The organism is Chloroflexus sp. (assembly GCF_049970315.1).
Lineage (GTDB): Bacteria > Chloroflexota > Chloroflexia > Chloroflexales > Chloroflexaceae > Chloroflexus.
Genome location: NZ_JBMFNE010000003.1, coordinates 57672 through 114779, shown reverse-complemented (window position 1 = coordinate 114779; position 57108 = coordinate 57672). Strand labels below are relative to the sequence as shown.

The 57108-nt window shown below is 56.4% G+C and carries 53 protein-coding genes and 2 tRNA genes (2 of these 55 running past the window's edge); 30 read left to right on the top strand and 25 right to left on the bottom strand.

The features are described from left to right. From ACP5OT_RS03045 to ACP5OT_RS03035, 3 genes are all read right to left on the bottom strand, one after another. Positions 1–343: the 5' end (the start) of a thiolase C-terminal domain-containing protein gene (locus ACP5OT_RS03045; RefSeq protein ID WP_424675065.1), read on the bottom strand. The gene continues 824 nt to the left of window position 1, outside the view; the window shows 343 of its 1167 coding nt (coding positions 1–343); it begins with the start codon at positions 341–343; the stop codon falls past the left edge of the window. 112 nt (positions 344–455) lie between these two features. Continuing rightward, positions 456–1505: a hydroxymethylglutaryl-CoA synthase gene (locus ACP5OT_RS03040; RefSeq protein WP_424675064.1), complete on the bottom strand. Its 1050-nt coding sequence runs from the start codon at positions 1503–1505 to the stop codon at positions 456–458. A gap of 228 nt (positions 1506–1733) precedes the next feature. Further along, entirely contained in the window at positions 1734–3092 is a 1359-nt protein-coding gene (locus tag ACP5OT_RS03035) for a hydroxymethylglutaryl-CoA reductase, degradative (protein ID WP_424675063.1), read from the bottom strand. Positions 3093–3287: 195 nt separating this feature from the next. Between ACP5OT_RS03035 and ACP5OT_RS03030 the strand changes: the two genes are divergently transcribed. Continuing rightward, on the top strand, positions 3288–3980 hold the full coding sequence (locus tag ACP5OT_RS03030) for a hypothetical protein (protein WP_424675062.1): 693 nt from the start codon (positions 3288–3290) through the stop codon (positions 3978–3980). Here the strand turns inward: ACP5OT_RS03030 and ACP5OT_RS03025 are convergent. Continuing rightward, the gene (locus ACP5OT_RS03025; protein WP_428111176.1) at positions 3964–5895 is read right to left on the bottom strand and encodes an ATP-binding protein; all 1932 of its coding nucleotides are present in this window, start codon (positions 5893–5895) and stop codon (positions 3964–3966) included. The genes ACP5OT_RS03030 and ACP5OT_RS03025 overlap by 17 nt on opposite strands. 34 nt (positions 5896–5929) lie before the next feature. Beyond that, the gene (locus ACP5OT_RS03020; protein ID WP_428131287.1) at positions 5930–7378 is read right to left on the bottom strand and encodes an ATPase domain-containing protein; all 1449 of its coding nucleotides are present in this window, start codon (positions 7376–7378) and stop codon (positions 5930–5932) included. Between the two features lie 190 nt (positions 7379–7568). On the opposite strand from ACP5OT_RS03020, the gene ACP5OT_RS03015 reads away from it, so the two are divergent. Then, positions 7569–8648, top strand: a complete 1080-nt coding sequence (locus tag ACP5OT_RS03015) for a M24 family metallopeptidase (RefSeq protein ID WP_424675059.1) — start codon at positions 7569–7571, stop codon at positions 8646–8648. Between the two features lie 136 nt (positions 8649–8784). Here ACP5OT_RS03015 and ACP5OT_RS03010 read toward each other — a convergent pair whose 3' ends face one another. The 6 genes from ACP5OT_RS03010 to ACP5OT_RS02985 all read right to left on the bottom strand — a co-directional run bounded on the left by ACP5OT_RS03010 (position 8785) and on the right by ACP5OT_RS02985 (position 14804). Next, positions 8785–9270 carry a peptidylprolyl isomerase gene (locus ACP5OT_RS03010; RefSeq protein ID WP_428131285.1) on the bottom strand — a complete coding sequence of 162 codons (486 nt, stop codon included), beginning with the start codon at positions 9268–9270 and terminating at the stop codon, positions 8785–8787. Positions 9271–9322: 52 nt separating this feature from the next. After that, positions 9323–10663, bottom strand: a complete 1341-nt coding sequence (locus ACP5OT_RS03005) for a vWA domain-containing protein (RefSeq protein WP_424675057.1) — start codon at positions 10661–10663, stop codon at positions 9323–9325. Between the two features lie 12 nt (positions 10664–10675). After that, a complete protein-coding gene (locus tag ACP5OT_RS03000; protein ID WP_424675056.1) occupies positions 10676–11035 on the bottom strand; it encodes a hypothetical protein in 360 nt (119 codons plus the stop codon). Between the two features lie 19 nt (positions 11036–11054). Next, the gene (locus ACP5OT_RS02995; RefSeq protein WP_424675055.1) at positions 11055–13031 is read right to left on the bottom strand and encodes an acetyl/propionyl/methylcrotonyl-CoA carboxylase subunit alpha; all 1977 of its coding nucleotides are present in this window, start codon (positions 13029–13031) and stop codon (positions 11055–11057) included. Continuing rightward, a complete protein-coding gene (locus ACP5OT_RS02990; RefSeq protein WP_287909145.1) occupies positions 13013–14011 on the bottom strand; it encodes a TIGR03557 family F420-dependent LLM class oxidoreductase in 999 nt (332 codons plus the stop codon). Before ACP5OT_RS02990 ends, ACP5OT_RS02995 begins: the two co-directional genes overlap by 19 nt. Before the next feature lie 76 nt (positions 14012–14087). Continuing rightward, the gene (locus ACP5OT_RS02985) at positions 14088–14804 is read right to left on the bottom strand and encodes a sortase (protein ID WP_424675054.1); all 717 of its coding nucleotides are present in this window, start codon (positions 14802–14804) and stop codon (positions 14088–14090) included. Between the two features lie 176 nt (positions 14805–14980). On the opposite strand from ACP5OT_RS02985, the gene lipB reads away from it, so the two are divergent. The 4 genes from lipB to ACP5OT_RS02965 all read left to right on the top strand — a co-directional run bounded on the left by lipB (position 14981) and on the right by ACP5OT_RS02965 (position 19281). Then, a complete protein-coding gene (lipB, locus tag ACP5OT_RS02980; RefSeq protein WP_424675081.1) occupies positions 14981–15646 on the top strand; it encodes a lipoyl(octanoyl) transferase LipB in 666 nt (221 codons plus the stop codon). A gap of 87 nt (positions 15647–15733) precedes the next feature. Then, positions 15734–16654, top strand: coding sequence for a lipoyl synthase (gene lipA / locus ACP5OT_RS02975; protein WP_424675053.1), 921 nt, complete (start codon positions 15734–15736; stop codon positions 16652–16654). A gap of 257 nt (positions 16655–16911) precedes the next feature. Next, positions 16912–18324, top strand: a complete 1413-nt coding sequence (lpdA, locus tag ACP5OT_RS02970) for a dihydrolipoyl dehydrogenase (RefSeq protein ID WP_424675052.1) — start codon at positions 16912–16914, stop codon at positions 18322–18324. Positions 18325–18789: 465 nt separating this feature from the next. Further along, positions 18790–19281: a hypothetical protein gene (locus tag ACP5OT_RS02965; RefSeq protein ID WP_424675051.1), complete on the top strand. Its 492-nt coding sequence runs from the start codon at positions 18790–18792 to the stop codon at positions 19279–19281. A 30-nt stretch (positions 19282–19311) separates the two neighbouring features. Here ACP5OT_RS02965 and ACP5OT_RS02960 read toward each other — a convergent pair whose 3' ends face one another. The 6 genes from ACP5OT_RS02960 to ACP5OT_RS02935 all read right to left on the bottom strand — a co-directional run bounded on the left by ACP5OT_RS02960 (position 19312) and on the right by ACP5OT_RS02935 (position 23367). After that, positions 19312–20727 (bottom strand): pyridoxal phosphate-dependent decarboxylase family protein, encoded by a 1416-nt coding sequence (locus ACP5OT_RS02960; protein WP_424675050.1) that lies wholly within the window; start codon positions 20725–20727, stop codon positions 19312–19314. 95 nt (positions 20728–20822) lie between these two features. Next, positions 20823–21218, bottom strand: coding sequence for a transposase (locus ACP5OT_RS02955; protein WP_424675049.1), 396 nt, complete (start codon positions 21216–21218; stop codon positions 20823–20825). Between the two features lie 61 nt (positions 21219–21279). Continuing rightward, positions 21280–21591 carry a transposase gene (locus ACP5OT_RS02950; RefSeq protein ID WP_428131283.1) on the bottom strand — a complete coding sequence of 104 codons (312 nt, stop codon included), beginning with the start codon at positions 21589–21591 and terminating at the stop codon, positions 21280–21282. A 140-nt stretch (positions 21592–21731) separates the two neighbouring features. Further along, on the bottom strand, positions 21732–22535 hold the full coding sequence (locus ACP5OT_RS02945) for a hypothetical protein (RefSeq protein WP_428131371.1): 804 nt from the start codon (positions 22533–22535) through the stop codon (positions 21732–21734). Positions 22536–22784: 249 nt separating this feature from the next. After that, positions 22785–22859: transfer RNA gene (locus ACP5OT_RS02940), tRNA-Asn, on the bottom strand. 262 nt (positions 22860–23121) lie between these two features. Then, positions 23122–23367 carry a type II toxin-antitoxin system Phd/YefM family antitoxin gene (locus ACP5OT_RS02935; protein WP_424675047.1) on the bottom strand — a complete coding sequence of 82 codons (246 nt, stop codon included), beginning with the start codon at positions 23365–23367 and terminating at the stop codon, positions 23122–23124. Positions 23368–23590: 223 nt separating this feature from the next. On the opposite strand from ACP5OT_RS02935, the gene ACP5OT_RS02930 reads away from it, so the two are divergent. Both ACP5OT_RS02930 and ACP5OT_RS02925 read left to right on the top strand, forming a co-directional pair. Continuing rightward, complete coding sequence (locus ACP5OT_RS02930; RefSeq protein WP_424675046.1) at positions 23591–24709, top strand: tRNA-ribosyltransferase family protein; 1119 nt, start codon at positions 23591–23593, stop codon at positions 24707–24709. After that, positions 24696–25520, top strand: a complete 825-nt coding sequence (locus tag ACP5OT_RS02925) for a 16S rRNA methyltransferase (protein ID WP_424675045.1) — start codon at positions 24696–24698, stop codon at positions 25518–25520. Before ACP5OT_RS02930 ends, ACP5OT_RS02925 begins: the two co-directional genes overlap by 14 nt. On the opposite strand, the gene ACP5OT_RS02920 is transcribed toward ACP5OT_RS02925, so the two are convergent. Together ACP5OT_RS02920 and ACP5OT_RS02915 are read right to left on the bottom strand one after the other, a co-directional pair. Beyond that, positions 25493–25969 (bottom strand): low molecular weight protein-tyrosine-phosphatase, encoded by a 477-nt coding sequence (locus tag ACP5OT_RS02920; RefSeq protein WP_424675044.1) that lies wholly within the window; start codon positions 25967–25969, stop codon positions 25493–25495. The genes ACP5OT_RS02925 and ACP5OT_RS02920 overlap by 28 nt on opposite strands. A 77-nt stretch (positions 25970–26046) precedes the next feature. Next, positions 26047–26979, bottom strand: a complete 933-nt coding sequence (locus ACP5OT_RS02915) for a metalloenzyme (protein WP_424675043.1) — start codon at positions 26977–26979, stop codon at positions 26047–26049. Between the two features lie 398 nt (positions 26980–27377). Here ACP5OT_RS02915 and ACP5OT_RS02910 point away from each other — a divergent pair, with 398 nt between their 5' ends. The 4 genes from ACP5OT_RS02910 to ilvD all read left to right on the top strand — a co-directional run bounded on the left by ACP5OT_RS02910 (position 27378) and on the right by ilvD (position 33205). Further along, positions 27378–28571, top strand: a complete 1194-nt coding sequence (locus ACP5OT_RS02910) for a 30S ribosomal protein S1 (protein WP_424675042.1) — start codon at positions 27378–27380, stop codon at positions 28569–28571. A 110-nt stretch (positions 28572–28681) separates the two neighbouring features. Beyond that, positions 28682–29668, top strand: a complete 987-nt coding sequence (locus ACP5OT_RS02905) for an ornithine cyclodeaminase family protein (protein WP_424675041.1) — start codon at positions 28682–28684, stop codon at positions 29666–29668. A 117-nt stretch (positions 29669–29785) separates the two neighbouring features. Continuing rightward, positions 29786–31126: a UDP-glucose dehydrogenase family protein gene (locus tag ACP5OT_RS02900; RefSeq protein WP_428131281.1), complete on the top strand. Its 1341-nt coding sequence runs from the start codon at positions 29786–29788 to the stop codon at positions 31124–31126. Positions 31127–31510: 384 nt separating this feature from the next. Then, positions 31511–33205, top strand: coding sequence for a dihydroxy-acid dehydratase (gene ilvD / locus ACP5OT_RS02895; protein ID WP_428111162.1), 1695 nt, complete (start codon positions 31511–31513; stop codon positions 33203–33205). Positions 33206–33257: 52 nt separating this feature from the next. On the opposite strand, the gene ACP5OT_RS02890 is transcribed toward ilvD, so the two are convergent. Continuing rightward, entirely contained in the window at positions 33258–34199 is a 942-nt protein-coding gene (locus ACP5OT_RS02890) for a DUF4938 domain-containing protein (RefSeq protein WP_424675038.1), read from the bottom strand. Positions 34200–34318: 119 nt separating this feature from the next. Between ACP5OT_RS02890 and ACP5OT_RS02885 the strand changes: the two genes are divergently transcribed. From ACP5OT_RS02885 to ACP5OT_RS02875, 3 genes are all read left to right on the top strand, one after another. Continuing rightward, positions 34319–34975, top strand: a complete 657-nt coding sequence (locus ACP5OT_RS02885; RefSeq protein WP_424675037.1) for a class I SAM-dependent methyltransferase — start codon at positions 34319–34321, stop codon at positions 34973–34975. A gap of 165 nt (positions 34976–35140) precedes the next feature. Then, positions 35141–35989, top strand: a complete 849-nt coding sequence (locus ACP5OT_RS02880; RefSeq protein ID WP_424675036.1) for a metallophosphoesterase family protein — start codon at positions 35141–35143, stop codon at positions 35987–35989. A gap of 11 nt (positions 35990–36000) precedes the next feature. Beyond that, entirely contained in the window at positions 36001–36327 is a 327-nt protein-coding gene (locus tag ACP5OT_RS02875; protein WP_428111157.1) for a hypothetical protein, read from the top strand. Between the two features lie 3 nt (positions 36328–36330). On the opposite strand, the gene ACP5OT_RS02870 is transcribed toward ACP5OT_RS02875, so the two are convergent. Continuing rightward, a complete protein-coding gene (locus tag ACP5OT_RS02870; protein ID WP_424675034.1) occupies positions 36331–37254 on the bottom strand; it encodes a ketopantoate reductase family protein in 924 nt (307 codons plus the stop codon). 63 nt (positions 37255–37317) lie between these two features. Here ACP5OT_RS02870 and ACP5OT_RS02865 point away from each other — a divergent pair, with 63 nt between their 5' ends. From ACP5OT_RS02865 to ACP5OT_RS02840, 6 genes are all read left to right on the top strand, one after another. Then, entirely contained in the window at positions 37318–38040 is a 723-nt protein-coding gene (locus ACP5OT_RS02865) for an LppX_LprAFG lipoprotein (protein WP_424675033.1), read from the top strand. Next, positions 38037–39575: an MFS transporter gene (locus ACP5OT_RS02860; protein WP_428111152.1), complete on the top strand. Its 1539-nt coding sequence runs from the start codon at positions 38037–38039 to the stop codon at positions 39573–39575. The genes ACP5OT_RS02865 and ACP5OT_RS02860 overlap by 4 nt, the downstream gene beginning before the upstream one ends. Before the next feature lie 25 nt (positions 39576–39600). Further along, a complete protein-coding gene (locus tag ACP5OT_RS02855; protein ID WP_424675031.1) occupies positions 39601–40113 on the top strand; it encodes a hypothetical protein in 513 nt (170 codons plus the stop codon). A 35-nt stretch (positions 40114–40148) separates the two neighbouring features. Further along, positions 40149–40225, top strand: a tRNA-Pro gene (locus ACP5OT_RS02850). 61 nt (positions 40226–40286) lie between these two features. Then, positions 40287–40997: a response regulator transcription factor gene (locus ACP5OT_RS02845; protein WP_424675030.1), complete on the top strand. Its 711-nt coding sequence runs from the start codon at positions 40287–40289 to the stop codon at positions 40995–40997. Next, positions 40994–42286 carry a sensor histidine kinase gene (locus ACP5OT_RS02840; protein WP_424675029.1) on the top strand — a complete coding sequence of 431 codons (1293 nt, stop codon included), beginning with the start codon at positions 40994–40996 and terminating at the stop codon, positions 42284–42286. Before ACP5OT_RS02845 ends, ACP5OT_RS02840 begins: the two co-directional genes overlap by 4 nt. 104 nt (positions 42287–42390) lie before the next feature. Here ACP5OT_RS02840 and ACP5OT_RS02835 read toward each other — a convergent pair whose 3' ends face one another. Then, positions 42391–43149 (bottom strand): sulfite exporter TauE/SafE family protein, encoded by a 759-nt coding sequence (locus tag ACP5OT_RS02835; protein ID WP_424675028.1) that lies wholly within the window; start codon positions 43147–43149, stop codon positions 42391–42393. Between the two features lie 85 nt (positions 43150–43234). Further along, on the bottom strand, positions 43235–43915 hold the full coding sequence (locus tag ACP5OT_RS02830; protein WP_424675027.1) for a FadR/GntR family transcriptional regulator: 681 nt from the start codon (positions 43913–43915) through the stop codon (positions 43235–43237). Positions 43916–44072: 157 nt separating this feature from the next. On the opposite strand from ACP5OT_RS02830, the gene galT reads away from it, so the two are divergent. The 7 genes from galT (at position 44073) to ACP5OT_RS02795 (ending at position 53161) form a co-directional block, all read left to right on the top strand. After that, positions 44073–45062 (top strand): galactose-1-phosphate uridylyltransferase, encoded by a 990-nt coding sequence (galT, locus tag ACP5OT_RS02825; protein ID WP_428131276.1) that lies wholly within the window; start codon positions 44073–44075, stop codon positions 45060–45062. Between the two features lie 180 nt (positions 45063–45242). Continuing rightward, positions 45243–46256, top strand: coding sequence for an ATP-binding protein (locus tag ACP5OT_RS02820; RefSeq protein ID WP_428131274.1), 1014 nt, complete (start codon positions 45243–45245; stop codon positions 46254–46256). Between the two features lie 228 nt (positions 46257–46484). Further along, complete coding sequence (locus ACP5OT_RS02815) at positions 46485–46985, top strand: MarR family winged helix-turn-helix transcriptional regulator (RefSeq protein WP_424675024.1); 501 nt, start codon at positions 46485–46487, stop codon at positions 46983–46985. Between the two features lie 52 nt (positions 46986–47037). Continuing rightward, the gene (locus ACP5OT_RS02810) at positions 47038–48843 is read left to right on the top strand and encodes an ABC transporter ATP-binding protein (RefSeq protein WP_428131369.1); all 1806 of its coding nucleotides are present in this window, start codon (positions 47038–47040) and stop codon (positions 48841–48843) included. 45 nt (positions 48844–48888) lie between these two features. After that, positions 48889–51363, top strand: coding sequence for an endopeptidase La (lon, locus tag ACP5OT_RS02805; RefSeq protein WP_428131271.1), 2475 nt, complete (start codon positions 48889–48891; stop codon positions 51361–51363). 96 nt (positions 51364–51459) lie between these two features. Next, positions 51460–52299 (top strand): endo alpha-1,4 polygalactosaminidase, encoded by an 840-nt coding sequence (locus ACP5OT_RS02800; RefSeq protein ID WP_424675022.1) that lies wholly within the window; start codon positions 51460–51462, stop codon positions 52297–52299. A 22-nt stretch (positions 52300–52321) separates the two neighbouring features. Further along, positions 52322–53161 (top strand): carbohydrate kinase family protein, encoded by an 840-nt coding sequence (locus tag ACP5OT_RS02795; RefSeq protein WP_424675021.1) that lies wholly within the window; start codon positions 52322–52324, stop codon positions 53159–53161. On the opposite strand, the gene ACP5OT_RS02790 is transcribed toward ACP5OT_RS02795, so the two are convergent. Further along, the gene (locus tag ACP5OT_RS02790) at positions 53134–53916 is read right to left on the bottom strand and encodes an APH(3') family aminoglycoside O-phosphotransferase (RefSeq protein WP_424675020.1); all 783 of its coding nucleotides are present in this window, start codon (positions 53914–53916) and stop codon (positions 53134–53136) included. The genes ACP5OT_RS02795 and ACP5OT_RS02790 overlap by 28 nt on opposite strands. A gap of 165 nt (positions 53917–54081) precedes the next feature. Here ACP5OT_RS02790 and ACP5OT_RS02785 point away from each other — a divergent pair, with 165 nt between their 5' ends. Then, positions 54082–56139, top strand: coding sequence for an alpha-amylase family glycosyl hydrolase (locus tag ACP5OT_RS02785; RefSeq protein WP_428131268.1), 2058 nt, complete (start codon positions 54082–54084; stop codon positions 56137–56139). 153 nt (positions 56140–56292) lie between these two features. Continuing rightward, on the top strand, positions 56293–56523 hold the full coding sequence (locus tag ACP5OT_RS02780) for a hypothetical protein (protein WP_424675018.1): 231 nt from the start codon (positions 56293–56295) through the stop codon (positions 56521–56523). A gap of 443 nt (positions 56524–56966) precedes the next feature. Here the strand turns inward: ACP5OT_RS02780 and ACP5OT_RS02775 are convergent, their stop codons facing one another. Beyond that, positions 56967–57108, bottom strand: the end of a protein-coding gene (locus ACP5OT_RS02775) for a hypothetical protein (RefSeq protein WP_428131266.1). 191 nt of this gene lie beyond the right edge of the window; only the last 142 of its 333 coding nucleotides appear in the window; its start codon lies beyond the right edge, outside the window; its stop codon occupies positions 56967–56969.

Sequence of the window (57108 nt, the reverse complement as noted above, 5' to 3'; positions counted from 1 at the left end):
TTTCGACACCGATGACTAGTGCTAAGGGCACGCCGTGTTGTACTGCTTGGATTGCCTGGTAGAGGGCTAATCCGCCACTCGCGCCGGCAGCTTCGACGCGGAGTGCGGGGATGGAGGTGGAGAGGCCCAGTACACCGGCGAGATATGCGCCGAGTTGGCTCTGCCCATACAGCTCTTCACTGTAGGCACTGCCGACATAGAGGGCACCGATCTGATGGGGAGCGAATCCCGGTGCGCTGGATAGTGCGGCACGAGCTGCTTCACTGACGAGATCGGCGAGGCTGCGCCGGTAGTGCTCGCCAACCGCAGTCGCTCCCATACCTGCAATATAGACGTTCGTCATAACGACTCCTCGATGGATGGTTGTTTTCTCGCACCACAACGTTATCGGACGGATGGTATTGCCGGCGTAATACGCGATGTTGCATTTACGCATCAACCACCGCGAACGTTCCCTAGCCCATCACCAACTTACCGCGCCATTTCGCATACACTGCGTAATCGATCATCACCTTACGGGCGAGGTACGCTGCCGTCAATGGCGCTCGCTCGCGTCGCTCCACAATCGCTTCGGTAACGGTGAGCGCATAAGCGTCGGAACCGGCCCCACTACCGTAGCTCGTTACGAAAATGGTATCGCCCGGTTTGGCGACATCGAGAATGGCACACAGGCCGAGCAGTGCGGCGCCCGAATAGGTATTGCCGATCTGTGGGCTGAGCAATCCCGGCGCGATTTGGGCATCGGTGAAGCCAAGTCGTTTGGCAACCGTCTGTGGAAATTTCGCGTTCGGTTGATGGAAGACGGCATAGGTAAAGTCGGCAGCAGTGCGGTTGAGTTGACGTAATAATTCAGAGGCTGCCGATTGAATCTGGTGGAAGTACGCCGGCTCGCCGGTGAAGCGGTTGCCGTGTACCGGGTACGGTCGGTCGGCACGGCGGTAGAAGTCAGGGGTATCGGTGACATACGAAACGGTTGCATCGATGGTCGCCAACGCTTCGGTAGCAGGGCCAACGATCAACGCTGCTGCGCCGGCGGAAGCAGTGTATTCCAGCGCATCACCGGGACGACCCTGGGCAGTGTCGGCGCCGATCGCCAGGGCGTAGCGCTGCATCCCACTGCCGACCAATGCCATCGCCGCGGTCAGCGCTTCGGAGCCGGCCTTACATGCGAATTCCCAGTCGGCGGCGCTCACCCATGGCCCGGCGCCGAGTGCGTCGGCTACTACCGTCCCCGATGGTTTCACGCTGTAGGGATGGCTTTCGCTCCCGATCCAGACCGCACCGAGTGCGCTAGCCGGAATGTCGGCGCGCGCCAGCGCATTACGCGCCGCTTCAATTGCCATCGTAATCGTGTCTTCATCGGGGCCGGGAACGCTCTTTGCCTCCACGGGGACGCCATTCTGACCGTCTGTCCAGATCCGAGCAATTTCGCGCGCTGCGATCCGGTAACGTGGGATGTACACGCCATAGCCGATAATGCCGGTAGGTTGGTTGGGTTTCATCATGACCAATGCTCCTAAGGTTAGAATTGGGCGCTCCAGGAGTGCAAGAAAGCAGCATCTATCCTCGCCAACACGGTGGCGAGTGGATCATGAGCGATACCGCAGGGTTAGCTTGGTTGAGCAAATAAACACCACCCCCGTGCGGCAATCGACATTGCGCGCTAGTCTGTCAACAGTGACAGTGAACGGCGGCCTGCTTCAGCAGCAAACAGGCCGCCAGAGGCAGTAAGATCAGTTGTTGGCGGGATTGCCGGTGTGTTGCCGTCCTTCGAGTTCGGCAATAATCTCTTCGGCGCGTGCTGGCTTGATATTGCGCTCGGCAACCATCCGGCGCGCGACTTCATCGACCAACGTACCGGTGGCACCGGCAGCCAGTGCAATTTGACGGGCATGCAAGCTCATATGGCCCTGCTGAATACCCTCACACGCCAATGCTCGCATTGCTGCGAGGTTATTGGCCAAGCCGGCAGCGACACACACTTCAGCCAGCTCGTTGGCGCTACGTACTCCAAGCAACTTCAACGCCGCTTGGGCCGTGGGATGCACTTTAGTTGCACCGCCGACAATACCAACCGAGAGTGGCATTTCGAGGGTGCCGACCAGATTTCCCTTCTCATCACGCTCCCAGTGCGAGAGCGAGGTGTAACGACCGTTACGGCTGGCGTAGGCATGCGCACCGGCTTCCACTGCACGCCAGTCGTTACCGGTAGCAACCAGGATCGGATCGATACCGTTCATAATGCCTTTATTGTGGGTTGCAGCCCGGTATGGGTCAACTGCTGCAAAGGCGTAGGCCCAGAGAATGCCTTCCACCACCTCCTCGCCACTGAGACCATCGCGGGCCAAGGAGGCCGCCGGTACGACGCAGCGGGCACGGGCCAACCGCCGATCGGTCAAATTCGAGAGGATGCGTAGATAGACCTTACCGCCGGTCATGTCGGCTAATAGCGGTGCTACCGCTTCGGCCATCGTGTTCACTGCGTTGGCGCCCATTGCGTCGCGGCAATCAACGATAAGGTGGACGACCAACATCGGACCCATCGGGCTGGTGGGGAAGAAGCGTACTTCAACATCGCGCGCACCGCCACCAAGCGCAACCAGCGATCGGCTCTGCGCGTTGGCCAGCGCCAAAATCTCGTCCTTGCGGGCAAGGATGGTCGCACGAGCCTGTTCGGGGTCGGTGATATTGACCAACTGCACTTGCCCGATCATTAACGGTTCGGTGCTGCTGGTCTCGAACCCACCACCATCGCGCACCATACGGGCGGCGTAGCTCGCGCCGGCGACAATTGACGGCTCTTCTACCACCATCGGTATCAAATAGTCGCGTCCGTTGATGCGGAAGTTGGTCGCAATGCCGAGAGGCAGATTATACGTGCCAACGACATTTTCGATCATTTTGTCGGCGCGCTCGAGGGTCAGAGCGCCACCCTGACCACCGTGGAGTGCACGCAGGTCTTCGTCAACTAACCCATCAAATGATTTAACCATCTGTAGGCGCTCGAATGGATTCAGTTGGTAAAAACCTTGTAGACGAGAATTCTTGGTCCCCATACGAGGACTCCTCCCTTCATCTGAGACCGTATTCATTTTCGCTATCGTTCTCACTTGGTCGGGTACTATGAAAGTGGGCTAGCACGTGGTAGCCCATCGCTTTCTACCATACCACGGCTTGCCGTAAAGTAGACTTAAAACAACTGTCAAAACCTATCATTGGCCTGTCTGACGGCTGTCATGAGCGTATTTGAAGCCCGTAACACCTGCATGTGGTACAATAAAGAGCGTATGAGCAAACATTTGTTCGCTTTCTTTGTGATCGGTCTCATCTGGGTATGCAGCGGATGCACGGCGAGGCAACGGTTGCCATTGCCGGTTGACATCACCGAACCGGCGACGCATGGCGCGCAGCAGGTCATCGCCATCTTATACCGCGATGAGCAAGGATCCCGCTTAGTCAACAGCTTGACTGTGAGCGCGGATCGTCCGCTGCCACTCGATACGCCTCCTCAGCAGGTGTGGCTCGGCGCTATCGATCCATCAGACGAAGTAGTGCTACGTACCGTCGGTAGTGTTCAGTACGGCTTCGTAGTTGCGCAAGGCAGGTGGCTATCTGCCGGCCGGTACGGACCGGGCGGAGCGTGGTCGTATGCGTTGGAATCACCACGTTTGCAAGCCTTTGAACCGGAGACGGTCGATTTGGCAGCACTGTTACGTGATAACCGTTATGAGGGCATAATCGTGCGCGTACAGGCCACCCTAATTGTCGCGAGTGGCACCAGTTTGTTGGTAGATGCGATTGGTCCCGGTGGCGTACCGGTATCGACTGCGCGCCAAATTAAGGTGTTGTACGGCGAGCGCGATGAACCGCTGCTCGAACGTTTGGAGCAGAGTGGTTTAGTGCGCTATGGTTCGGTTGAGGTAATCGGGCGGTGGCAACAGGGCCGGCTCGAACCGTTACTGATTACACCGTTACCATGAGTGCGGCACGTACTTTCTGAAGTAATTGGTTCAGGGTAAAGGGTTTGATCAACAGCGGGGCATTGGGTGGCAGTGTCCATGAGTCATCCGTCTGGGCCGAGATGAACAGGACACGTAGGTTGGGTTGTTGGGCGGCCAGATGGCGGTATAGCTCGTCACCGGTCATTCTCGGTAACATTACGTCGGCAATTAAGAGGTCGATAGGCTGCTCACGATCTACGGCGAGACTGATCCCGTGCTGCGGATCAGTAGCTTCTAATACCCGATATCCATACAAACGTAATGCACTGGTGATGAGGTAGAGTACGGACGGTTCGTCATCAACGACGAGCACCGTTTCGTGCCCGGTCAAGGCTATATCTGAGGATGGCAATGGTGATTCACCAACCGGGGTTGAATCGGTGAGTATTGGTAGGTAGATAGTAAACGTTGTCCCTTGCTGAGGCACACTTTGTACATCGATATGACCACCATATTGCTTGACGATGGCAAAGACGGTAGCTAAACCGAGGCCGGTCCCTTTTCCCTGTGGTTTCGTTGTAAAGAATGGCTCGAAAATCCGAGGTAACATCTCCGGATCAATCCCACAGCCGGTATCGTGTACCTGGAGGACGATATACTCGCCAGGAAGGAGTCTGGCTATGTGCTCTGATTGGGAAGGCGGAATTGTAACCGATGTCGTTGAGATAGTGATCATACCGTAGCCCTCGATTGCATCACGAGCGTTAATAACCAGATTAAGTAATACCTGTTCGAGTTGGCCGGGATCGATCTGGGTCAACGGCAACGTGGGCGCGAGCTGTAAATGGATGGTAATACGTTCGCCGATCAAGCGGCGCAAAATACCGACGAACTCATCAATTACCTGGTTGAGATTGACCGGTTTTGGTTCGAGTCGTTGCCGGCGGCTAAAGGCTAAAATCTGCCGCGTCAGGGCAGTAGCCCGAATACCTGCCGCCCGGATCTGGTCGAAATCGGTGTATAGCTCACTCGTCGGAGGAACGGTTACCATGCCGAGTTCGGCAAAACCAATAATCGGCACCAACAAATTGTTGAGGTCGTGCGCAATGCCACCGGTCAGTGTCCCGATTGCCTCGAGCTTTTGCGACTGAATGAGTTGTTCGGTGAGATGTTGCCGTTCCTCTTCGAGCTGCTTACGTTCGGTCAGATCAAGGTGAGCACCGAGCATATGGGTTGAGCGACCGGATTCATCATAGATGAGGGAAGCTTGTGAGCGGATCCAACGGTAGCTCCCATCTTTATGGCGCAAGCGGAATTCGAGGGTAAAGTTCGGCCATGGCCGCTCGAGATATTGATGCAAGGTGCGGAGGCAGCGCTCACGATCATCGGGGTGGAGGCGCTCTTCCCAAACAGCGAAGGAATCGCTCAGCTCATCGGCGGCATAGCCAAGCTGTGCTTTCCATTCTGGTGAAAAGAAGACACGGTTTGTTTCCAGATCCCATTCCCACAAGCCAATTTGGGATGCCTTGACGGCCAACTGTAACCACGTTTGGGAACTCGATAGCATCGCCTGCTGAAGACGGTTCACTTCGAGCGCCAGCCGGCGTGCGCGCAAGAGGATCTCGATCCGTGCGTGCAATTCTGCTTTCTCGATTGGACTAATCACTAACTCGTCAACCGTCTGCCAGAGATGACGGGTATACAAGTGAACATCGCGCCGCGTGGTCACAAGTAAGAATGGTAGAAAGATGGGGTGGGCAGTTGCGCGACGTTCGTGGATATCGGCTTCGTACCGGTTGAGGGTGGGGCCATCGATAATACACAGTTGAAACGGTTGGTGCAAAGCTGTTTTGTCATTGCCGACGATAATCGAATAGTGGTGGCCCAACCATGTTTCTAGAAGTTGCCGGTTGGTGGAGTTGGTGAGTAACAGCAAGATCGTATCGCCGGCCATACGCACTCCTTTCAGGCGGTTTGTAGGATTACTGCTATTCTTCATCAACCCACACCGGTATCCCGCGCAAAATACCGCGTAGTTTGGTTAATGGTTTCCCGACTTTAATCCCGTAGCGCGAGATAGCAAATTCGCGGAGAGTCTTCTCAAAATCACCGAGGCGCTTTTTAAGTACGCCAATCGCTTTTCGTAGTTCACCGTCTATCTCCAAAAAGCGCAAGAAGATGATGTTGTCACCAAGATAACTGGCACCAATATCTGAAATTTCAAAATCACCGACAATACTGCTCGTCTCCATAATGAGCAATACCGTCACACCACGACTTTGTAAAAACTTACACAAAGCGTGTAAATGACTGAGCAGATCTTCCCCTTGCATGCAGAGGCGATAGCCGTTCATACTATCGATCATAATGACCGTAGCTCGGTCGTTTTCGACAACGCGGCGAACGTGTTGTGCGAACTCATCAGGGTTACATTGTAACGGCTCGATCTTTTCGATCCGCAGCATATTATTGGCCCGCATTGCCCGAACCGGGATATTGACCGACTCGCAACGCTGCATCATTATCTCGATTTCTTCCTCAAATGAGAACACAATTGATCGATCACCACGGCTAGCCGCCTCTTTCATAAACTGAAACCCGAGCGTCGTTTTGCCCACACCCGATGGACCGGAGAGAATCGTAATTGTGCCGCGTTCGATACCACCGTTGAGGAGTTCGTCAAGCTCGGGTACACCAGAGGCAAGCGGCGCAAAAGAATGCCCGGCGATCAGCGTCGTCGGGATGAGGCGGGGGAAGACTTGCAATCCGCGATTGGTAAGGCGCATCGTGTGACGACCGCTGATAAACGACGAGCCACGCATTTTAGTGACGTGAAGATAGCGACCGTATGGTGTCGTTTCGAGATTGATAATGCCATCGGCGATATATTGCAGATCATCGTCGGGAAACGCAGCACTATTTTCTGCTGAAAAGAGAACCGTTGTCTGTTGTTCGGCTAGAAAGCGTAAAAACGAGATAACCTGTTTGCGAAATTGAAAAATATCAGGGGTAAGATAGCGAAACTGGGTGATCGGATCGAAAAACACGCGAGCGGGATGCAGTTGGCGGATGGTATCAACAATTTGGCGGGTCAGTGGTTCGCGTTCAACTTCAGCCGGCGAGAAGATATCGTAAGTTTCCGTTTTGGCGAAGAAATCGGATGAAGGACTGAGGTCGAGAATGTGTACCTGTGAAAGATCAATCCCGATTTGTGCGGCGTTACGTCTAATTTTGGCAGCAGATTCTTCAAGACTAATGAAGAGAGAGGTATCACCGGTTGCAGTTCCGGCCGCTAAAAAGTGTAACCCGAGGGTCGTCTTTCCGGCGCCGGGACCACCACGCACGAGGTAGGCATAGTGAGGAACTAACCCGCCACCGGTAATTTCATCAAGGCCGGGAATACCGGTCGCGATTCGGTTTGCTGCTGCGTCACTCATGAAGTTCTCCCTGATCACCGGTGATGCGATGCTGATAGTATCCTAATTAGCTACAGCAGGTGCGTCAAGATATACAAACTAGGTTACTAAACACTGACTGCAGGCGAAGCAGCAGTTGAGTGTGGGATATGCGCCGATATGGTAGCATAGCTGGGCGACGATGCGTTTGCAAAGCGGAAAGGATATTCTTATGCACGAGCGGTTACAACGGTTACGAGCAGCTCTCGCCGAGCGTGATTTACCGGCTATTTTACTCACTGCGCCGACCAGTCGACGCTATCTCAGTGGGTTTACCGGCAGTGCCGGAGCTTTGCTGATTAGTGCCGAGGCTGCCTTTTTGTTGACCGATGGCCGGTACACGGTGCGCGCGGCTGCGGAAGCGCCGGCGTTTACGCTACGCGAAGTGCGTGCTGCACTTAAGCCGATGCCGAAGTTGGTGGCTGAATTGGCGGTGGAATTGAACCTTACCCGGCTAGGGTTTGAGGCGGCCGCAATGACGGTGGCCGAGTACCAGCAGTTTGTACAGGCGTTGGGCAAGACGGTTGAACTGGTTGCAACTGAGAATATAGTGGAAGCGTTGCGGATGGTGAAAGACGCCGGCGAGATCGAGCTTCTGCGACGTGCGGCGGCGATCACCGACGCAGCATTGGCCGCCGTGTTGCCGGTGTTGACGCCGGAGATGACCGAGCGCGAGGCAGTGTGGCGGATCGAGGTGGCATTGCACGATCTCGGCGCAGATGGGCCATCGTTCCCGATTATTGTGGCGGCCGGTCGTAACAGTGCTCGTCCGCATCATGAGCCGGGCCATGATCGGTTGGGTGAGGGGCAGCCGATCATTATTGATATGGGAGCGCGACTTAACGGTTATCACGCCGATCTGACGCGCACTATTGTACTTGGTCAGCCTGATGATACGTTCCGCGCCGTCTACGCAGCGACGTTGGAGGCGCAGCAGGCGGCGATCCGTTCGTTGCGGCCCGGCTTGCCGTGGTCTGAGGCCGATGCGATTGCGCGTCAGGTGATTGAGACGGCCGGTTATGGTCGTGGGATTGCCCATAGTCTTGGCCACGGTGTGGGTTTGGCGATCCACGAGGCACCGTGGCTGCGAATAACGGCACCTGATGCACCGCCTAGCCCGCCGTTGCAGGTGGGGATGGTCACGTCGGTTGAACCGGGGATCTATTTACCGGAGTGGGGCGGGGTGCGGATCGAGGATTTGGTGTTGATTACCGACGATGGATGCGAACTGTTGTCACACGCCGCGCGATGAGGAAAACGTCGGTTTCAGGTCTACACATTTGGGTGGTCGGTGCATTCACCGCGGGGGCACCTCGGCGGGGCGTTCCTGGCATCCTGAGTACGGCGGTGGGGTTATGGCAATGCCATGCCCCTCCGCGCGGTGTGGGTTACGATAATTCGCGCACCGTTACCTTGGTCATCTTGTCGCCTTGTTGAATGGCGTAGACCACCTCCATCCCGGACACGACTCGCCCAAACACGGTATGGCGACCGTTGAGGTGTGGCTGAGGGGTATGGGTGATAAAAAATTGGCTACCGTTGGTGTTGGGGCCGGCGTTTGCCATCGAGATGACACCGGCTTCGTGAGTGAGTGGGTTTCCTTTCACCTCATCGGGAAAACGATAGCCAGGACCGCCACTGCCACGACCGGTCGGGTCGCCGCCTTGGATGACGAAATCCTTGATCACGCGGTGAAAGGTGAGACCATCGTAAAAACCTTCGTGGGTGAGGAAGACGAAATTGTTGACGGTCATTGGTGCATGTTGTGGGTAGAGGTCGAGTTCAATCGTCCCGCGCGTTGTCTCCATCGTCACGCGATAGGTCTTGGTCGGGTCGATCCGCATTGAGGGCGGGCTATTCCACTGTTTAGCCACAGATGTACTCCTTGTATGCTACCAACAGCGAATGATTGAGGGTATTGTACCATCAATCAGCCGCTTCTCCGAGTCTGCGAGTAGCGTAGGTTAACATTTTAGTTGTCAAGTTGGGAAGTGGTGTTTGCACAGAAGTACTAGCTTCATTCAGAGCTAGCGTAGCTAGTTCAGTTTCTCCAAGGCGACGGAGATGGGCCGCAAGCCGGTGGAGCAGAACAGCAGCAGTTTCGTAGTCGCCTTGCTGGCGGGCGAGGGTGGCGCGCTGGTGGAGGTGGGCAATGGTAGCGTGGGTAATCAATGGTAATAGTGGCGGTGGCGGATTCGTGGCGCGTGGATCATAATGTGCGATGAGGTCATGGTGTTGTTCGTGTTGTCCACTCCTCAGTCGCAGGCGGGCTAGCCGGCGTTGGCTACCCCCAGTACCGGGTGCGACGAGAAATTCGCAGAGCAAGCGCACCGAGTCGCCACGGCGCAGATCGCCGAGGTGTAGGGTCAGGCGCCGTCCGTGTTCGGTGCTTACCGGCGTAAGCACACTTAAGGTTGGGGAGAGGCGGGTGATCCGGCGTAGTGTCACCGTCTGCGGTAACGTCATGTGCAGACTCAGCGCGTGGATAGTGGTCTGGCGCGCATGCTCCAACTCGGCGGAGATAATCGTCGGAATATGACCGGCCTCTTGGCCAAAGCTGGCACGACCACCACTAAGATCGGCAATCTGCGTGAGGAGCGTTTCTTCAAATGTACTGCCAAGCCCGATCGTGCTGATCGTAATACCGTGGGTTGCTGCTTCGCGGGCTAGTGTGGTACACATGGTGGTATCCGTCGTGAAGCCATCGGTAAGTAACACCACCCGTCGTACTGCCGGTTCATCGGTGACCACAAACTGGGCTAGTGCTAGTTGCAACCCTTGGGCCAGATTGGTGCTCTCGCCGAGCCGTAGCACGGGCAAGCGAGCAATCGCTCCGATCAAGTCGGTGCGTCGGTGGCCGGGTGTGCTTGGTGCGAGGACGAGCGCATCGCTAGCGCAGGCGATGAGTGCCATCCGGTCATCAGGAGCGAGTCGTTCAACAACACTGTGTAATGCACGCACGGTATAGTCAATCGGACTAGGAAATTGACTGCGTGCCTCACAGCTTAGGGGATTTGCCAATTGCCAAACCGGTACTCCATCGACCAAGACCTCGTGAGCGCCGCCGTTACGCACCAACTCGCGAAACTGGTGTTCGTTGACAATGGGGATGCGCATCGAGCGACTAGCATCGGCGACCAACACAAGGTGTAGCGGCAGTGTGTGGTCGCCTTCAGCGGTAATCACCAGGTGAACATACGTCACCTGGGGCTGGGTCAGAGGTGGTAATTGCAACGGTTGCGGATCACACTGCACACGCAACAGCATAAGGGGTCATCCTTAGTTACATTGTGCCGGCAGTGGTGGGTCGCTGAAGATTAATTCGAGCACTGAACCGTTGTTATACGTCGTTACACGGCGTGTCCGAGTAATAGAAAGCAATTCATTTGAACCGGCAACACGAATACACGAGTCGACACTCGTGGTTTCGACGGTTTCACGAATACCACCGCGTGGAATACCGATGATAAACTCTTGTACGATAGTCAATTTAGTCGGTTGGAGGAAGCTAAGACCAAGCAGGCTTACAGCGAGCATTGCCAATATGAAGAGCCAGAGATTACAACCGATCGATCGACGTTTGGCCGGTTTCGATGGCGTAGTTGATTGAGCTGGTGGTTTCTTCGGTTCGGCTGACATACGGCTTACCTATGATGGATCAATCCGGCTGCTCATTGGCCGGCAGCGGTTCGAGATCGACGAGGTGAGCACCGGCGGCAACACTTGCGCCAGTCTGATACGGCAAGCGGCGGACAATGCCGGCGTAGGGTGCGACAATGGTATGTTCCATTTTCATCGCTTCGAGAACGAGGATGGGTTGCCCCTCGCCCACCTGTTGGCCGACGGCAACGTATAGCCGCACGATGGTACCCGGCATCGGAGCATTAAAACTCGCGGCATGTTGGTCGGTGGTGCGAATAACCGTGTCGGCGGTAAGCGGGGCCGGTCGTTGCACATGATACGCTTCGCCACGCCAACCGATCAGCCAACCGTCGTTGGCTCGTGCAAAGAAGAATTGTCTCCGCTGACCATCAATATCAAGAGCCAATTCGTAATCGCCACGCCGCACCAACGTCACATGGAAATGCCAATGATCATCGCCTGCTACATGCCACCCAACGGTCTGCGGCGTCACTCGTAGCCGGTGTTCGCCGTGCGCAGTGAATGTCAGCGGAATGGTATCACCGCCGAGTCGCCAGACTGCGGCCAGCGGATCACGGGCCGGTGGCTCGGCAGTGACGGTGAGGATGGCCGTGGCGATCAAGACCTCACGCGGGGGCGGTCCGGATGGCGGCACGATCCCTTCGTGTTCGGACAGGAAGCCGGTATGAGTCGCGCCATCGGCGAACGCGGGATGCTCGGCAATTGCTTGCAAGAGTGGGAGATTGGTGGTCGGACCGAGTACAGCCATCTCGCGTAACGCACGGCGTAAGCGTGCTACGGCTTGGTGCCGGTCGGCGCCGGACACAATAATCTTAGCCAGCAACGGATCGTAATGCACCATCACCTCATCACCGCTGGTCAGACCGGCATCAACGCGCACGCCCGGCCCTTGAGGCGGGACAAACAGCGCCACTTTACCGACTGCCGGCAAAAAGGTGCGGGGGTCTTCGGCGTACAAGCGTACTTCGATGGCGTGGCCGCGCACACTAATATCTTCTTGGCGGAAGGGGAGGTGCTCGCCGGCGGCAATCGCAATCTGCAAGTGAACGAGATCGTAGCCGCAGACAAGCTCGGTTACGGGATGTTCCACTTGTAGCCGGGTATTCATTTCCAAAAAGTAGAACTCGCCGTTTGGCGCCAGAATAAACTCAACCGTACCGGCATTGATATAACCGGCAGCGCGAGCGATGGCAACGGCAGCATTGCCCATCGCAGCCCGGAGTGCTGGGGTCAGGGCAGGAGAGGGTGCCTCTTCAACGACCTTCTGATGACGGCGCTGAATTGAACAATCACGTTCACCGAGATGCACGACATTACCGTAGCGGTCGGCCAAGACTTGAATCTCGACGTGGCGTGGTCGCAGGACAAGCCGTTCAATGATCAGGCGGTCGTCGCCGAAAGCCGCCCGTGCCTCACGGCGGGCGCCTTCAATAGCCGCCGGCACATCGGCGAGATCGCCAACCGAGCGCATTCCTTTGCCACCACCACCGGCACTTGCTTTGATCAACAGCGGCGGTCCGATCCGTCGTGCCTCGGCAATCAGGCGTTCGTCACTCTGATCTTCACCGTCATATCCGGGCACAACCGGCACACCGGCAGCCTGGGCCAACGCGCGTGCTTCAGCTTTTCCCCCCATCGCGGCGATGGCGTGCGGGGGTGGCCCGATAAAGGTGATCCCTGCTGCGGCACACTGTTCGGCCAACTTCACACTTTCACTCAAAAAGCCATAGCCGGGGTGGATGGCCTCCGCCTTGAGTTTCACTGCGGCCTCAACGATCGCTTCGGCGCGGAGATAGCTTTGGGCGGCGGGTGGTGGTCCGATCAACACCGCAGCATCGGCCATGCGCACGTGGAGCGCCTGGGCATCGGCTTCGGAATACACCACAACCGGGCTAATCCCTAATTCGCGGCAAGCGCGAATGATCCGCACGGCAATCTCGCCGCGATTTGCGATCAAGATGCGGTTGAACATGGGCGTAGTTTAGGCAAGACAGCTTCGCCGAAAGCTTTAATCCATTCAACCTGATTACGTCCAACATTATGAATATAAATCTCGTCAAAACCGAGATCGATAAATTGCTGGATATGCGCGCGGTGCTGATCGAGATCGGACGAAATCAACACTCGTCCACGAAAATCTTCGGGCCGCACCAGTTTCGCCATCGCGGCGAAGTCTTCCGGTGAGCGAATGTCCTGCTTGGGGAAGTTCATCCCACCGTTTGGCCATTGGGTCAGTGCATTCTGCAACGCCTCTTCGTCAGTCGGTGCCCACGAGACGTGCAACTGTAACAATTTTGGCATGCTGTTGGGGTCTTTACCGGCTTCACGAGCGCCGGCGGCGAAATCGGCCAGAATGCGGCGCAACTTTTCAGGAGCAGCGCCCGGTGTGATCAACCCGTCGCACGTCTTACCGGCCCAGCGCAGGGTTTGTGGGCCGGTTGCGGCGATATAAATCGGTACCGGTTGTTCGGGGAGAGTCCACAACCGGACCTTATTCATCTGAAAATAGCGTCCGCGGTAGCGAGTTTCTTTACCGCTGAGCAACTTCTGAATAATCTCAGTCGCCTCTTGCAGCATTTCAAACCGGACCAGCGGTTCGGGCCACACACCGCCGACCACATTTTCATTCAATAATTCCCCACTCCCTAACCCTAGCCAAAACCGACCGGGGAACATTGCACCAAGGGTTGCGGCGGCTTGGGCAATGACGGCGGGGTGGGTACGGAATGACGGACAGGTAACACCCGGCCCAAAGCGGTGGTTGGTGACAACGCCCAATGCTCCCATCCAACTGTAGACAAAGGCATTGTGCCCCTGGGCCGGTACCCACGGTTGGAAATGGTCGGCAGCCATCACACCGCGGAAACCGTATTGTTCGGCGAGCCGGCAATGTTCGAGCAGTTCGTTTGGGTGAAACTGTTCTAAGGCTGCTGATATGCCAATTGTTGCCACGGGTTAAACCTTCTGCATTTCAAGTGAGGTCTATCGCATAGTATACCACGGTCGTGTTTGTCCTTCGGCAGTTGGTTTACGGAGCGGGCGTTGCGATGGTAATGAGACGGTGGGTCAGTTCGACATTACCATCAACGATGACGCGGTCGCCAATGCACGACACCAACGTCAGGCGTTCGTCGTTGGTGGGGAGAATGTAAGCGACTTGATCGGGGGTAACCCGCTCTTTGCGGGTGACCACATAGCGGAAGACGCTGCCGTCGGCGCTGTAGAGGAAGATTTCGCTGCCAATTGCCAACCGTTCGATCTCGGCGAAGGGAGCTGGAACGTGAGGCGCCTTGTGGAAGCGCAAGACATGTCCCCAGAGCACAATGTTCTCGCCTTGCCCCGGTTTGGCGCTGTAGATGTACCAACCGACTTCGTGATCGAGCACAACCGGTATATTGTTAGCATCAAGCCCGACAGGGAAGAGCTGGCGGTCGAGATTAATGGCCGGAATAACGAGCCGTACCGGCGTCCGATCGCCGGTAGGGCGTGGTGTTGGCGCCAGCGTTGCGGTTGGTAATAAGGTTGGTGTGGGGGTGGTGGTAGGGGTGGCAGTTGGTGTTGATGTTGGCGCAACGTTTGCGGTTGGCAACGCAGTTGGAGTTACGGTTGGTGTCGCGGTCGGTATGACAATAGCAGTGGCGCTTGTGGTAGACGACGGCACAGCTAACGCCGCGGCATCGGTAGCTGTGCTGCATGCGCTGAGCAGGTTGCCGGCCAGTAGGATCAGCAGAAATATTCGCGTCACAGATCACCTCAATTCAGTCAATCGTCTCTCTGGTAGCCTACCACACGTTCATCTGGCGTATGGCAGTTTGGTGTGCAGCAGTCCATCAGTTTGGTATTTACTGCCGCAGTTCAAATATAGATGGTGTACTATACTTCAAGCAGAGGTATCGCTATATCTTCGCGTTTACAACGATGATGCGCACGTTGACCGTCTACCATCTAGGCCACATAGATTACACCAGCGCGTGGGAGATGCAGCGCCGGTTGGCCCGCCAACGATCGAGCGGCCAGATCGGCGATACCATCCTGCTGCTCGAACATCCACCGACGATCACATTGGGTAACAAAGCCCGCCCCGAACACATTGTAGCGACGCCGGCTGAGCTAGCTGCGCGTGGGGTCGTTGTTGTCCAGAGCGATCGTGGTGGTGAAGTGACGTACCACGCGCCAGGCCAACTCGTTGCCTATCCGATCTTCAAACTCTCGCAGCACGGGAGCGATGTTGGGCGTTATGTGCGCGGGTTGGAAGAGAGTGTGATTCGCGTGTTAGCCGGTTATGGCCTCACCGGTGAGCGCGTCAATGGATTAACCGGTGTGTGGGTGCGGGGTGGCGCAGCCAAAATTTGTGCGATTGGTGTGAAGCTGAGCGCGAGTGGCGTCACAACCCACGGCTTAGCCTTGAATGTTGATCCTGACTTGAGTGGGTTTGAACTGATTGTGCCCTGTGGAATCAGTGATCGTGGTGTAACGTCGTTGGCGGTAGAACTCGGTAAAGCGCCGCCAATGGCCGAGGTAGCCGACCGATTAATCGCCTCCCTATGTGCGATTTTTGATCTGCGACCGGTGAACGCTTTGTCGTAGCGATCGATTATGCAGTACAATATAGCAGTTAACCTAGCGTGACATTGATTGCCTATTTATGGCGATCACTGGAAGGCGAGAGTGCCAATGTCAGAATTAATTCCGCTGAGTGAAGTAGGTGTGGTGAACCCCACCTCGGCCACGACCAACCGGCCCCGCCGACCCGAATGGCTGAAGGCGCGTGCGCCCGGTGGTGTGAACTATCACGATGTGCTGCGCCTTATGCGCGAGAAGAACCTGCATACGGTATGCGAAGAAGCGCGTTGTCCTAATATTGGTGAATGCTGGAACCATCGCACCGCTACCTTTTTGCTTCTTGGCGACATCTGTACGCGCGGTTGCCGCTACTGTGCGATTGGAAAAGGTAAACCCAAGCCGATTGATGAGGAAGAACCGGAGCGGGTCGCCGAGTCGGTGGCCCATCTGAAGCTGAAGTTTGCCGTGCTCACGTCGGTCAATCGCGATGATGTGCCCGATGGCGGCGCGCATATCTTCGCCCGCACGATTAAGCTGATCCGGCAAAAAGTGCCCGATTGCAAGGTTGAGGTGCTCATCCCTGATTTCGATGGCAATTGGGACGCGCTAGCGATGGTGTTAGACGCTGAGCCGGATGTGCTCAACCACAATATCGAGACGGTGCCGCGGCTGTTTCGCCGTTTCCGCCCGCGGGCCAAGTTTGAGCAGAGCATCGAACTCTTGGCGCGGGCGCGCGCTGCTCGTCCGCATTTGGTCACGAAGAGTGGGATGATGGTCGGCGCCGGTGAGACGAACGAAGAGGTGTACGAGGTGATCAACCGGCTGCGTGAAGCCGATGTCAATGTGTTGACGATTGGCCAGTATCTTGCGCCTGATGCGAGCTATTGGCCGGTGCATCGCTACGTCACTCCCGCCGAGTTTGCCGAGTTCCGTGCTTACGCGCTGGCGCGTGGCTTCCGTCACGTCGAGAGCGGCCCGCTAGTGCGCTCAAGCTACAATGCCCATTTGCATGTCGGTGCAGCCCAGCATTGAGGTAGAAAATGGCCGGTGGACGCCTGACTAGAGGTCTTGCATCTTACATCGTGATTGTAGGGATGTGACATCGTTGCATTTAGCTCGTAGTTATACGCCATGGTGTGCTGTAATCTATAATATACCGTCGGTATATATAGGTCATATCCCAAACTCATCATAACACTTTGCGCCTTTGCGTTAGCGCCTCTACGTTAAGATGTCAGCGGCGCGAGACGGATTCGCGCCGCCGTTGCCAGAAACGAAAGGATTTTTCCGTGAGTGAGCAAGTGTACGATCTGGTCGTGCTAGGATCAGGGCCGGGCGGCTATGTTGCTGCCATTCGCGCTGCCCAACTCGGTATGAAGACGGCGATTGTCGAGGTCAATGCGCTCGGTGGCGTGTGTCTGAATATCGGCTGCATCCCAACCAAAGCGTTGCTCCATAGCGCCGATCTGCTCGAAGAAGTGAAAGAGGCAAAACGCTTCGGGATTACCGTAGAAAACGTGGTCTTCGAGCTGGCCGGTGCGATGAAACACAAAGACGCGGTTGTCAAGCAGAGCACCGACGGCGTCGCCTTCTTGATGAAGAAGAACAAGATCGAGGTGGTTGCCGGACGTGGTCGCTTGATCGGTCGTGGTCAAGTGCATGTGCAGTTGAATGAAGGTGGCGAGCGAGTGCTTGCCGCCAAGTACATCATCGTCGCCACCGGTGGTCGCCCGCGGCCCTTCCCCGGCGTGCCGTTTGACGGCGAGCGCGTGCTCTCTTCGACCGATATGCTCAACCTGAAGTCGGTACCGGCGAGTTTTCTCGCGATTGGCGCCGGTGCGATTGGGGTTGAGTTTGCCTCAATGTTCCGTTCGTTTGGCAGCGAAGTGACGATTGTCGAGGCCTTGCCGCGCATCGTTCCCAACGAAGACGAAGAGGTCAGCGCCGAGTTAACCAAAGCCTTCCAGCGCCGTGGGATTAAGACGCTGGCCGGCGCCAAGGTCGAGAGCATTGATGTTGGTGGCGAGCAGGTGGTGGTAACGGTGCTCGATAGCGCCGGCAAACCGCAGCAGATTGCCGTCGAGAAGCTTCTCGTCTCGATCGGTATCGCTCCCAACACCGAGAACATCGGTCTCGAAGAGGTAGGGGTCAAGGTCAATAGCCGCGGCTTCATCGCGACCGACGGCTTCCTGCGCACCAGCGCTGAGGGGGTCTACGCAATCGGCGACTGCACTGCCAACACGCCATGGCTGGCGCACAAGGCCAGCGCCGAAGGCATTCTGGCCGTCGAGCATATGGCCGGCCATCACGTCACCCCGCTCGATTACGGTAAGATTGCTGCTTGCACCTACTGTAATCCCGAAATCGCCAGCGTCGGCCTGACTGAAGTCAAAGCCCGCGAACGCGGCTATCAGGTGAAAGTAGGGAAGTTCCCCTTCTCGGCCAACGGTAAGGCCCGTGTGTTGGGGCAGACCCGCTTTGGCTTTGTGAAGTTAGTGGCCGATGCCCAATATGGTGAAATCCTGGGCGTTCACATGATCGGCCCGCGGGTGACCGAGATGATTGCCGAAGGCGGGATTGCCCTCAGTCACGAGGCGACCGGTGAGAGTATGATGCAGACCATCCATGCCCACCCGACGCTCTACGAAGCGATCGGTGAGGCAGCGCATGCCTTAGTGCATGGCGCGCCGATCCATTTGTAGGGTGTCGTTGATCGCAGCGAGCGCCGAGGACACAGCGCGCTTAGCCGCACTAAGTGCCCGGCGCTCGTTTGCGTGTGGCATGGTTTGTCCTGTCCTTGCTGTCATTACGGGGGTACTGCCCATCTGTCATTGCGAGGGCGCGTAGCGCCCGAAGCAATCCCCCACTTCAGCGGAAGGCATGCCTGAATGGGTGCAACCCGTGCGCGAAGGAGATGGCTTCGCCGCGCTCCGCTCGGCTCGCAATGATAAGGGGAGATCGGGCGTAGCCCATCTGTCATTGCGAGGGCGCGCAGCGCCCGAAGCAATCCCCCATTTCAGCGCTAATAGTCAATAGATCTTAAGCACGTGTTAACCCCTCTCGCCCCAATCGCATGCTCGGCCTCATATCGCATTGCGGTATCATGACCGGCGGCAGGCTCACTGCCGCCAGTCTCGTTCTCTTGCCCAAAACTAGAATGACGTTGTATGCGCCAACGAATGTTCTTGCTAACGCTTATCGTGATCCTCGCCGGCTGCGGCCAGTCCTTCATTCCCGAACCAACGCTGGCCCCTGCCGGTGCGCCGGTGCAAGTGCAATACCTACTCCCACCTACCTTTGCCGATGAATACGATGTCTTGCCCGAACCAGCGCCGGTGGCCGATGAGCAAGGCTTTCTGGTCGCTATCCGTCCGCGCGGCGGCACAGTGACCATCACCATCGGCGGCGGCGCGCCGGCCCGCACCGTGTGGGAGCAGAACCAGCCGGTGGCGGGGAGTGATCGGGTGAAGCCCTATCTGTTGCGCGGTGCGCGTGGGGTGAAGGTGATCGACCCCGGCCTGGTGACCATGGCGTGGGTGGCCGATGGGGTACCCTATTTCGTCTCGGTGACAACCATAGACGACAAGACAGTCGAGGTCTTCACCAATGCGCTGGCCGTCTACGATCTGAACGCGTGGCGGAGCCGGGTCGGGAAATAGCAAGACAGGGAGTGGCAAACGTGCCACTCCCTACTCCTTCTCTGCTGCGGCTTGCATCAGTTCCCACAGCACAGCCACATCGGTGTGCTCGGTTAGCTCGGCGCCAATGCTGATGCGCACCATCCAGCGTCCATCGAGGATCGCAGGGGTCAGGTATGCCGCACCGCTGGCATTAATCGCGCCGACCCAGCGCAGGGTATGGCGGTCGAGATCTTCACCACTCAGGCCCGGCGGTTCATGGCGGACGCAGACCGTCTGTAACGATACCGGCGCTAATCGACGCCATTCAGGCGCTGCATCAACCTGCGTGGCTAGCCAGTGAGCGTTCGCAATGTCGCGACGAAGCCGAGCGCGCAACCCCTCGGCCCCTTCGCAGCGCAGCAGAAAGTAGAGCTTGAGCGCGCGGAAGCGCCGGCCCAACGGGATGCCCCAGTCGCGATAGTTGGTGACAGCGCCGTCGGCGCTGGTTTGCAGATAGCTAGGGTTGGTTGACATCACTCTGATAAGATGCTGCGGATCGCGCACGTAGTAGAGTGAGCAATCGAAAGCGGCTCCCAGCCATTTGTGCGGATTGAGGACGAGGCTATCGGCCTGCTCGATCCCCTGCCAGAGATAGCGACATTCGGGTAAGATCATCGCCGAGCCGGCCATTGCTGCATCAACGTGGAGCCAAATCCCCTCACGCCGGCACACTTCGCCAATCGGTTCGAGTGGATCGCAGGCGGTGGTAGCCGTTGCGCCGATACTGGCCACCACTGCGCACGGCACGCGACCGGCGGCGCGGTCGGCGGCGATAGCATCGGTGAGGGCGTCCACGCGCAGGGCGAAGGTGTCGTCAACCGGCAACAGGCGGAGGTTGTCGCGGCCAAAACCGGCCAAGAGCGCTGCTTTCTCGACCGAGCTATGGCTTTGGGTTGAGGTATAGACAACGAGCGGAGAGGAGAGGGATTGCAATCCACCACGCACTTGGGCATGGTCAGAGGAACGCTCGCGGGCACAGAGCAACGCCACCAGCGTACTGGTGCTCGCCGTATCCTGGATCACCCCGCGCCACGCCTCGCTCAACCCCAACAACTGCCGCATCCAATCGGTCGTCAGCTCTTCCAACTCAGTGAGAGGCGGGCTAGCCTGCCAATTCAAACCCAATTGACCGAGACCACCACTGAGAAAATCACCCAACAGTGAAGCGAGGCTCGCGTTGGCCGGAAAATAGCCGAAAAAACGGGGATGTTGCCAGTTTGATAAACCGGGGATGATCAGACGTTCCACATCGGCAAGGATCGCTTCTGGTGGTTCCGGCTGTTCCGGTGGAGTGGGCGGCAACTGACTGCGAAACTCGCCAGGACGTAACTGAGACCAGACTGGACGGCTGGCGATGGTGGCGCGATAATCGGCGATCAGGTCGATAATCTGGTAGCCAATACGGCGGAATTCGTCAGGATGCATAATCGTCTGCTCACAAGAACGTACACAAAAGCGAATACGATACCATTCCCAATAATGACTAGCCGGTTGCCGGAGTGCTTTGCCTTGAAGTCATCTCATAAAAGATGCCTGAGCAAGATGATCATACAGCCGAGTTGCACAAAGCCAAGGAAGTTCTCCCCATGACGTTCATAGCGCAAGACCGGCCGCCGGAAATAGCCCAACCAAGCAAACAAGCGCTCAATCTTCCAACGCCTCGTGGAGCGCCGCAGGTTGCGCCCATCCGGTGTCTTCGGTCGTCGCCGGTTGCGACGATGCGGAGCAATCATCTCGATGCCCCGCTCTGCCAAACGCCTGTCCAACCGGTCACGGTCATCAGCACAGTCTCCCAGCAACCTTCGCGGCAGGTCTGAGGCACACGATGCCTCCAGCGTCGTTTCGACCAAGGTCACTTCATGCGGGCGAGCACGGGTGATGGATACGGAGAGAGGACGATCGGCGCCGTCTGCCATTGCTATGCGCTTCGCACCGTTGCCCCGCGTGGTCGTTCCCACCCCGAGGCCCCCTTTTTTGTCACCACAAAGGTGTCATCGATGCACCATTCTTCGCGGTCCAGCCCCCTCGCTCTTTCAGGTCCTTGACCGGCGCTCGCTCCTCCATGACCCCCATCTGCACCCACCGCTGGAAACGTCGGTGGCAGGTCTGGGATGGTGGATATCGCGCGGGCACATCCTTCCAGGGTGCATCGCTCGGCAGTATCCCAAGGATACCATTACGCACGTCCCGAGGCAAGCGCCGTGGTTGGCCACGCCTGGGCTTTGGGATTCGTTCCTCCTCAGGAGTCAGCGGCTCGATGATGGCCCATTGTTCATCGGTCAGATCCATCGTGCTCACCCCCCATCGTAAGGATCAGCACTATTATCTCACAGCAACCAATGTATGAGATAACTTCTTGTACCCGATGCGTGATCACAGGTGATCACAGGTGTCAGGTGCAGAACGCAAAGGCGTAGTGACGCACAGCATCATTCACCTTTCTGCGCCACCAGCAGACGTTCTGGGCGAAGCATAACCAAGTCTTGATCGAGACCGTGGCGGAGCACGTCGATGCGGTCGCAGGCCGCGACCAGATGGGCTGCGGGAACATAGCTCAGATGGAACGGAAACAGACTCGTGGCATCGAGGAGGCTTCTCAGCACCACCGAACCATGAGGATAAGCGTGCAAGAAGGCCTCCGCTAACCATGCGATGACCTCCACCTGATCGATGGTGCGCGTCAGCCCGGCGGTATAGATACCTTTTGCCGCTGATAATGCCTTCAGAACTTCCCAATCGACAAAGCTGCGGAGGACTCGTTGGACTGCTCTGGATACGGTATCGCGTTCCCCGTAGTGTTTGCGCACGCGGCGCTGTACTTGACCGGCAGTGACGGATCCCTGGAGTCTGAGTAGTCGCCCGACCTGTGCTGCGACGTTACTCCAGAACGGGTACGCTGCCATCGTCATTCCCCAGTGGATTGCGATATGTTCCTCGCGCGGAAGCTGGGCGAGAAGGTTAAGACCTTCTCGCCGAAGGGGAAGTAGCTCGTGAGGTGGTCGCACCCAAATCTTCATCAGGATGGTGATGACCTTCTCGCGATTACTGCGTTTAGCGTTCCCGCCGATAGATAGTTTGTCTTTAAGCAGCTCTTGGAGGTCATGGTAAATGGCGGCATCATCATTTCCGGCAAGCACGAGGTTTGCCGTGCGCTCTAGCCATTCCAGACAAACCCGCTGACTGAAACCGATCTGGTTCAGGCGACGGCATGCATTTTCCTCAAAAGATACAATGTATCAGCAAAAATGCCGAGACAAAGTACCATGTGTTTACCGATAACCGGAGACGCCCCCTTGACCGGGCGGACTCCATCTGAGTACGTGGCGCGGGTAAGCGCCGGACATGAGTCCAATAGCTATTTGATCTCCGTTTGCTGCGGTAGCAATAGGAGAACGTCTCATGGCGGAGCAAAACGTAAAAGACCGATTCTCCGCAGGGCATCTTGTTAACAAATAAACCGCCGATACCGGCGGTTTATTTGTTGGCTCCCCAACCTGGATTCGAACCAGGAACCCGCTGATTAACAGTCAGCTGCTCTACCGTTGAGCTATTGGGGATTGACTTCGGCTGAGAGTATAGCACATGTCGGCAAAACGTGCAAGTGGCTGGTCAAACGAGCGGCGAAGCAGGCTTTGTCGCTTTCTGAAGCGAAACATGCCGCCGATGCGCATGTTAGATTAGATAAGTGTTGGCGTTTTCGCTGCAACTTGGCGGTGTTGGCCCGGCAGCAGCGATGCTCTGGGCAACGTTGCCGAAAAACGGAGCACAGCCGTTGGTTGATTCGGCTGCGCTCACGTATGGTAATATGCCGGCAGTGGTTTACTCGGCGTTGTTGTTGTGGCCATTGCGCTCGGCTTCGTAGCGTTCGGCCAGTTCGCGTAGAGCCGTAAACAATTCTACATCGATCAGAACACCGGCAGGATAGCCTTTCTGGGTTACAATAATCGGTTGATGGGTTGATTGTGAGCGCTTGATCAGCGCGGCAAGTGATGATGCCGCCTTCGAGATTGGCACAACGCCTTGGCGCAGATCGACATTGAGCAGGTTTTTGGTGATTTCGGACATCTGATACTCCATTTCATGAAATAACACGAACGTTCTTTACCCTGATCCCTAGGTGCGACCGTTGGGATGACAAATATAGAACAATGTAGACATATTATCTACTATGACCCGCAAACATAGCGGGTCAAAACCGCTACAAACAGAAAACATACGAATCCACATCAGTATACCGTATTGTGTGCTAAATTTCAACTCTAGGGTGAGTCATCTTTGTTAGGAATATATGGTCAAAACACTAATCGTTCATCATGGTCAGCTCGAATTACCGGTATTTTTACCTGATGCTACCTTTGGTACTGTTCGTTCCGTTGATAGTCGTGATGTCGCCGAGGCCGGGATTACTGCGCTGGTGATGAATGTCTTTCATCTGATGCAGCGTCCTGGGAGTTCGACGATCCATGCGCTCGGCGGGTTGCACCGGATGGCGGCGTGGAATGGCCCAATTGTGACCGACAGTGGTGGTTTTCAGGCGTACTCGTTGATCCGAAACAATCCGAAACAGGGAAAAATCTCCGATCAGGGTTTGGTATTTCAGCCAGAGGGTGCCGAACGGTCATTTCACCTAACGCCTGAGAAGAGTATTCAGCTTCAGTTGAGCTACGGGGCCGATATTGTCATCTGTCTCGACGATTGCACGCATGTTGATGATCCGCCGGCCGAGCAGCGTCGTTCGGTTGAACGAACCGTGCGCTGGGCGCAGCGATGTCGGGCCGAGTTTGATCGTCAATTGGCGCAACGGCGATGGAGTGGGCCACCGCCGCTCATCTTTGCGGTAGTGCAGGGTGGTGGCGATCTCCAGCTCCGGGCCGAATGTGCTGCTGCGTTGCTGGAAGTCGGCTTCGATGGGTTTGGGTTTGGCGGGTGGCCGCTCGATACGCAGGGAAACCTGTTGCACGAGATGTTGGCGTTTACCCGTGCCCAGATTCCGGCCCACTATCCGATGCATGCGCTTGGTGTCGGTCATCCGGCGAGTGTGGTCGCTTGTGCGCGGATGGGCTACGAGATGTTCGACAGTGCGCTCCCAACCCGTGATGCCCGCCAGGGCCGATTGTTGGCGTTTACCACCGATCCACACCATCCCGGCTTTCGGTTAGCGGGTGAGTGGTTTACCTACGTCTACCTTGCCGACCGGAAACATATTAAGGCCGATCACCCAATTTCGCCGGGATGCACCTGCTTTACGTGCCGTCACTACAGTCTTGGCTATCTGCACCATCTACACAAGATCGGCGAGACGTTGGCATTGCGGTTGGCGACGATCCACAATTTGCACTTTATGGCTCAATTAATGGCGTTGATCCGTCGTGAACGTCATGAGGAAGACGGCAATGGAGCAAGCTGATCCCCGCCTTGCCACGTTGGTGGCGGCGGTACAAGCCGGTGCGAGCTATCGCTCAATCGCTGTCGGTGTCATCGAACGAGTGGGGCGTGAGTCGCTCCAGCGCTACCCCTCGCTGAAGGCAGCGATTAAAGCGACCAAAACCCGCTTGCACCAGATGATCGGTGCGTATACCGAAGATCGCCCGCCGTATCGGCAATGGCTGACGGAGTTGCAGCAGGCGGCAGATGAGATGGCACGCAAGGCGGTATGTCGGCGTTTGTTAGCCGGCCATGCCTCGACCCGCGAACGATTGCCGGTCCTCGAATACCTCTACCCGGCCTGCTTCGGTGATTCGCCACCGCAGCGCGTACTCGATGTGGGGTGTGGACTGCATCCCCTCACTGTGCCGTGGATGCATCTGCCACCGAACGCCTATTACGCGGCCTACGATGTTGATACAGCGCTCTGCGCGTTTTTGCATGAGGCGCTGCCGTTGCTGGGTGTGCAAGGCGAAGCCGCTATCTGCGATTTGATGTTAGGGCCGCCGCCGGTGTCGGCTGACGTTGCGCTCGTTTTGAAAACGATCCCGCTACTCGAACAACAACGGCGCGGCGCCGGCGCCGATCTCCTGCGCGCCATCCAGGCGCCCCGACTGGTGGTTTCGTTCCCCACGCGCAGTTTGGGTGGGCGCAATGTGGGCATGGCGACAACCTACCGTGGCTACATGGATGCACTGATCGCCGCCGAAGGTTGGTCGCCCCGGGTTATCGAGTTGCCCAACGAGCTGGTGTTTGTGATCGAGCGTCACACTCCCTCCCGTTCGCGGATGTAGGCTAACAAATTGCGGCACGCCGTCTCGATCAAACGGTACACTTCATCGAAGCGACCGTTGTAGTAGGGATCAGGTACCTCGTCAACGCCTAATTCCGGTGCAAAACTCAACAACAGCTTTGCGCGTTCGCGGGCCTTGGGGTGAAAATGCGCCAGATCGGCCAGATTCTCGCGATCCATGACCAGAATGTAATCGAACTGGTCAATATCAGCCGAGCGCACCTGCCGCGCCCGTATCCCGGCGGTGGAAATATGGTGACGGGTCAGTACCCGCTGCGTCCCCGGATGTGGCGGCTCACCGATATGCCAGCCGCCGGTACCGGCAGAATCGATCTCGAAACGGTCTTGGAGGCCGGCTTCGGTGACCAAATGGCGAAACACGGCTTCGGCCATCGGTGAGCGACAAATATTACCCATACAGACAAATAACACTCGGATGTTACGCGACATATACTCCTCGTTGTGGTTAGTATCGAATCTGAGCCATCCTCACGATGGTGACCGGGCAGCACCCAAGCCCTCACAGGTTATATTGCCGGTGTTCCCACGCGAGATGGCTCGTCGGCCAGTGCCTTCATCACAGCGTCGGCCACTTCATCGATCCGGCGCACGTGGCGAAACGATGCCGCGTGTGGTCCGATGACGAGTAATGGCGTGGGAGCAGTCGTATGGCTCTTCGTGCTCGCCTGTTCGATATTGCCATGATCTGACGTAACAAGCAAGGTGTCGATGGATCGCCGAGCGCGGAGCCAACCCTCGAGTAAGCCGTCAATCCGGCTCAGAGCAATCGTTACGCCGCGGGGGCCGAGCCGACCGTGTCCGGCGAGATCGGGGAGAAAACATTCAAAAAAGACGAGATCGTAGTCCAATGCAAACTGGGCTAATCGCTCACCGGCGAGCTGGGGGCTGATTGGTGGGATCGTCGTGGCATCTGGATCGTGCGCCGCCAACCCTTCACCGGTAATGTCCCAACTGAGCGCTTGCCCGGCGCGCAGATCGTTCAAATCGCGCAGATACAAACCGGCGCCTTCAGCAGCGATCATGCTGGCCGAACGACGCAAGCGACGGGTGGCCAACGCCTGCCAGTAGCCGGTGGTGAAGACATTGACAAAGGCGACCCGTTTGCCCTGCAACCGGGCGCGCCGGAAGAGCGAACGCTCGGCTAATAATGGACGCAACGCCACCGGTGGAAAGTGAGGTTGATGATGACCGTGTAACGCCGGTGCGTTCACACCGACCAAAAGGGCAACGTGATTTGTCCCACTTTGAGGCAAGCCGTCTACTCCCAAACAGGCATCGAGTGGCGCGAGCAACAGCTCATCGCGGTAACCGATCTGTTCAGTGGTGAGCGGACCGCGCAATAGCTGCCGGATGGTCGGCATAGGTACCTGCGCGAGCGGGTTATCGGCGGTGGTCGGCGCTAAGCCGACTCCATCCAAGAAGACAAATGTCAACGCCATACAACAACCTGTTTACCGTCTTCGTTGCTATTATAGCCGGAATAAGATAGTTAGAACTTCTAAATAAAATGACACACCATAGATAATGCCCGTAGATGAACATCCGAATCACTTTGTGAAAAATGTTGACAGGTTCACCATCATCGCCTATAATTGCCAGCATTGTAAAACATGTCTCGACTTCCGCGACGGGTACTCCACAGACTGGAACGGTAACGACGGCCTTGGAGCACGTATCAAGCAGCGGAGCCGATGGCTCGCGCCCATCTCGTAATCTGCACGTAAAAATGATGTTGCGCGGTCGCTCGCATCTCACCGCATTATGCGGGCCACGCGTTTTTTGCCCCGACGCGGAAGTTGTGACATAACGAAAAATCTCTTTGAGGAGGCTTTGTAGCATGTCTGTCCAGCCCGACCCTGTGACCCGGCAACATGAGGAAGATCTTGATTGGACCCAGTTGCTCGATGCGTATGATTATGCTCGCCCGCAGCGTGGTGAATTGCGCGAAGGCCTGATCATGCACATCGAAGAGAATGGCGTTCTGGTCTCGATTGGCACCAAGCGTGAAGGCATCATTCCGGCTCAAGATTTGCGCCAGATGGGCGAAGATTTTATCCATTCGCTGAAGGTTGGTGATACGGTTCAGGTGTATGTCCAAGAGCCGGAAAACCGCGACGGTGACCTGATCCTCTCGCTTTCGATGGTGCAGGTGGCGAAGGACTGGGAAGTTGCCGAGCAGCTTTTCCGCGATGGCGGCATCACGCGCTGCAAGGTGATCGGTTTCAACAAAGGCGGTTTGTTGGTACAGTTCAACCGCATCCGTGGCTTTGTGCCGGCTTCGCAAGTGGCGCAGTTGCACGGCCGTACCGCCGCCGATGAGCGACAGCATGCCTTGCAGAAGATGGTCAACCAGGAGATTCCGTTGAAGGTGATCGAGGTTGACCGTGAGCGCAACCGGCTCGTGCTCTCGGAGCGGGCCGCAACCCAAGAGTGGCGCAAGGCCCAAAAGCATCGCTTGCTCACCGAGTTGCAGCCGGGCGATGTGTTGGTCGGGAAGGTCAATCAGCTTACCAACTTCGGCGCGTTTATTGATTTGGGTGGCGCCGATGGGTTGGCCCACATCTCAGAACTGAGCTGGCAGCGGGTTAATCATCCGCGTGAGGTGCTCCAGCCCGGTCAAGAGGTGAAAGTGGTCGTCGTTGAGATTGACCGTGAGCGGGAACGGATCGGGTTGTCGATCCGCCAGTTGCAGGATAATCCATGGGAGACAATTGACCAGCGCTACACGCTTGGTCAGTTGGTGACCGGCCCGGTGACGAATGTGACACCCTTTGGGGCGTTTGTGCAGGTTGAAGAAGCGGTGGAAGGCTTGATCCACGCCAGTGAGCTTACAACCGACCCACAAGCTCAGCCGCGCGATGTGTTGCAACCCGGCCAGATCGTGACCGCGCGGGTGATTAGCCTCGACCGCCAGCGGCAGCGGATGGGGTTGTCGTTGCGCCGTATGAACGACGATGAGCCGTTGCCCGCTGCTGATGAGTCGTTGTCTGGACCCGATGCGCCGAGTGCGGCGCAAGAGCCATCGGTATAGGCGTAGGCATCCGCTCACCTTACCTCGGTAGAATCGGCATGGTATCTGCACCGTGCCGGTTTTGTCGTATGATACGCTCGTGATGTATGAGGTGCAGCGAGGAGGTGTGCATGCGATTCCTTTCGGCGGCCGATGTGGCTCAAGCCGCGCCAATGGCCTCTGCGATTGAAGCGGTAGCGCAAGCATTTAGCCTACTGGCACGTGGTGAAGCTGATATTCCCCTACGAACGGCAATTACAACCCCTGCGTATGCAGCAACAACCTTCTTCATGCCCGGCCGACTCGGTGGTGAGTTGCCGGCGCTTGGTCTCAAGACCGTCTCGGTCTTTCCCCAGAATATGTATCGTGCTGAACCGACGATCTATGCACTGGTGACCCTATTCGATCCGACTAGCGGTCGGCCGGTGGCAGTGCTTGATGGTACGTACCTGACCGCACTGCGTACCGGGGCTGCTTCAGGGGTGGCGACCCGCCTGCTGGCGCGCCCTGAGGCGCGCACGTTGGTCATCTTCGGGGCCGGTGCGCAGGCGTTGTCGCAGGTGGTGGCCGTGCTGGCGGTGCGTCCGACAATTGACAATATCTGGATTGTTAATCGTACCCGTGATCGGGCGACGTTGTTGGTAGCGCGATTGCGTGGTGAGGGCTTTCGTGGTGATCTGCGCATTGCGACCGATCCAACCCTGCCGCTAGCCGAAGCTGACATCATTTGCACCGCTACGAGTAGCCCAACCCCGCTCTTTGCTGCCGATCTTGTGCGGCCCGGTACCCATATCAATGCCATTGGCGCCTACCGCCCCGACATGGCCGAGATTCCACCGGCAGTTGTGGCCCGTAGTCGTGTCTTTGTCGATCAACGTCATGCGGCGTGGGCCGAAGCCGGCGACCTCATCCAAGCCCGTGCTGCCGGCCTCATCGCCGAGCACCATATTGCCGGTGAGCTAGGTGAGTTGGTTAACGGTACAGTTAGTGGGCGTACCTCTGCCGATGAGATAACCTTGTTTAAGTCGGTGGGCAATGCGGTGCAAGATTTGGCTGTCGCCGCACTGGTGTTACAGCGGGCCACCGAACTCGGTTTGGGGATCGAGGTTACGCTCTGAGCTTTTTCATCAGGCCTAGCGACGTTATTCATCGAAATGTTAACCGTACCCTGTACAACAAGAAGTAAATCGCACCGGATAACGCTGCGATTGATGCACATGTAAGGAGTTGTCATCGTGAAAAACATCTGTGTTGTTGGTACCGGATACGTTGGCCTCACGACCGGCGTCTGTTTTGCCGATCTTGGTCATTCGGTCACGTGTATCGAAATTGATCTGCACAAGCTGGAACTGCTGCGCAGTGGCAAATCACCGATCTATGAACCCGGTCTGGAAGAGTTACAAGAGCGCAATATGCATGCCGGGCGGCTACGTTTTACCGACGATTATGCGGTGGGGATCCCTGAAGCCGAATTTATCTTTATCACCGTCGGTACACCGATGGGTGAAGATGGTTCGGCCGATCTGACGTATGTAAAAGCGGCTGCGCGGAGTATCGGCAAGTATCTGCGCTCCGGCTCGATCATTATCGATAAGAGTACGGTGCCCGTAGGTACCGGTGATATGGTCGAGAACATCATCGCCGAACACGCCGGTCCTGATGTCAAGTTTGATGTGGTCTCGAACCCTGAATTCTTGCGCGAAGGCAGTGCGTTAAGCGACTTTTTCAAGCCTGACCGGATAGTATTAGGGGCGAAAAATCGTGAAGCAGCACAGCGAGTAGCTGCGTTGCACGAGACGCTTGGCGCACCGATTATCATCACCGATCTGCGTACCGCCGAGATGATCAAGTACGCCTCAAATGCCTTCTTGGCGACCCGTATTTCGTTTATCAACGAGATTGCTCAAATCTGCGAGCGGTTGGGCGCTGATGTGCGCGAAGTGGCGCGTGGGATGGGCGCTGACAAGCGGATCGGGCCTCATTTTCTTGAAGCGGGTGTTGGCTACGGCGGCTCCTGCTTCCCGAAAGATGTACTGGCGCTGTACCATATGGCCGCTTCGGCGGGTTGTCACCCGCAACTGTTGCAAGCTGTGATGGACATCAACACCGATGCGCGGAAGCGATTTGTGAAGAAAGTCGAGACGGTGCTTGGTGATCTGACCGGTCGCCTGATCGGTGTGTTGGGTTTGTCGTTTAAGCCGAACACCGATGATATGCGTGAAGCGCCGAGTGTTGATATTATCAATGCACTGCTGAAGAAAGGGGCGCGGATAAAGGCTTACGATCCGGTCGCAATGCCACGGGCAGAAGAGTTGTTGCCGACCGTGACGTTTACCGCCACTGCCTACGATGTCGCAAAAGACGCCGACGCTCTGCTCCTCGTTACTGAATGGAATGAGTTTAAGCAACTCGACTGGCAACGGATCAAACGCTACATGCGCCAACCGGTAGTGATCGATGGACGCAATCTCTACGACCCGCGTGAGATGCGGAGCCTTGGCTTCATCTACTGGGGTGTGGGCCGTGGCGAAGCGCCGGTGCCGTTGCTGGAAGCGGTAGAGAAAGCCGGTGATTAGGAAGAAAGGGGCACGGCATCGCACCAGAGGGGCACAGCACTGCTGTGCCCCTACAATATCGTGCCGCACGGTGAGCGACCGGTGCGCCATGGTCGGGGCGATGCGGGGGTTCAGGTGAGAGCGGGGCGTCGGGGTCCCTGGGGCGACATCGTGTTGCTGTGCCCCCATCAGTGTCGTGTTGGGTTATGGGTGACGGGTGCGCCGTGGGTCGGGGCGGTGCGGGGGTTCGGGTGAGGGCGGGGTGTCGGGGTATCCGAGTCGACGTAGTAAGGGCATAGCGCCGCTATGCCCTTACTTATGCATCGCAGAATCCCGGCATCGCCTTACCAAAAATTGCGCTACAATAGCCTCGTATTCCGGTTCTAATCTGTGAGGAGGCTCGTGATGAGCGATAATCGCCGTAGTCGTATGATTACCGAAGGCCCGCAGCGTTCACCCAATCGGGCAATGCTGCGTGCGGTCGGGTTTGGCGACAACGATTTTACGAAGCCGATAGTGGGAGTGGCTAACGGGCACAGTACGCTGACACCGTGCAACGCCGGCTTAGGAGCGTTAGCAGCGCGGGCGGAAGCCGCTATTCGTGCCGTGGGCGGTATGCCGCAGGTCTTCGGCACGATCACGGTCAGCGATGGTATCTCGATGGGGACCGAAGGGATGAAGTATTCTTTGGTCAGCCGCGAGGTGATCGCCGATTCGATTGAGACGGTCGTCAATGCCCAACGGATGGACGGCATTCTTGCAGTGGGTGGCTGCGACAAGAACATGCCCGGCGCCTTGATTGCCATGGCCCGGCTCGATATTCCGGCCATCTTTGTCTATGGTGGCACCATCAAACCCGGCCATTACAAAGGCCGTGACTTGACCATCGTCAGCGCGTTTGAGGCGGTTGGTGAATACAGCGCTGGCCGGATCGACGAACACGAATTGCTTGAGATCGAGCGCCATGCATGCCCCGGTGTCGGCTCGTGTGGGGGTATGTACACTGCCAATACGATGTCGTCGGCAATTGAAGCGCTGGGCTTGAGTTTACCCGGCTCTTCAACGATGGCTGCCGAAGATGAGGAGAAGGCGATCAGCGCGGCTCGTTCCGGCGAGGTATTGGTTGAGGCCATCCGTGCCAATCGCACGGCGCGCCAGATGTTGACTCGTAAATCGTTTGAGAATGCAATTGCGGTCGTAATGGCATTAGGTGGCTCTACCAACGCCGTTTTGCATTTGCTGGCGATTGCCTATGCTGCCAAAGTACCGTTGACCATCGATGATTTTGAGACGATCCGCCAACGGGTACCGGTGCTCTGCGATCTCAAGCCATCGGGCCGCTATGTGGCGACCGATCTACACCGTGTCGGTGGTGTACCGCAGGTGATGAAGATGTTGCTGAATGCCGGCTTACTCCACGGTGACTGCATGACGATTACCGGTCAGACAATCGCTGAGGTGCTGGCCGATGTACCCGACGAGCCACCGGCCGATCAAGATGTCATCCGTCCCTTTCATAAACCCCTCTATCCGCAAGGACACTTGGCTATCCTCCGTGGTAATCTGGCCGAAGAAGGTTGCGTTGCGAAGATTACCGGTATTAAGCAGCGCTCGATTACTGGACCAGCCCGTGTTTTCGATGCCGAAGAGGAATGTCTCGAAGCGATTTTGAGTGGCAAGATTAAGCCGGGCGATGTCGTGGTGATCCGGTACGAAGGGCCGAAGGGTGGCCCCGGTATGCGTGAAATGCTCGCCCCAACATCGGCGATTATCGGCGCTGGCTTGGGCGATAGCGTTGGGCTGATTACCGACGGACGCTTCTCTGGTGGTACCTATGGCTTGGTAGTCGGTCATGTTGCGCCTGAAGCAGCGGTTGGTGGCACCATTGCCCTAGTCGAAGAGGGTGATAGTATCACCATTGACGCCGATACCCGTCTCTTGCAGCTCAATGTCTCTGATGAGGAGTTGGCACGGCGCCGCGCTGCGTGGCAACCTCGTCCGCCACGCTATACCCGCGGTGTATTGGCGAAGTATGCCAAGTTGGTATCGTCGGCTAGTCTTGGTGCAGTGACCGATCGCTTCGATGGCGAGTCGGCGTAAGGGCGAAGAGTGCAGCCGATAACTCGGTGAGAGCCGCGTACCGCGCGGCTCGCTAATCCATCGCTTCTGTCTGCGCCTGCCATCCGATGATGCCGTTCGGTGCATAGCTCAAGAGCGGGTGCAGTGCCGGATCGGTGAGGTTGATGAGCGTGGGCATCGTGCTGCACAGCATCGGCAAGCCAAGCGCCTTCAACCACTCGTCATCGTCAAAGGCATGCAACGGGCGTTGGCCGGCGCGGTCGGTGATCACCGCTAGATCACAACGGTCGAACGGTAGCCCTTCGCGCAGTAAGCTGTCGGTGTCGAAACCAACGACCAGTGTGGTACACGCCGGATCGGCCAGCGCCCGTATCACTGCGTGTCGGTCGGCATGTTCGAGAGTGATGCCATCGTACCGCGCTGCCTGTGCCTGAACAGCCTGGCTACGATACCGCTCACCGGTGATCGCGACAATCGGAATGCGACCGAGGCGCGACCATGGTGGTTGCACATCGGAGATGGCGAATAGCTCATCACGGGTAGCGATCCAGCTCCGTTCGCCTTGCCCCAGGAGCAGACTACCGTCGGGTAATCTGGTTGTTGGAATATCGCGTTGGCGTGCGTTGGCGATCAACTGGAGCGCAGCGACCGGTAACGCCTGTGCTTGACGCCGATCACGCAGAGCGAAGAGTGGCTCGTCAGCATCCCACGTGGTATCACCGGTCAGTTCAGCGTTAAGACCATCGATCACATATTGACAAAGCTCAGCCCCGATGTCTGGCTCGTTGGTGGTAAAGAAGGCACTGAGGAGTACATTATCGGGCTGCTTGTGCGCGGTGATGTGTAGGTGGGCGATCATCAAACCAACGGCCAATGCGCCGTGTTTTAGTGCAGTACGTAGTCGTTCACGGTAGTCATCATTAGTCCTAGCTCGTAAGATAACGCCGGGTTGGGGGCGATAAATATTCGGGCCGTGTAATGCGGCAAGTTGAACTGTAGTAATGGGTCGAGTCATTGACTTCTCCCACGTAACGGTGTATCCACGCAAGGTGGTACGGAACATAACTTGTGTTGTGCAGTATACCCCTTTGCGTTCTTTGCGTTCTTTGCGTTCTTTGCGTTCTTTGCGTTACTATGATAGCACTGCTCCACGAACCATACTTACCGTTGATCCGTCGTGCGTTATTGGCAGTCACTCCACGCGGTATAGCAAAAGCACTCGACGTTGGCTGTGGTGATGGAGCCAAAACACACTGGTTGCGGGAATGCTGTACGTCCGACGGGTTGATCATCGGCCTCGAACGGGATGTCAACGTCTTGGGTTCTACGCAAGGCATATCGCAGATCGTTGGTGATGCCGTCAACCTCCCCTTTGCCGATCAGACAATCGATGTAATCTGGTGTATCGCAGCCCTCGCCCTCTTCTCACAACCACAGCAAGCCTTAGCCGAAATGCGGCGCGTACTGCATCCCCGTGGAAGACTGATTCTGCTTACTGCCGGTGAATACTGGGTACGGTTACGCAAGCATCCGCTCACCGTAGTACAGACGCTACCACCGGACATCCCGCTACCACCGGCTGATGGTCTGGGTGAAGAGTGGACGAGGCTGTTGAGAACGGCCGGGTTTGCGCAGCCGCAGGTACGTGCCTATCTCCTCGACAGTACTGCACCGGCGCAAGCGGCATTGCTCGACAGTGCCGAACTTGCCGCGTACATCAATCAAGCACCGTTTATCAGCCCGATAGCAGAACCCGAAGTACACCTGGTCTTGTTTGTCGTGAAGGCGTAATGCCAGACCGGTACTCCTCCGACCAACGGCAGAAGCGTACCGGTTCACCCACATACCGATAGGTGGGGTATCAAAACGTTCTTTCCCGCGACGGTTCTTTACATGGTACACTACATGATGGCATTCTACGGCAACAAACTTGCGGGAAAGGATAAAGCACCGTCTATGAAGATTGCAGTACTCGCCGATATTCATGCCAATCTGGCCGCGTTTCAAGCGGTGATTGATGATATTGAGCGATGGAACCCCGATATCGTGATCATTGCCGGTGACATCATCAACCGTGGTCCTCAGCCGCGAGCGTGTCTCGAGTTAGCCTTGCGTATGCGCACGGAACGTGGCTGGCACGTGTTACGTGGGAATCACGAGGGGTACATCTTATCCTATGAACGTGATGTAGCCACCGGTTGTCCTCCGCAAGGCGGTAAACAGGCTTTGCTAGGACCGATTATCTGGACACATCAAGCGGTAGCCGATATGTTACCGCAGATTGAAGCCTTGCCTACCAATCAGGTAGTAACGACGCGAGATGGCCTTGTCATGGCGTATCACGCTTCGATCCATCACGACCGCGATGGATTATTGCCAAGCCATACCAAACTCGAATTGCATGCCAAAATCGATCCGCGGGCCGCAGTCTTTTGTACTGCACACACCCATATGCCGTTTATACGGCGGGTAGGTGAAACGCTGGTAGTGAATGTCGGGTCGGTTGGCTTGCCGTTTGATGGTGATTGGCGAGCTGCGTATGCGCGTCTTATGGTGTATCAAACGGACTGGCAGGCGCAGATCGTGCGGCTACCTTACGATCGGGCAGCAACTTTACGCGCTGCTCGCGATCTGATGGTACCGAATGCAGGGCCGATTACCCACATTATGCTCCGCGAACTCGAGACAGCTCACTCGTTGTTATTCGACTTTGTGCCGGTCTACAACGAGCCGGTCATCGCCGGTGTTATCGGTCTTGAAGAGGCGGTCAACCAGTTTCTCTCGGCAGTAGAACGAGCCGCGTGAAAGGGAATCCTGTGCTTCAGATAGTTCGCTACGATCGTCAACCGGAACCGCGTGCTGAGGACATTGCCGCCGATCTGATGGGTTGGCTAGCGCGCGAAGGGTATACGATCTTTTCAACCGTAGTGGTGAATGCACTTGGGCAGTCAATGACCATCGATGTGTATCACCACGACGGTCCTGATCCCTATGTGCTGTATCATCCGGCATTTCCGCCTGGTGGTTTAGGTGAGACTATCTACCTACTCCCGGATGCAAACGCGATGGATGAACTGCTCCAACGCGCCCAGCAGATGGTAGCGGTGCTCATGACCATCATTGCCCGCCGTCAAATGTCGTAGCGCCTATGCCGGTACCCGCAGAGGGGCCGTTTCTTCGAGTGCTGCGACTAATTCACACAGCATCGCGTTGCATGGTGTTGGCACGCCCAATCGTGCCCCTTCGCGTACAATTGCACCGTTGATCGTATCAATTTCGGTCGGTGCGCCGCGTAACACGTCTTGCAGCATCGAAGAGTAGTTGTCGGCAGTGGCTTGGACTACGGCCAATGTTTCGGCGACCGGATCGGTAAGATTGAGTGTGATACCGGCAGCTTGGGCTACGGCGACAGCTTCTTCGACCACCTTGCGCACAAGGTTACGTGCAGTGGGAGTTGTTGCTAATGCGCCGTTAGGAACGCGCAGAATCGCGGTGAGTGCATTGATACCGACATTCACAAGTAACTTGCTCCAAACCATCCTGTTCAGATCGGTTGAAACGGCAGCAGGTAAACCGCTCGCGTGAAACCGGTCGGCGATAGCGTAGGCAAGGTGTAGAGCCGGTGTTATGCTGAAGGTTGTCGTACCGAGACCGGCAACCCGAACATAGCCAGGGCCGAGGATGGTGGCACCGAGCGTAGTCACTGCCTGCCCAACGTGCTGCTTACCAAGACGTGCACTAAGGATTTCTACATTACCCAGACCATTTTGTAGCGTGTACGCCACCCCGTCGGTTGTGAGCACCTGGGCTGCGACCTCGGCAGCCCACGCCGTCTGCGCCGCTTTAACGGTGATCAGGGCTACTTCAACCGGTTCGACGCTGCTTGGATCGGTCGTGGCGGAAAGGGTAACTACCCGTTCTTTATTATCGATTAAGCAACGTAACCCGCCGGAGTTGATCGCATGAACATGCTCCGCCCATAGGTCAATCAGGATCACATTACTTCCAGCGGCAAGGTGAAAACCGATTACGCTGCCCAACGCACCTGCCCCGATAATTGCGATATTCATAGTGACGACCTCTGTTATACTACTGTCACAACCATGGTAGCACGAGTAATAGACAGGTGCGTTATGAAGCAGGTCTGGAGATGGCTCATCATCGGTTGGGTGGCATGGTTGGTGGGGTGTAGCAGTAGTGCTGCTCTACCGACGCCAACGCCCACACCCGATCCACGCGCATTAGCGGCGGCAATCGGTCGGGCTACGCAAAATAGTCAGAGTGCGCATTTTCGGATTACCCTCAGCGGAAAGCCGGTAGCACTCGATAGTGGTGGGGTGACGGTTCTCAATAGTATCGAAGGCGATTTGCGTCGTCCAGATGCTGTTCTCTCCATCCTCAATATCACGCTCGGTAATGCGATCGGTGAAATTCGGACCATCTCGTTAGCCGGGAAGCAGTATACGACCAACCCGATCACACGCCAATGGATGTGTTTGCAATCGGGTTCAACGTTCGATCCGGCAACGTTGTTTGCCCCGGAGAGTGGCATTGAGGCGTTACTGGCGAATAACCTGGCCGATGTGACGCTGGTGGGTATTGAAGATCTAAACGGTCGTCCACATTATCATCTGCGTGGTACGTTACCCGCCGAACCCTTGCGGGCAATTAGTCTGAATTTGCTCGGTGCAGGGCCGGTAACCGCCGATATGTGGGCCGATCAAGAGACCATGCGGGCTAGCCGTGTCGTGCTGGTGGATACCGCTACCGATGCGACGAACCCTAGTACGTGGACGCTTGAGTTTAGTGACTACGATAAAACGGTGGATGTCCGTGAACCGATCCAATGCCCATGAAGAATCCAGCTTTGACCAACGTTGAAACCCGTACTGTTGATCCGCGCTTGACACTGGCGCTGGTCTGTCTCGCGATCTTTATCGGTGCGGTCGATCTCACCGTGATCAGTGCAGCGTTGCCCAAAGTGATGATCGACCTCCGCCTCGCTCTGGATACCGAGCTGAACCGTGCGTCGTGGGCAGTGAGTGGGTACTTGTTGGCGTATACCGTCAGTATTACCTTCATGGGTCGGCTGTCCGACCTATTCGGGCGGCGGAAGGTCTATTTTCTCTGCCTCGTTACCTTCTTGGTTGGATCGGCGGTCGTCGCGGCGGCGCCTAACTTGACAATATTGATTGTTGGTCGGGTTATCCAGGCGCTTGGAGCCGGAGCGATGGTACCGGTATCGATGGCCCTGGTCGGCGATCTCTTTCCGGTAGGGCAGCGGGCGGCTGCCCTCGGTGTGATCGGGGCCGTCGATACCGCCGGCTGGATGGTTGGTCACCTCTATGGCGGCGTCTTGATGCGTCTGTTCGACGACTGGCGACTGCTCTTTTGGCTCAATCTCCCGATCGGTGCGGTGGCGCTTGGGTTGACGTGGTACGCTCTGCGGAATGTACCAACCCCGCCGCGCGTAGGTTCGTTCGATTGGCCGGGAACCGTGTTGTTAAGTGCTGGTCTGGTGGTATTGAACGTTGGTTTGGCGGCCGGGAGTGAGTTAGGAGCGACCGACTTCTACGGTGAGCGGTTGGGGCCTCCACCGTATGCCGGGCCGCTGGTCGGATTAGCGTTGGTGTTGTTCGCACTGTTTGTCTGGGTCGAGCGACGCAGCGCCGATCCGTTGATCGGCTTAGAACTGTTTACGCGCCGTGATACGGCGATGGCGTGTATCATCAATGTAATGGTTGGTTTTGGCCTGGCCATCGCGATCACGAATGTACCACTGTACATTAACACTCGTCTACTGCTTTACCACCCAACCGATAGCGATATTCTGCGAATTGCAGCGTGGGATGCCGGTTGGATGTTGTCGGCATTGACCTTGACGATGGCTGCCGCCGCATTGCCCGGTGGCCTATTGACGGCGCGCTTTGGGGCGCGCTTGCCAACCATCCTCGGTTTAGGCTTGGCGCTCGCAGGCTATCTCTTGATGACGTTCTGGGGGCCAGAGGCAACCTATCTGCGGATGGGGTTGGAATTGGCCCTAACCGGTATTGGTCTCGGCTTGGTGATCGCACCGGTCGCCGATACCGTTGTGGCGGCTGCCGGCGAAGATCGGCGTGGGGCAGCTTCGGCATTGGTGATTGCCCTGCGTTTAGTTGGGATGACGGTCGGTGTCGCGTTGCTCACATTGTGGGGCGTGCATCGGCAAGATGTGTTACGGCGGGCCGGTGCCGATAATCCACTGGCATTGACCGACCCGGCTCGGTTTCTGATGGAGATTGCCGCCAATGTGATCGGCGAAACCTTTCTCTTTGGCGCAGTAGCGTGTATCATCGGACTGGTGGCCGGTTGGTTGATGCGAAAATGGGTGGTAACACATCACACCGGATAAGGTGCTCTGGTCGTAGGAAAATGTCATGCATGATGAAGAGATTCAGCGTTTAATCGCCCAACGATTACCGGCAGCGGTGCGGGCCGGTCCTGCTGAGATTCGGCGTTACAGTGACGAGATTGTGATCATTTTACCGATTGACCGCCCGCTTGATGATATTCCGCTCTTGCGTGAGCAGACACGGCGTGACCGGATGCGGGTGGCTCGTGAGATCGAGCGCCACCTCGGCGTGCCGGTCGCATGGGGGATGCGGAGCGCCGATCACGAGGTGCTCTTTACGACGCGCACGGTGCCGGTTATGACCCGCCTTGGCCGTGCTGAACGCGAGCTGCTCGATTTACTGGTGGCCGTAGGGATTGCTGATACGCGCAGTAGTGCGTTGGCCTACATTGCCCGCGCCTTTGCTTACGAACATCGTGAATGGCTGAATGAGGTGCGGCTGGCAGTGGGAGAACTGGCTCGCGTGCGTGCTCGGCTCCAATTGCAGCCTCGCTCTGGGTCACCTGTAATTCCGCCTGAAGTGACAGATGGCGCTTGACAAAATGGCCTGGTTGCTGCTAACCTTAATGGCGTCGGGGCGTGGCTCAGCCTGGTAGAGCACCGCGTTTGGGACGCGGGGGTCGTGGGTTCAAATCCCTCCGCCCCGACCATTGTCACCGAGAGGCAGTGACCGCCGGCTACTTACCGGCGGTCATTATGTGTGGAGTGGATATGGCGACGGTTTTGATTGTCGAAGACGAGACGACACTGGCCGAAACGCTACGCTACAATCTTGAACGAGAAGGGTATGCGGTCATTATCGCCGGCGATGGCGTACAAGGGCTTGATCGTGCCCGCCGTGATCAGCCCGATCTCGTGGTGCTCGATATTATGCTCCCCCGCCTTGATGGGTTTTCGGTCTGTCGGATTCTACGCCAAGAGAGTGACGTACCGATAATCATGCTTACCGCACGCCAAGATGAAGTTGATCGGATTGCCGGTCTTGAACTCGGCGCCGATGACTACATCAGCAAACCGTTTAGCCTCGGTGAGTTTCTCGCGCGTGTGCGGGCTATTTTGCGCCGTAGTGAACGGCAGCCGCATTCGATTGTGCGTGAAGTATTAGAGGCGGGTTCGATCCGGGTTGATGCCAGTAGTCGTCGTGCATGGCGTGATGGTCAAGAACTAAACCTGCCGCAAAAGGAGTTCGACCTCCTGACGTGTCTTATGCGCAACCGTGGCATCGCTCTGACCCGCGATCTGTTGCTCGAACGAGTATGGGGGCAGGATTTTATCGGTGATAGCCGCACCGTCGATGTCCATATTCGCTGGTTGCGTGAGAAGATTGAACCTGATCCCAGTAAGCCGACGTATATCCAGACGGTGCGTGGTGTTGGGTACCGATTTGAACCTCCGGTTGATGGGACAACAGTAAGCCAATGACGCTGTTGGAATTGACGCTGACGGTGGCGACGGTTGTGTTAACGGTGAGCCTGATCTTCACCGTGCGCTGGGGGCGTCAGCTTGAACGCTTACGTGTTGCCCGTGACCAAGATACTACTGCTGCACTATCTGCTGCGGAACAGGATGAGGTAATGACGCTTACCCTCTCATCATCACTTCCACCGGACGATCCATCGCTTCAGCTTGGCCTTCCCAACTGTCAGCCCCTCTTTGTCGCCCTTGTTCAAACCATCGATACCGGTGTCATCGTCGTCAATCGCGCATGTCAAATCGTCTTTCATAACGATACAGCCATCCATTTGTTGGCCGGTCAGCCTGATATGCGTGGGAGTGGGTTGATCACGTTGGTGCGCGATCATCAAGCTGACCGATTAGCGCACGATGCGATGATTGACGGTGAGCAACGTGAATTAACGATCCGTCCACTCGCAACCGGGCGCACACTCCACTTGCAATTTATCCCGTTATACACCGCTTCACGGGATATTGTCGGTGCGCTGATCACAATCCGTGATTTAACCCAAATCAGTATGTTAGAGCGCGCGCGGCGTGATCTGGTCGCTAATGTGTCGCACGAATTGCGCACGCCGTTAGCTTCGCTCAAATTGTTGGTTGAGACGTTGCAATCGACTCCACCGCCCGATATCGCTGCTCGGATGCTTGAACAGATGGCCCAAGAGATCGATGCCGTTACCCAACTAGTTGATGAACTGCACGAGTTATCACGTCTCGAGTCGGGTCGGGTTTCGCTAAAGCTGGAGCCGCTAGCCGTCTGGCCGGTGATAGAGCGGGCAATCGAGCGTATCCGTCCCCAAGCCGAACGCAAATGCCATACTATCTGTATCGAACTGGTATCCGATCTACCGCTCGCGTTAATGGACGGTGATCGGATTGGGCAGGTGCTGCTCAATTTGTTACACAACGCGGTTAAGTTTACCCCCGAAGGTGGAACCATCACCGTTACCGCCCAAGTGTTGCATCTTGCCGTCGATGATCCGCCCTCGCGGACAGATCGACCGCCGCATTCGGCGGGTACGTGGATCTTGATCAGTGTGCGCGATACCGGTATTGGCATTCCTAGTCGCGATATTCGGCGTATCTTTGAGCGCTTCTACAAAGTTGACCGGGCACGTACTCGTCACACCGGCGGCACCGGTTTGGGGTTGGCGATTGCCAAACATTTGGTCGAAGGGCACGGTGGTCGGATTTGGGCCAGTAGCCAAGAGGGGCGTGGTTCGACGTTCTGGTTTACCTTGCCGGTAGCGTAACCTCCGATCACGTCCGGGCGATCCGCCGGGCGCGTATTGTAGCGCCGCAGGCAGAGTGAGCGCACCGCTGCCCCCTCATCATCCGACCTTACGTATGGCGATCATCATCCGCGCACAAAAAACCAGACCGTCAAACCGATGCTGATCCACACAACCACGGTGCGAACCCGGCGGGCGTCAATGCGGCGGGCAATAGCAGCTCCCCCATAGCCACCGATAATAGCGCCGGCGGTCATCACCAATGCCGGCAACCACGCGATCAAGCCGGTCACAACGAAGGTCAGGACGGCGATCCCATTCACCAGCGCAGCTTGCAATGTCTTCAACGCATTCATTCGATGAATATTCTCGTGGCCGAGCAATGCCAAAGCCGCGAGGGTGAGAATCCCCAGTCCGGCACCAAAAAAACCACCGTAGATGGCAATAGCCAAATAGACAACCGTGACCAACAGGCGTTGCTGACGACTGCTATGCCCGACCAGCCGTTGGGCTACGGTGGTAATCTGTGGGCTAAATGTAAAGATCAGGGTAGCAAAGAGTAACAGGTACGGGATCAAGGCGGTAAAACGTTGTTCATCGGTAGCGAGCAACAACAGCGCACCGAGCAGTCCACCGAGCAGGCTCAACCCGCTGAAGAGCCAAATATCGTTCCGTTGACCACTCAGTTCGCGCCGGTATGCACCAACACTCGCCAGCGTGCCCGGCCAGAGTGCCAACGCATTTGTAGCATTGGCGACGATTGGTGACACGCCGGCGACTAAAAGGGCTGGAAAAGAAAAGAAGCTCCCGCCGCCCGCAATCGCATTCAATGCACCGGCCAACAATGCAGCGGTGAAGATTAAGATGAGATCGAAGAGTTCCACGCTCAACAACCTTTCGTGCGTAATACAACAGTGTGCAAGACTTTGCAAAACATCAGATCATCTGATGTATTAGAGACATAAAAAATTACCCCGTTGAGGTATGCAAGTGAATAGTCGCTTCGTGGCGGGCAAGAATAGTGCGTGTTATCGCGACGGCAGTTTCGGCGTCACCGGCGGCGATGGCAGCAACGAGATCGGCGTGGGAATGATCGGCAGACGATGGTGCAGCCGCTTCCCACAACACACCGAGCGCATCACGGAGGGTAACCGCGAATATACGGTACAGATCGCTGAGCGTGGGGTTGTGGGTAGCGCGGGCGATAGCACAGTGCAATTCGATGTCGGCAGAGAGCGCGGTAGTAATATCACCGTTGGCAAGAGCTGCCGAGCGGACGGCCAACCACTGCTTGATCACGGCGAGATCTTCGTCATGTCGTCGTTCGGCGGCCAGTGCAACAACTTCTAACTCGAGCGCACGACGCACCTCATGCACTTCTTGCACTTTAGTCTGGCGGAGCCGCGTTGCCAATGGTTCGGCAGTAGCCAAGGCGCGCACATACGTACCATCACCCTGACGGACTTCGAGCAGTCCTTCGTGAGCTAGCGCCCGAATAGCTTCACGCACTGTCGAGCGACCCACCCCAATTTGGGCCATCAGTTGTGGCTCCGGTGGTAAACGGCTACCGATCGGGTACGTGCCTGTGGCAATTTGGTGTCGTAAGTGCTCGATAACTTGTTCGACTAGCCGTCGTCGGGTGATTGTCATAATGGCTCCGCCAAAAGATCATATCATCTGATGTTTAGTTTATTCCATTAAGGGATGACTTGTCAACCGATATAACTTGCCGATCTGCCATATCGGGGCTACAATACAGCGTAGAGTGCAAAGCTGCGGCTAACCGTCCGCTGTGGAGCAAAGCCTCATGTCGGAATTACGGCTGAATATTGCTACCCGTGAATGGGTCATCATTGCCAGCGAACGTGCCCGCCGTCCCAATGCATTCACCGAGACGCGACACCAACCACGCACTGCCGAGCGTCCACTGCACGATCCGCAATGTCCCTTCTGTGTTGGTAACGAAGAGCTTGACCTTGAAGTCGAACGATATCCGGCGACCGGGCCGTGGCAATTACGCATTGTTCGCAATAAGTATCCGGCATTGCACGATCATGGGCCGGTGATGCGGCGTTTTGATGGTCTGCGGCGCACCCTGAGCGGTTATGGATACCACGAGGTGTTGATCGAGCATCCCCATCACAATACAACACTGGGGTTAATGACCAATGCCGAAGTAAAGGCTGTGCTGGAGATGTATCTACGGCGTGGTCGGGCAATGAGTGCCGATCCGCGGGTAGAGCAAGTGGTTATTTTTAAGAATCATGGTGAACGGGCCGGTGCCTCGTTACAGCATCCGCATAGTCAACTGATAGCCGTGCCGGTAGTCCCGGCTGATGTTCGGCATCGGATTGAGGAGGCGCGTCGGTTTTTTGATGATACCGGCCAGTGTGTCTTTTGTGCGATGCTAGCCGATGAGCTGGCCAGTAACGAACGATTGGTGTATGCAAACGATGATTTTGTCGCGTTTGTGCTCTACGCAGCCTCTTCCCCATTCCACATCTGGATCTTGCCGCGGAAACATCGGGCTAGTTTTTTTCATGTCGATGAAACGGAACTTGACGCTCTGGCCGATGTAGTGCGGGAAGTGTTTTATCGCCTCTACTATCGCCTCAACGATCCTGATTTTAATCTGGTCCTCCGCTCGACCCCGGCCAAAGAGCCGGAGAATGGCTATTTTCACTGGTATCTGGCCGTTGTTCCGCGCCTGTCATATATGGCCGGCTTTGAGATGGGGAGCGGTATTTTTATCAATCCCAGTATTCCGGAAGCCTGCGCCGCTTTTCTACGCGAATAAATTGAAGATCGATCCGTTCTGTTTCGTATAGCGTACAGTTTTATATATGCAAATTTTTCAAACAAATAAATGTCATTCCCCGAATATTCTAAAGATCGGTTATAATGACGTTTAAATAATGTATAGAAGCATCTTGAAGGAACGAGTGATGCGTTCGCCCTCTTAAACTGGAGGTGTCTTATGTCCGGTGCATTTCCTCTCAGTGACGAAGCCGTTAAAGCGCTTGCACCGTGCAATTTGCCATTATTGCGCCATAACCCTTTTTTGCGTAGTCGGAGCAGCGCCGGTGTCAATACGCTGCCGCCTGCGGTACAAGACGTCGTTCGGCGGTTGTACGATACACTGCTCCAAATCTTTACGATGTTTGATCAACAGCGCCGACTTGATTACGCCGATTTGCGCCGGTTCTTGCATGAGAAGGGCTGGTTTGATCTGATCAATGAGCTACGTGGAATCTCGCTTAGCCATCTTGACCCCGTGTTGGGTCAGGTGATCCACGATGTGCGTGGTGGATCGTTGCAGGCGTTGGCATTGCAACTTCAGTTGCTCGAAGTTGAGCGGGTGCAGCCTGCCGATATTGAGCGGATCTATCTCCTCACCCGCGATCATCTCAAGATTATGCGGAACTGTTTGCCGGACATCGATCCGGTTCGCACGGCGCGCGATATTGAGTTGCGTGCGCATGGTGTTGATCTGTTGCTCGAGAAGTGGAATCAGGCCGATTACCGCTTGCCCGATGGTACTGCCCAGGTAATCGTCGATGCGCGCTACAACGGGGTGGTGGCCGACCGCTGCGTGGAGTTTTCGGCTCTCGACCGCGTGTTTTATAATCTGGTTAATAATGCTACCCGCCATAGCGCCGATCACCGTGTGATGGTTGGTATCTTTCCGATCGCTGAGTGCGAATCGCCGAGTTTGCGGTTTGTGGTGGCGAATCGGATCGATACAATACAATATTCGGCCCTTGAGCAGCGTTTTGGGCAGCAGTGGAGTGACCTGTTCCGCGGTGGTTTCACCTTTAACAGCACCGGTGGTAGTGGCTATGGGTTTGGTTTGGCGATTTGTGCTGAATTGGTCGCAAATGCCTATGGCTTGCCCAACGGTGCGGCCGCGATTGCCGGTCAGTATGTCGGTGCCCGCCCCCACGGTGATCTGTTCGTGGCATGGTTTCACTGGCCGATTGCTGCTCCTTAAGCTGGGGCACCCTGCGGAGGGGCGCTCTGCCGTGCGCCCTCCGAAACGGTGCCATTCCTCTGCGCCCTTTGCGTGCTTTGTGCCTTTGCATTATACCCCTTTGCGTTCCTTGCGTCACCCACCAGCCCGCGCTAATGAGCACAAGCTTCGCATGACTTTACAAAATTACTTGCCTCTGATATACTCAACATTGTTGAATATCTACATAGGCTAGGATTAACGTCACGCATGGCTGAGGAAGAACAGCCCAAAACACTACCCGAACATGCAACGCTCGATGCTATCGAGCAGGTAATCCTGCGCATCAGTTGGCTGGCGCAGCGCCAGTTTGTGCAGTTGCTCGACGACGAACGCTTCAACTTGACCCTGACTCAGTTCTATACCCTTCTTCATCTTGCCCAAACCAATGGTGAATGCAAGATGTCGGACCTGGCCGAAGCGACGCAACAGTCGGCAGCCGCACTCACCGGCGTCGTCGATCGACTGCTCGATAAGCAACTGGTCGAGCGCACCCGACACGAACGGGATCGTCGGCAGGTGATGGTACAGGTGACGCCGCGGGGGTTGGCATTGATTGCCGCAATCAAGCAGGCCCGGCGTGAGCAAATTTATGCAGCACTCGGTCATTTGTCGTCAGCCGATGCCGATCGTTTGCTCGGACTGCTCGAAGGAGTGTTAACCGGAATGGTGCGCGTGCTCGAACGGAGCGACACGGGACGCCTAGCCTAAGCAATGTAGTCACGAGCGGGGTGTCCCGTGTCGTGCGAGGAGCAACTCATTGGTGCGGTTACGATGGCAATCCATCCGCTCGCCTGCGCTACCGGAAAGCGCTCACTGGTCGCGCCTGCTCGGCTATCTGCGACCATACCGAGGCTGGATGATCGTTGCGGTAGTGGCGATGGTCATCGGTGCTGCCTTAAGTTTGGTGATGCCATTAGCTATTGGTCAGATGGTAAATCTGATCACCGGTAATCAGACATTGCCGATTGGGCGTATTGCTGTGTTGTTGGGTGGAGTGGCTATTGGGCAGACGGTTGCCGGCCTGATTCAAAACTATAGTCTAACCTTCGTTGGTGAGCGGGTTGTTGCCGATCTCCGTCTCGCCGCGTATCAGCACCTCCAACGACTGGACCTTGCTTTCTTCGAGCAGCGCCGTACCGGTGAAATCACGTCGCGGATCACCAACGACGTGACGTTGATCCAATCGACGGTGACGACCAACCTGACCACGCTGCTGCAAGGTATGATCCAATTGATCGGGGCCATTGTGTTGATGATCGTGGTCTCGTGGCAACTCAGTGCGTTAGCACTGGTTTTGATACCGACGCTCATCTTGATTGCCGTGTTTTTTGGGCGCTGGTTGCGGCGAATCTCGACAACGGTGCAGGACCGATTGGCCGATGCAACCAGTATTCTAGAAGAAACGGTTTCCGGTGTGCGGGTGGTGCGTTCGTTTGGACGCGAACCGTATGAGGTTGAGCGATTTCGCACGGCGGTGGAGGCAACGCTTGCTGCGGCAATGAGGCGGGCTTGGCTCCGTGCGCTCTTTCAGCCATCGATGTCGTTGGCCGTATGGGCAACGCTCATCGGTATGTTGGTAGTGGGTGGGTATCTGGTAAGTACCGGCGAGTTGACGCCGGGGAATCTGGTGGCGTTTCTGGTCTACGCCGGGATCGTCGCCGGATCGATGGGCGCATTTGCCGGCCTGTTTGGGCAGGTGCAAGAGGCGCTCGGTGCGGTTGCGCGCGTCTTCGAGCTGCTCGATCAACAGCCGGCAGTTGCCGATGCGCCTGATGCCATTCCGTTGCCACCGGTGCAAGGGCGGGTTGAGTTCCGCAATGTATCGTTCGCTTATCAGCGAGCCGAAAACGGTCATATTGCGCCAATCGTGCTCCGCAACTTCTCGCTGGTGATCGAGCCGGGTGAGATGGTAGCGCTCGTCGGGCCGAGCGGTGCCGGCAAGAGCACTATCGTAAGTCTCATCCCGCGCTTTTACGATGTGCGGGATGGCAGTGTTCTCATCGACGGCTACGATGTGCGCCGGGTGCAGATGCAGTCGCTGCGTACACAGATCGGAATTGTGCCGCAAGAAACCATGCTGTTCAGCGGCAGTATTCGTGACAACATTCGCTATGGCCGGCTCGATGCCGGTGATGCAGAGATTGAAGCCGCAGCGAAGATGGCTAATGCCCATGAATTTATCTGTCAGCTTCCCGAAGGTTACGACACCCCGGTCGGTGAACGGGGGATACGCCTTAGCGGTGGTCAGCGCCAGCGTATCGCGATTGCCCGTGCCATCTTGAAAAATCCGCGGATTTTAATCCTCGACGAAGCGACCAGCTCACTCGATAGTGAGAGCGAGCGATTGGTCCAAGAGGCGCTCGAGCGCCTGATGGTGGGACGGACAAGTATCATTATTGCCCATCGCTTAAGCACGGTACGACGCGCTGACCGGATTGCCGTGATCGTTGCCGGTGAATTGATGGAGATCGGTACCCATCGTGAATTATTGGCCCGTGGCGGGATTTATGCTCGTCTCTACGAATTGCAATTCCGTGATCCTGCCCCGGTGCTCGCAGTGGGTTGAACAACAGGAATAACGTTTTCGCCAAACGTAGGAGATAAGGATACTATGAACGAACCAATGTCATTGTTTGATGATCTACCTGAAGAGCATGATGAACCGCAAGAAGCGCCTGAGCATCGGTTACCAATGGTGGTGCTCGGCGAGATGGTCATCATGCCGCACATGACGATACCATTGCAGGTGCCGCAAGGGAAATCCTACCGTGCGATGGAGCGCGCGTGGGAAGAAGATCGCGATGTCTTGTTGATCTTCGTCCGCGAGCACCAGCTTGAGGGTTACAAGAGCAATCAACCACAGAATCTGCCACCAATTGGTGTGATTGCTCAGTTGCAAGAGTTTGCCAAACTGAACGACGGTACTGCCCGCGTGATTCTGGAAGGCCAGAGTCGGGCGCAGATTATTGAGGCGATCCAGATCACACCCTTCTACCGGGTACGTTGCCGGCCATATACTGACCCGCCGGTGAGTGGTCTGGAAGTAGAAGCCTTGATGGAGACGGTCAAGCAGCAAGTTGATGAGTTTGTCGAGCATCTTGGCGAAGTGCCGCAAGAGGCCGTCCAGTTCGTCCATCGCATTGACCGTCCCGGCCACTTGGCCGATATTGTGACGTGGGGGCCGGCGTTTGATTTTAAAGATCGGCTCGAGGTTCTTAACACACTCGACCCGATTGAGCGCTTACGCAAAGTCTATCTGGTGTTGGCGCGACAGCTTGAACTCCTCAAGCTGCGGGTCAAGATTCAGCAAGATACCAAAGAAGTTCTTGATCAAAGTCAGCGCGAGTACTTTTTGCGCGAACAGTTGCGGATTATTCGCCGCGAGCTAGGTGAGGATGAAGAGGGTGATGATCCGGTTGACGAATTGCGGCGCAAGATTCACGAACTCGATGCGCCGGAGTACGTGAAAAATCAGGCGTTGCACGAGCTGAAGCGGTTGACCCAGCAGGGGATGAACAACCCCGAGTCGGGAGTCATTCGTACCTATCTCGATTGGATCCTCTCGTTGCCATGGGCCGATGAGGAATTGCCCGAGATCAGCATTACCGAGGCTCAGAAAGTGCTTGACGCCGATCACTATGGGTTGGAGAAGGTAAAAGAGCGTATCCTCGAATATCTGGCCGTTCGCAAACTGGCCGGTGATAAGATGCGTTCTCCCATTCTCTGCTTCGTTGGCCCGCCCGGTGTGGGCAAGACAAGCCTCGGTCGCAGTATTGCGCGCGCCTTGGGGCGCAAGTTTGTGCGCACCAGTCTGGGTGGTGTACGGGATGAGGCTGAAATTCGTGGGCACCGCCGCACCTACATTGGCGCTATGCCCGGTCGCATCATTCAGGCGATGAAGAATGTTAAGTCGAAAAGTCCGGTCTATATTCTCGACGAAGTGGACAAGATCGGCTTGGATTTTCGCGGTGATCCGACGTCGGCGCTGCTTGAGGTGCTCGATCCAGAGCAAAACAACGCCTTCAGCGATCACTATCTCGAAATTCCGTTCGATCTGAGCAAGGTGATCTTTATCGCGACGGCTAATCAGCTCGATCCGATCCCGTTACCGTTGCGCGACCGTATGGAGATTATCGAGATCGGCGGCTACACCGAGGACGAGAAGTTGGAGATTGCCCGTGGTTTCCTCATTCCCAAACAGCGTGAGTTCCACGGTTTGCAAGAGGATCAGATCGAGTTTACCGAGGGCGCGATTCTGAAGCTGATCCGTGAGTATACCCGCGAAGCCGGTGTGCGCGGTCTTGAACGTGAGATCGCCAGCTTGTGCCGCAAAGTGGCTCGTCAAGTTGCCGAGCAGACGGAAGCGAACGGTGAACTACCGCCGAAGTTTGTGATCGATGAAGCTGCCGTGGTCAAGTACCTTGGCCCGGAGCGCTACACATACGGGATCGCCGAAGAGCAGGATGAGGTTGGTGTAGCAACCGGCGTAGCGTGGACGAGTGCCGGCGGCGATATTCTCAGTATCGAGGTGTTGCCGTTTAAGGGCAAAGGTCAGTTGCAACTGACCGGTCAGCTTGGTGAGGTGATGAAGGAGAGTGCGCAAACGGCGGTCAGCTACGTGCGCTCGCGGGCTGCCGATTTTGGTATCGATCCCAACACCTTTGAGGAGACGAATATTCACATTCACATTCCCGAAGGTGCGGTACCGAAGGATGGTCCCTCGGCGGGGATTACGCTGACGACGGCGCTGATCAGTGCGCTCACCGGTACACCGGTGCGCCGCGATGTAGCTATGACCGGCGAGGTGACGCTGCGCGGTAAGGTGTTACCGATCGGTGGTCTGAAAGAGAAGACTCTGGCGGCCCATCGCGCCGGGATTCGCACCTTCATCTTGCCCAAAGAGAATGCGAAGGATATCAGCGAGCTGCCTGAAAAAGTCCGCCGTGAGTTGAACCTGATCCCGGTCTCATCGATGGATGAGGTGTTGCGGATTGCCTTGAGTCGGATGCCGACACCAACCAACAACCAGAACGGATCTCATACCAACAACCGCGGTCAACCCTCACCGGCTCCCGCCGGTACGTGAATGGGGATGGGACAAGGCAGGGGATGTGAACTGCATCCCCTGTCTTGCCTGTCTTGTGAGCAATTGCCAATGCTAGCGTAACGTGAAGGAGGTTTGATGCAGGTGCTGCGTTCGTTGTGGTTCGTCGGGTGGGTTGCTCTGCTGTTCGGAGCATGTCAGTCGCCGATGAATGTTCCATCGTCCTCTTCTCCTGCCGTCTCCGCATCAATCCCTCATGCGCCTCGACCCGATGTACCACAACAGGCGCGTTGGCAGATTCAATATACCGGTGATCTGAAACTCGATCTTGATGTTGAGGTATTTAATCTCGATTTGTTTGATACGTCACCGGAGGATATTGCGTTGCTGCATCAACGCGGTGTGTTTGTGATGTGCTATTTTAATGCAGGCGCGTATGAGGATTGGCGTTCTGATGCCCATTTGTTCCCGACGGATGTGTTGGGAGCAGCAATGGCAGGTTGGTCAGGTGAACGATGGCTTGACATCCGGCGCGTTGATCTGTTGACTCCCATCATGGAGGCTCGGCTTGATTTGGCGCGAGCGAAAGGGTGTGACGGTGTCGACCCTGACAATGTGAATGGGTATGTAAACGAGACCGGCTTTTCCTTGACTGCTGCCGATCAACAACGCTACAACATCTGGCTTGCTACGGCAGCTCATCAACGTGGGTTGTTCATTGGACTGAAGAATGATGGTGAACAGAGCGAAGCATTAGCACCGTATTTCGATTGGGCATTGAATGAGTCGTGTTTTTTCTACGATGAGTGTGATTCGTTGCAGCCTTTTCTACGCAGCGGGAAGCCGGTTTTTGTGATTGAATATCATCTCGAACCGGAGTCGTTTTGTGAAACGGCCAATCGGATGAATATCAATGCGCTCCATAAACGACGAGACCTCGATGCCTATCGGGTAGATTGCCGCGAGTGGTCACACTAAGGTATTGTTGAGCATCGTATCGATGTCTACCATCCTTTGCTACGGCTCAATCTGTGCCGATCTTCACATCTGGCTACCACACTGGCCCACGTTGGGCGGCGGTGTTCACGCTCTTCGCAGCCGGTGGATGACCGGTGGTAATGCGCTCAACGAGGCGCGTGCATTGGTGCGCTGGGGCGTCCAACCGCTCCTCTACGGCGACCGACTAGGGTACGATCCGCCCGGCGATCTGGTGGCGGCCACGTTGCAGGAGCTGGGTTTGGATGCGCATGTTGAGCGTGATGCGACGGTAACGACCCCGGTATGTCACATCTTGATCACTCCTGACGGCGAGCGCACGATTATTGCTTTGCGACAGGGAACGGCTGCTGCACCTCCTTCATCACAAGCACTTGCTGCCAGCTACATTGTCAGTGTCAGTCGATACGGTTTGCATACTGCCGAAGTAGCCCTAGCTGCCCGTCGCCACGAACGGTTGGTTGTGGCCGGCGATGTGGGCACACCGGATGAACCGCTGGCACAGGCGGCGGATGTCATTGTGACTTCGGCCGCCTTGCTCGGTTCTGAGCCACGTGAGCGTGCTGTTCTGCTACAACAGGTGCGCGGGGCGATTGTCTTCGTCACCGATGGTGCGCGCCCGGCGCGCATGTTGGTCAACGGGACGTGGTATGAAGAGACACCGTCCTTCCAATCGGTTTCCAACTCGACCGGCGCCGGTGACATCTTCCGTGCTGGTGTGGTCTATGGCCTCTTGCAGGGTTGGGATTGGCCGGCGATCTTGGCATTTGCTACCCGCACTGCCGCCGAGGCCATCACGGAGGAAGGCGAGTACCGTCAAAATAACTCATCGAGCAGACGGTAGTAGGTGATCTTGGTCAGATCAACCTGCTCAAGACCGTAAGCAGCAAAAAAGAGTGATTCATTTGCTTCCCCCAAATTGAAGCGAATACTGCGTGAAGCGAGTGCGAGATCATGGTAGCGGTCGGCAATTCCGGCTCGACCCCAATCGACAAAACCGTGCAGGACGCCGTCTTGGACAATAACGTTGGGCAGGCAATAGTCGCCATGAGAAAAAACGAGGTCATCTTCCGGTGGCGATGTCTGTTCGATTGCGGTCAGTACCTCTCGTGCTGTCATGATCCCGCGCCGATCAGGGTCAAAATCGTCTTCATCGACCAGATCATGCTCAACATTGTAACGTGCCTGTACTAAGCGGTGAACGAGCCGAGAGTCGAAGGGACAGTGAGTAATGTCGAGAGCATGGATCATCCGTAGCCCGTCGGCGAGCATACACACAATCGATTCCGGGTCTAATGTATCTAGAACCGCGACGCAGTTCATACCGGCAATTTCGGATGTCACCAGGTACTCACGCTGTTCGTCGTAGGTATACTCGACCACCTCCGGCACCGGTAATCTACCCCGCAACCAGTGCAGTACGTGCGCCTCGCGGGCGAGCGATTCGCACAGTCCTACCGGTTGGATTTTCAGATAGAGGTTGTAGTCAGGCAGGGCCAGATGGTAGACACAAGCCGCCGAGCAACCGATAGTTATGTCGGTGACAATAGCGGTATCGAGCAGGGTCTGGATGGTCGCAGGCAGGTGAAGATGAGGCATGCATCGTTCCTATACTTCTCAGCATGATTCACAGTCGATTATCCCGGTAGTCGAGGCGCTACGGTGATTCGTATTATAATCTGAACGCTTTACGTAGGACAACGGCGTCGAGTAAGACCCATCGCCTTTTTGACATATCTTTGATACAGCCGCATTGGTCGGTCAATGCAATACGAACTCTACGAACAGTCCGATCAGATCATTCTCCGTACCGACACCTACGAGCTAGGTTGGTCAACTGAGAATGGCGTATTAGTGCGTCTCCAACAACATGATAGTCCGAATATACTTGGCTTTGGCCCGGCGATAACCGGGATCGACATTGCACTCGGCAGCCCAACCGGTTGGATCACTACTCAGACCTTTGCCCGCTACATCTGGCACCGCTTGAGCATGCAAGAACACCGACCGGTGATGACGATCATTATTGGGCTTGGCCCGCTCAAGCTATTCGATCACTACCGCATTGATGGCGAGGTGATCGAACGTTGGATCGAGATTGAGAATGTGAGTGGTGACGACCTGCGCCTATACGGCGTGCGGATGATCGTACCAAACGTGCGGGTTGGTGATCCGCATCGATGTACCTTTGACGCACCGGGCAATAGCGTTCGACCACGAACACCGCTAACGATTGCAGCCGGCCAAGATCGCAACGTGCTTCCGCGCCGTTTCTTTGCCCCTGGATTGCGCGGTGGGAGCGCCTTTGAACCGTCGCCTACGCAAGGGGCAGGGGTAATGGCGTTATACGATAACGAACTACCGCTCACATTACTGTGTTGGTATATCGGTGATGATGAAGCTGCGTTACCTTATGTGATGGGCAACGGTACGGCGGTCTCGTTAGCTTACGAAGTAGCTGTTACCGGTTGGTTACGCTCTGAACAACGATTAAGAGTGGGCACGCAATGGATCGGCTTACAGCGCCGATCATGGCCGGCAGCGCTTGCCGTATACCGCGCGCGCACTTCATTGCCACAACCACCGGCGTCATGGTTGCGCGATGCGATTCTCTATGTAACCGATCTGCGTCAACACGGCGGAGCTGCCGTTCTTGCCGCACAATTGTCCGAACTGAAGGCACTTGGCATTGACACCCTATGTATACTGCCGTGGCATACTGTTGGCGAACGTCCCCACCTGATCGGCGATCTTGAACGAATTGATCCGGCGTGCGGCGATCAGGTTGCCATTCGACAGCTGATCGAGACGGCCCACCATCACGGGATGCGCGTCCTGCTTGACATAGCGATGCAAGGTTGTGCGCCCGACTCACGCTACCTCAGTGAACACCCAGAATGGTTTGTACGCGACGATGCGGGGGCATTTGTCATCGGTGTGCCGACCGATGCGCCGGCAGCAGCTCGCCATCCGGGTGTAGGCTTGCCCACGAACGGCTATCACTTTGACTGGACGCGCACCGATTGGCGGTTGTACTGGCAGCAATGGGTGATCGCGCAGATCGACCGGTTTGCACTTGATGGCTTACGGATCATCGCACCATACCAGGCTGCCCCGGCCTGGATCCGTCGACCACCGTTGCGAGCGAGTTCTGGTACTGCGCTGATGGTACAGGCATTACGTGAGATTATCGCTGCACGTCCATCTCTTTCGCTCCTGTGTACGCTCTCTGGCCCGCATTCAGCCCACTTCGCCGGCGGATGGTTTGATTACCCCAGTCATCATATGCTCATCCATCTTGCTATGCGTCGGATCACCCCGGCTGAGTGGTGTGCCTATCAAACCGATTACGCCGAGCTGTATCCGGCCACCTACCGGATCGGCTTTCTGGAGATGCACGATACTGCCGACTGCAACCCGCTAGCCGACGGCTTGCGCGGCTCACGGCTGGTGCAGGCGTTATGGGCGGTGATGCTGTTCAGCGGCTTGACGCCGGCAATTTGGAACGGGCAAGAGATTGCCGATTATTACCTCTTGCCGCGCCTGCTCGATCTCTGGCGACGCGAACCGGCGCTGCGGCATGGAACCGTCACCTATCAAGCACTTGCCACAGCACCGGTCGAGGTACTAACGATTCGTCGCACGCTCGGTGAGCGTATTCTGACCGGAGTAGTTAATTTCAACGCGCTCCCATCACATGTGCTCATTACCGAACCGCTTGGTAACGATCTACTTGGCATCTTTCCGTGCAGTCGTGAGCGGCGTGGTGTGGGTGAGGTTGTGCAGTTGGCGGCGTTTGGGGTGTACTGTTTTGAGGGGTGAGACGGCTATCTCGGCTTTGTGGCTCTCACCTCTCAGACTCTTTCCCGCTGCGGCGAGTGAGGGGAGTGCCTTTGCGTTGTTTTTCGTTGCTTTGCACTTTGGTCAGGTTGTGGTCGATGACGGCGCTAGTTTCCGAGTGATTCTCTAAATGATGTGGTTGCTTGCGGTGCCGATCTGGCTGAACTCTACTGGCTGGCATTGGGTAGCAGCTTGACGGTTACTGAGCCTGCGGCGATGGGTGGTAATTTCTGCACGGCCAATGATGAGGCCGGTAAAAAGTTGCGCTGGGCGAAGAGGCGTCGGCAGGGGGTGATGGTCGAGGTTCATATGCCGTATGTAGCCTTTTGCGAGTCGTGTGGCGTGGGGGTTGGCGGAACGGCGTGATCGTGGTCTGCGCGAATTCCTTGGTGGAGTGTACGATACGTATGCTAAGGAAGCGGCAATTCCTGCCCGCATTGAACCTGATTGGCCCGAAGACGCTGATACTATATTCCCGGCAGTGTGCTACGCGGCGCGCTGGCGTGGTGTGCGGCGAAGCGTCTGGGACAGCCACTTCAGGTGTCGGTATACTAAGATTTTGTCAATCTGTTCTGACGGGATACGGTGCGCTTCTCATGTTGACTCCGGTAAAGGTGTCTTTGCTGGTTATCCTACTATAATTGCCCCGCGCGATCTGCTAACGTGCGAATTACATCCTGGGTATGCCGATCATAGCCGAGATGAAGGCCATAGAGTCTGGAGCCTGTTCGATCCGAATGTGTCAGCGAAATGCCCGCGATGTAAGCCTATCGGCCAGTTAACGAGCTTGGGAGGGTTTATTTCATTAGTCAGCGGTATGCCGCGTTCCAAGCACAAACCGTCCACAATGTTGGAAATGCACATTCGCCATACGTAGTGAAAAGGTCGGTCAGGCGAATGCCGAGCCGTTGAATGAGTGGACGCAGTACCGGACGTTTCACCAGGCGACCG

Excerpts from the sequence above, each read along its gene's own strand:
- ACP5OT_RS03040 (WP_424675064.1), bottom strand. The coding sequence starts at position 1,505 with ATGATGAAACCCAACCAACCTACCGGCATTATCGGCTATGGCGTGTAC.
- ACP5OT_RS03035 (WP_424675063.1), bottom strand. The coding sequence starts at position 3,092 with ATGAATACGGTCTCAGATGAAGGGAGGAGTCCTCGTATGGGGACCAAG.
- ACP5OT_RS03030 (WP_424675062.1), top strand. The coding sequence starts at position 3,288 with ATGAGCAAACATTTGTTCGCTTTCTTTGTGATCGGTCTCATCTGGGTA.
- ACP5OT_RS03025 (WP_428111176.1), bottom strand. The coding sequence starts at position 5,895 with ATGGCCGGCGATACGATCTTGCTGTTACTCACCAACTCCACCAACCGG.
- ACP5OT_RS03020 (WP_428131287.1), bottom strand. The coding sequence starts at position 7,378 with ATGAGTGACGCAGCAGCAAACCGAATCGCGACCGGTATTCCCGGCCTT.
- ACP5OT_RS03015 (WP_424675059.1), top strand. The coding sequence starts at position 7,569 with ATGCACGAGCGGTTACAACGGTTACGAGCAGCTCTCGCCGAGCGTGAT.
- ACP5OT_RS03005 (WP_424675057.1), bottom strand. The coding sequence starts at position 10,663 with ATGCTGTTGCGTGTGCAGTGTGATCCGCAACCGTTGCAATTACCACCT.
- ACP5OT_RS03000 (WP_424675056.1), bottom strand. The coding sequence starts at position 11,035 with ATGTCAGCCGAACCGAAGAAACCACCAGCTCAATCAACTACGCCATCG.
- ACP5OT_RS02995 (WP_424675055.1), bottom strand. The coding sequence starts at position 13,031 with ATGTTCAACCGCATCTTGATCGCAAATCGCGGCGAGATTGCCGTGCGG.
- lipB (WP_424675081.1), top strand. The coding sequence starts at position 14,981 with ATGCGCACGTTGACCGTCTACCATCTAGGCCACATAGATTACACCAGC.
- lipA (WP_424675053.1), top strand. The coding sequence starts at position 15,734 with ATGTCAGAATTAATTCCGCTGAGTGAAGTAGGTGTGGTGAACCCCACC.
- ACP5OT_RS02965 (WP_424675051.1), top strand. The coding sequence starts at position 18,790 with ATGCGCCAACGAATGTTCTTGCTAACGCTTATCGTGATCCTCGCCGGC.
- ACP5OT_RS02960 (WP_424675050.1), bottom strand. The coding sequence starts at position 20,727 with ATGCATCCTGACGAATTCCGCCGTATTGGCTACCAGATTATCGACCTG.
- ACP5OT_RS02955 (WP_424675049.1), bottom strand. The coding sequence starts at position 21,218 with ATGGCAGACGGCGCCGATCGTCCTCTCTCCGTATCCATCACCCGTGCT.
- ACP5OT_RS02950 (WP_428131283.1), bottom strand. The coding sequence starts at position 21,591 with ATGGATCTGACCGATGAACAATGGGCCATCATCGAGCCGCTGACTCCT.
- ACP5OT_RS02935 (WP_424675047.1), bottom strand. The coding sequence starts at position 23,367 with ATGTCCGAAATCACCAAAAACCTGCTCAATGTCGATCTGCGCCAAGGC.
- ACP5OT_RS02930 (WP_424675046.1), top strand. The coding sequence starts at position 23,591 with ATGGTCAAAACACTAATCGTTCATCATGGTCAGCTCGAATTACCGGTA.
- ACP5OT_RS02925 (WP_424675045.1), top strand. The coding sequence starts at position 24,696 with ATGGAGCAAGCTGATCCCCGCCTTGCCACGTTGGTGGCGGCGGTACAA.
- ACP5OT_RS02920 (WP_424675044.1), bottom strand. The coding sequence starts at position 25,969 with ATGTCGCGTAACATCCGAGTGTTATTTGTCTGTATGGGTAATATTTGT.
- ACP5OT_RS02915 (WP_424675043.1), bottom strand. The coding sequence starts at position 26,979 with ATGGCGTTGACATTTGTCTTCTTGGATGGAGTCGGCTTAGCGCCGACC.
- ACP5OT_RS02910 (WP_424675042.1), top strand. The coding sequence starts at position 27,378 with ATGTCTGTCCAGCCCGACCCTGTGACCCGGCAACATGAGGAAGATCTT.
- ACP5OT_RS02905 (WP_424675041.1), top strand. The coding sequence starts at position 28,682 with ATGCGATTCCTTTCGGCGGCCGATGTGGCTCAAGCCGCGCCAATGGCC.
- ilvD (WP_428111162.1), top strand. The coding sequence starts at position 31,511 with ATGAGCGATAATCGCCGTAGTCGTATGATTACCGAAGGCCCGCAGCGT.
- ACP5OT_RS02890 (WP_424675038.1), bottom strand. The coding sequence starts at position 34,199 with ATGACTCGACCCATTACTACAGTTCAACTTGCCGCATTACACGGCCCG.
- ACP5OT_RS02885 (WP_424675037.1), top strand. The coding sequence starts at position 34,319 with ATGATAGCACTGCTCCACGAACCATACTTACCGTTGATCCGTCGTGCG.
- ACP5OT_RS02880 (WP_424675036.1), top strand. The coding sequence starts at position 35,141 with ATGAAGATTGCAGTACTCGCCGATATTCATGCCAATCTGGCCGCGTTT.
- ACP5OT_RS02870 (WP_424675034.1), bottom strand. The coding sequence starts at position 37,254 with ATGAATATCGCAATTATCGGGGCAGGTGCGTTGGGCAGCGTAATCGGT.
- ACP5OT_RS02865 (WP_424675033.1), top strand. The coding sequence starts at position 37,318 with ATGAAGCAGGTCTGGAGATGGCTCATCATCGGTTGGGTGGCATGGTTG.
- ACP5OT_RS02860 (WP_428111152.1), top strand. The coding sequence starts at position 38,037 with ATGAAGAATCCAGCTTTGACCAACGTTGAAACCCGTACTGTTGATCCG.
- ACP5OT_RS02855 (WP_424675031.1), top strand. The coding sequence starts at position 39,601 with ATGCATGATGAAGAGATTCAGCGTTTAATCGCCCAACGATTACCGGCA.
- ACP5OT_RS02845 (WP_424675030.1), top strand. The coding sequence starts at position 40,287 with ATGGCGACGGTTTTGATTGTCGAAGACGAGACGACACTGGCCGAAACG.
- ACP5OT_RS02840 (WP_424675029.1), top strand. The coding sequence starts at position 40,994 with ATGACGCTGTTGGAATTGACGCTGACGGTGGCGACGGTTGTGTTAACG.
- ACP5OT_RS02830 (WP_424675027.1), bottom strand. The coding sequence starts at position 43,915 with ATGACAATCACCCGACGACGGCTAGTCGAACAAGTTATCGAGCACTTA.
- galT (WP_428131276.1), top strand. The coding sequence starts at position 44,073 with ATGTCGGAATTACGGCTGAATATTGCTACCCGTGAATGGGTCATCATT.
- ACP5OT_RS02820 (WP_428131274.1), top strand. The coding sequence starts at position 45,243 with ATGTCCGGTGCATTTCCTCTCAGTGACGAAGCCGTTAAAGCGCTTGCA.
- ACP5OT_RS02815 (WP_424675024.1), top strand. The coding sequence starts at position 46,485 with ATGGCTGAGGAAGAACAGCCCAAAACACTACCCGAACATGCAACGCTC.
- lon (WP_428131271.1), top strand. The coding sequence starts at position 48,889 with ATGAACGAACCAATGTCATTGTTTGATGATCTACCTGAAGAGCATGAT.
- ACP5OT_RS02800 (WP_424675022.1), top strand. The coding sequence starts at position 51,460 with ATGCAGGTGCTGCGTTCGTTGTGGTTCGTCGGGTGGGTTGCTCTGCTG.
- ACP5OT_RS02795 (WP_424675021.1), top strand. The coding sequence starts at position 52,322 with ATGTCTACCATCCTTTGCTACGGCTCAATCTGTGCCGATCTTCACATC.
- ACP5OT_RS02790 (WP_424675020.1), bottom strand. The coding sequence starts at position 53,916 with ATGCCTCATCTTCACCTGCCTGCGACCATCCAGACCCTGCTCGATACC.
- ACP5OT_RS02785 (WP_428131268.1), top strand. The coding sequence starts at position 54,082 with ATGCAATACGAACTCTACGAACAGTCCGATCAGATCATTCTCCGTACC.